The following is a 55248-nucleotide window of genomic DNA, read 5'->3' as shown; positions in this document are numbered from 1 at the left end:
CTTGTCGCCGCTGTTGAGCTCGCCGGTGTCCTTGGGGGCGATGGCCTTGAGGCGGCTGATGGTCTCGGCCTGGCGCGCGTCGAACTGATCGCTCTGCCCGCCGCAGCAGGCCTGCTCGGCGGCAGCGAGGATCGGCCGGTAGCCGGTGCAGCGGCACAGGTTGCCGGCCAGGGCTTCATGGGCCTTGTGGGTGTCGGGCTGGCTGCTGTTTTTTTGCAGGGCGAACAGCGACATGACGAAGCCCGGGGTGCAGAAGCCGCATTGCGAGCCGTGGCAGTCGACCATGGCCTGCTGCACGCTGTGCAGTTGCCCCTGGTGCTTGAGGCCCTCGACGCTGATCAGTTGCTTGCCGTGCAGGGAGGAGACGAAGGTCAGGCACGAGTTGAGGCTGCGATAGCGGATGCTTTCGCGGCCTTGCGCATCCGTCTGCAACTCGCCCACCACCACGGTGCAGGCGCCGCAGTCGCCGCTGGCGCAGCCTTCCTTGGTGCCGGATTTGCCCAGGTGCTCGCGCAGGTAGTTGAGCACGGTGAGGTTCGGGTCCAGGGCGTGCTCGCTACGGAGTTCCTGGTTGAATAAAAACTGGATCACGGAAGGCCTCGCAGACTCTTTATTGTTGTTAAGCGAACTGAGCCGAATTTAGTCATGTCTGACTTTTCGGTCAACGATTTTCTGACTTTCAGGTCAGGAATTTTCCGTGCTCAACATTCCAAGTATGAACGGCATTCGAGAAACCCCTTGATTGGCATCCTTCTGCTTGTTTCATGCCAAATTCCCCTGTCGAGGCACTCCGCGATGATGTAGCAATTGCGCTACACTTCGCCGCTTGTGCCGTTTAAAGATTTTGAAGGAAAACCATGACGTTCAAGGCGCCGGACAGCCTCGCCGAGCAGATTGCTCACCACCTCGCCGAACGTATCATTCGCGGGGATCTCAAGCCTGGGGAGCGTATCCAGGAACAGAAGGTCACCTTGGCCCTCAATGTCAGCCGTGGTTCGGTCCGCGAGGCCTTGCTGATTCTTGAGCGTCGCCATCTGATCGCCATCCTGCCGCGTCGCGGCGCGCATGTGACCGAGCTCACCGAGCACAAGGTCCGCAGCCTGTGCACCCTGATGAGCGAGCTGTACATCCTGCTGGGCAATTCCGTGGCCAGCGGCTGGGTGCAGCAGAGCGACATGGCGCCGTTCCTGCAGATCCAGCAGCGTCTGGAGAGTGCCTACGAGCGCCAGGACATCCGCGCCTTCGTCGAAGACAGTTTCAGCGTGATGCGGGCGGCCTATCCCTTTGCCAACAACCCGTACCTGCAGGAGACCGTCGAGAACCTGCAGCCGGCGATGAGCCGGGCCTATTACCTGGCACTGGAGCAGCGCAAGGCTTCGATGAGCGAGTACCTGGCGCTGTTCGAACAGTTGCTGGCTGCGGTACTGGCTCGTGATCTGCCGGAGATCCGCCAGGTGTTGACGGCCTACGCCCAGCGCAGCAGCGATCTGGTGGTGTCTGCGTTGGCGGATGCGTAAACGTGCGACTCAAGTGCATCAAGCTGGCGGGATTCAAGTCCTTCGTCGATCCGACCACGGTGAACTTCCCCAGTAACATGGCGGCGGTGGTCGGGCCCAATGGCTGCGGCAAGTCGAACATCATCGACGCCGTGCGCTGGGTGATGGGCGAGAGTTCGGCGAAGAACTTGCGCGGCGAGTCGATGACCGACGTCATCTTCAACGGCTCCACCAGCCGCAAGCCGGTGAGCCAGGCCAGCATCGAACTGGTGTTCGACAACTCCGACGGCACCCTGGTGGGGGAGTACGCGGCCTATGCGGAAATCTCCATCCGCCGCAAGGTGACCCGCGACAGCCAGAACAGCTATTTCCTCAACGGCGCCAAGTGCCGCCGTCGGGACATCACCGATATCTTCCTTGGCACCGGCCTGGGGCCGCGCAGCTACTCGATCATCGAGCAGGGCATGATCTCCAAGCTGATCGAGGCCAAGCCCGAGGACCTGCGCAACTTCATCGAAGAAGCCGCAGGCATCTCCAAGTACAAGGAGCGTCGGCGCGAAACGGAAAACCGCATCCGCCGCACCCACGAGAACCTCGCCCGTCTGACCGACCTGCGCGAAGAGCTGGAGCGCCAGCTCGAACGCTTGCATCGCCAGGCCCAGGCCGCCGAGAAGTATCAGGAATACAAGGCCGAGGAGCGTCAGCTCAAGGCGCAGCTGTCGGCCCTGCGCTGGCAGGCATTGAATGAGCAGGTGGGCCAGCGTGAGTCGGTGATCGGCAGCCAGGAAGTCAGCTTCGAGGCGCTGGTGGCCGAGCAGCGCAACGCCGATGCCGCCATTGAGCGCTTTCGCGATGGGCATCACGAACTGTCCGAACGCTTCAATCTGGTGCAGGGGCGCTTCTATTCGGTGGGCGGCGATATCGCCCGGGTCGAGCAGAGCATCCAGCATGGGCAGCAGCGTCTGCGGCAGTTGCAGGACGACCTCAAGGAAGCCGAGCGCGCGCGCCTGGAGACTGAGTCCCACCTGGGCCACGATCGCACCTTGCTGGCGACCCTGGGGGAAGAGCTGGCCATGCTCGAACCCGAGCAGGAAGTCACCGCCGCCGCGGCCGAGGAGGCGGCCGCGACCCTGGAAGAAGCCGAAACCACCATGCACGGCTGGCAGGAGCAGTGGGACGCCTTCAACCTGAGTTCCGCCGAGCCGCGACGCCAGGCCGAAGTGCAGCAGTCGCGCATCCAGCAGCTCGAAGGCAGCATGGAGCGCCTGTCCGAGCGTCAGCGGCGTCTGGCCGAGGAGCGTGAGCTGCTCTCGGCGGACCCGGAAGATGCGGCGATTCTCGAACTCAACGAGCAACTGGCCGCCAGCGAAGCGACCCTGGAAGACCTGCAGGCCAGCGAAGAGTCACAGGTCGAGCGCCTGGAACAGCTGCGTCAGCAATTGCAGCAGGCCACCCAGGCTCAGCAGCAGGCCCAGGGTGAACTGCAGCGGCTCAATGGTCGCCTGGCTTCCCTGGAGGCCTTGCAGCAAGCGGCACTCGACCCGGGCACCGGTACCGCGCAATGGTTGCGCGAGCAGCAGTTGGCCGAACGTCCGCGCCTGGCCGATGGCATGCACGTGGAACCGGGTTGGGAACTGGCGGTGGAAACCGTGCTAGGCGCCGATCTGCAAGCGGTGTTGGTGGACGATTTTTCCGGCATCGATCTGGCCGGTTTTCAGCAGGGCGATCTGCGTCTGCTGAGCCTGCAAGGGGATGTTTCGCGCATGCCTGGCAGCCTGCTGGACAAGGTTGAATCCCAGGTCGATCTGGCGCCCTGGCTGGGCCAGGTCAAGCCGGTGGACAGTCTGGAACAGGCCCTGGCCTTGCGTGGGCAACTGAGTGCCGGACAGAGCCTGATCAGCCGTGATGGCTACTGGGTTGGCCGGCATTTTTTGCGGGTGCGTCGCGCCAGCGAAGCGGAAAGTGGCGTGTTGGCGCGGGGCCAGGAAATCCAGCAACTGACTCTGGAGCGCGATGAGCGCGAAGCCAGCGTCGAGGCCCTGGAAAGCCAGTTGCTCAACCTGCGGGCCCAGCAGCGTCAGCAGGAGAACGGTCGTGAACATCTGCGCCGCCTGTTGCAGGACGAAGCCCGCCAGCAGGGTGAATTGAAAGCCAAGCTGTCCGCCGGCAAAGCCAAGGCTGAACAACTGAACCTACGGCGCACCCGTCTTGATGAAGAGCTGGTCGAGCTGGGCGAGCAGCGTGAGCTGGAGCACGAACAGGTCGGCGAAGCGCGCCTGCAGTTGCAGGAAGCCCTCGACAGCATGGCCCTGGATACCGAGCAGCGTGAGCTGCTGCTGGCCCAGCGCGACAGCCTGCGCGAGCGCCTTGATCGGGTGCGCCAGGAGGCGCGCCAGCACAAGGATCACGCTCATCAACTGGCAGTCCGCATGGGCTCCCTCAAGGCCCAGCACGACTCCACTCGTCAGGCCCTGGAGCGCCTGGAGTTGCAATCCGAGCGCCTGACCGAAAAGCGCGAGCAGCTCAGCCTCAATCTGGAGGAGGGGGAGGCGCCTCTGGAGGAGTTGCGTCTCAAGCTCGAAGAGCTGCTGGAAAAGCGCATGACCGTGGATGTCGAACTCAAGACAGCGCAGATCGCCCTGGAAGATGCCGACCGCGAGCTGCGTGACGCCGAGAAGCGCCGCAACCAGGCCGAGCAGCAATCGCAGCTGATTCGCGGCCAGCTGGAACGGCAGCGCATGGAGTGGCAAGCCCTGACCGTGCGCCGCAAGACCTTGCAGGAGCAGCTACTGGCTGATGGCTATGACCTCGACGGCGTGCTGGCGACCCTGACCGCGGAAGCCAGCGAACAGGCCGCCGAAGAGGAACTGGAGCGTATTGCCGCGCGGATCCAGCGCCTGGGCGCGATCAACCTCGCGGCCATCGACGAATACCAGCAGCAGTCCGAGCGCAAGCGCTACCTGGATGCCCAGGATGCTGACCTGGTGGAGGCCCTGGAAACCCTGGAAAACGTGATCCGCAAGATCGACAAGGAAACCCGTAATCGCTTCAAAGATACCTTTGATCAGATCAACGGCGGTCTGCAGGCACTCTTTCCAAAAGTTTTCGGTGGGGGCAGCGCTTATTTGGAACTGACGGGCGAAGATCTACTCGATACAGGGGTAACGATCATGGCTCGTCCTCCGGGGAAGAAGAACAGCACCATTCATTTGCTCTCGGGTGGCGAAAAGGCATTGACTGCATTAGCCCTGGTATTTGCCATCTTCAAGTTGAATCCGGCGCCGTTCTGCATGCTCGACGAAGTTGACGCCCCGCTGGATGACGCTAACGTTGGACGCTACGCAAGATTGGTTAAAGAAATGTCGCAGACAGTGCAGTTCATCTATATCACCCACAACAAGATCGCTATGGAAATGGCTGATCAGTTAATGGGTGTGACGATGCACGAACCCGGATGTTCGCGCCTGGTAGCCGTGGATGTCGAGGAGGCGATGGCGATGGTGGACGCTTGAGTCCGTGCGACTGAGGCGCTAGTTGGGGGCAAGTCGGGGAATTTTCCCTTTTGCCAACCTGACCAGCCGGCATATTGGCCGTAACCGTTGCGACAGACGGTGTAAAGTTGCCTTTGGTCGTGCTAGTTTAATGTCAATTTTTCCTATGCGTGGGCAAAACGCCATTCAGAACATAGAGTTGGCGCCACGTTTTAAAGCGGTTTGCAGATTGTAAACCCCTTATTTTTCAGCATTTTTCATAGAGGCACGGGATTACATGGAAATCGGTCTGCGCGAGTGGCTGATCGTCATCGGCATTATTGTTATCGCCGGTATTCTTTTTGATGGCTGGCGGCGTATGCGCGGCGGCAAGGGGAAGTTGAAGTTCCGTCTTGATCGAAGTCTGTCCAACCTGCCGGATGACGAAGGCAGTGCCGAACTCCTGGGTCCGCCCCGGGTGCTGGATACTCATAAAGAGCCACAACTGGACGAGCATGACCTGCCGTCGGTGAGCATGCCGGCCCGCGAGCCTCGGGAGAGTTCGTCTTCCAAGCGCGGCAAGCGTGGCGGCGAGCCTCACCAGGGCGACCTCAACCTGGATCTGGACCTGGACAACGGCCCAAGCTTCAGCAGCCGCGACGATGACTTCCCGGCTGAGGAAGGCAACAAGGCGGCCAGTCACGGCGACAAAGAGCAGCCGCAAGCCGAAGAGGTGCTGGTGATCAGCGTGATCTGCCGTGATGCCGCCGGTTTCAAGGGCCCGGCGTTGCTGCAGAACATCCTCGAAAGCGGCCTGCGGTTTGGCGAGATGGATATTTTCCACCGTCACGAAAGCATGGCCGGCAACGGCGAAGTGCTGTTCTCCATGGCCAACGCCGTCAAGCCGGGGGTGTTCGACCTGGACGATATCGACCACTTCAGCACCCCGGCAGTGAGCTTCTTCCTCGGCTTGCCAGGCCCGCGTCACCCGAAACAGGCGTTCGATGTAATGGTGGCCGCGGCGCGCAAGCTGTCCCAGGAGCTCAATGGCGAGCTCAAGGATGATCAGCGCAGCGTTCTGACTGCCCAGACCATCGAGCACTACCGTCAGCGCATCGTCGAGTTCGAGCGTCGCGCCCTGACCCAAAAGCGCTAAGCTTCAACAGCCAGCTCCTTCCTCAGGAGCTGGCTTGTACAGGCGCTGGCTTGCCAGCGAGGCCCACGCCCCCATTTCAGATCGAGCAGCCTAGGCTGCTCTTTTGCTTTATGAGAGAACCCCATGACCGCCGCTGAAACCCGCATTCTTGAGCTGCGCGCCGAGCTGGATCAACACAACTACCGCTACCACGTACTGGACGAACCGAGCATTCCGGACGCCGAGTACGACCGCCTGTACCACGAGCTCAAGGCCCTGGAGGCCGAGCATCCAGAGCTGGTCACCAGCGACTCTCCAACCCAGCGGGTCGGCAGTGCGGCGCTCTCGGCCTTCACCCAGGTACGCCATGAGATCCCCATGCTCAGCCTGGGCAACGCCTTCGAAGAAGTCGACATGCGCGAATTCGATCGTCGGGTCGTCGAGGGGCTGGACCTGCCGGCGGGCGACCTGTTCGGTGCTGGCGCCGCAGTGGAGTACAGCTGCGAGCCCAAGCTCGATGGCCTGGCGGTGAGCCTGTTGTACCAGGACGGCGTGCTGGTGCGCGGTGCCACCCGTGGCGACGGCACCACGGGCGAAGACATCAGTGTCAACGTGCGTACCGTGCGCAACATCCCGCTCAAGCTGCAAGGCAGCGGTTGGCCGGCGACCCTGGAAGTGCGGGGTGAGGTCTTCATGTCCAAGGCCGGCTTCGAGCGATTGAACGAGGCGCAACTGGCTTCGGGCGGCAAGACCTTCGCCAACCCGCGCAACGCCGCTGCGGGCAGCCTGCGTCAGCTGGACTCGAAGATCACCGCCAGTCGGCCCCTGGAATTCTGCTGCTACGGTCTGGGCCAGGTCAGCGCCGACATCGCCGACACCCACATCGGCAATCTGCAGCAGCTCAAGCAGTGGGGGCTGCCCATCAGCCGCGAGTTGCGTCTGGCCAAGGGCATCGACGAGTGCCTGGATTACTACCGTGAAATCGGCGACCGCCGCAACGCGCTGGCCTATGAAATCGACGGCGTGGTGTTCAAGGTCAACAGCATCGCCTCCCAGCGCGAGCTGGGCTTCCGTGCCCGCGAGCCGCGCTGGGCCATTGCCCACAAGTTTCCGGCCATGGAAGAGCTGACCGAGCTGCTGGATGTGGAGTTCCAGGTCGGTCGCACCGGTGCGGTTACCCCGGTAGCCCGTCTGAAGCCGGTGAAAGTGGCGGGCGTGACGGTGTCCAACGCCACCTTGCACAACATGGATGAAGTGGCGCGGCTGGGGCTGATGATCGGCGACACGGTGATCATCCGCCGTGCCGGCGATGTGATCCCGCAAGTGGTGCAGGTGGTCGTCGAGCGCCGTCCGCAGGACGCCCGACCGGTGCAGATTCCCGAAAGCTGTCCGGTCTGTGGTTCACATGTCGAGCGCACCCAACTGGTCAAGCGCAGCAAGGGGCGGGAAACCGTGAGCGAGGGCGCGGTGTATCGCTGTGTCGGTCGCCTGGCCTGCGGCGCCCAGCTCAAGCAGGCGATCATTCACTTTGTCTCCCGTCGCGCCATGGACATCGAAGGCCTGGGGGACAAGACCATCGAGCAACTGGTGGACGAACAGCTCATTGCTTCGCCCGCGGATCTCTACCAGCTCAAGTACGAACAGATCATCGACCTGGAAGGCTTCGCCGAAGTCTCCAGCAACAAGCTGCTCAAGGCCATCGAGGACAGCAAGCGTCCGGCCCTGGCACGGTTCATCTATGCCCTGGGCATTCCCGATGTCGGCGAGGAAACGGCCAAGGTCCTGGCGCGCTCCCTGGGCACCCTGGAGCGTGTCCAGCAGGCCTTGCCGCAGGTCCTGACCTACCTGCCGGATGTGGGGCTGGAGGTGGCTCACGAGATCCACAGCTTTTTCCAGGACAGCCATAACCGCCAGGTGATCGGTGCCTTGCTGGCCGCGGACCAATGTGGCCTGCAACTGCAGGATCAGGGCGAGCTCGGGGCCGAGTTCGCCGCCAGTACCACCCTGGGCGGCATGCTCGACAAGCTCAATATCCCCTCGGTGGGCCCAGGAGCCGCGCAGAAACTGGCGGACAAGTTCGGCTCCCTGCAGGGCGTGATCGACGCGGACTGGCTGGACATGCGCCAGGCCCTGCCGGAGAAGCAGGCCAAGGCGGTGCGCGAGTTCTTCGACAACCCGGCCAATGCCCAATTGGCCCGGGCCATTGAAGACCAGCTCACGGCGTTTGGCATGCACTGGCTGAGTGAGAAGAAAGTGGTCGAAGGCCTGCCCCTGGCTGGCAAGACCTGGGTGCTCACCGGCTCGCTGGAGCTGATGAGTCGCGATGTGGCCAAGGAAAAGCTGGAAAGCCTGGGGGCCAAGGTGGCAGGGTCCGTGTCGGCGAAAACCCACTGCGTGGTGGCAGGACCCGGCGCCGGCTCCAAGCTGGCCAAGGCCAATGAGCTGGGGCTCAAGGTTCTGGACGAAGCTGCCTTCGTGGCCTTTCTCAGTGAGCATGGCGTCCCCCTCCCTGCGTGATGCGTGGCCGCCGACCTGCCAGTGATGGCAAACCGGCCGGCGGGCTCCTGCCGGGCCGAGGGAACGATGGGGTAGCCAGGATGATCTAGTCTTGGCAGGCCCCACGGAGGATGCGCCATGTACCGTTTCTTCGAGCAGCTCAGTTCCCGCATCGCCGCGCCCTTTGTCGGTGATCGTTCACGCAGCGGCAAGCTCTGGGCCTGTCGCTGCGGGCAGTCGCTGTTCTTTCGCAACAGCCAATGCCTGGCCTGTGCGGCCGTGCTCGGTTATGCGCCGCAATTGGGCAGCTTGTCTTCCCTGCGGCCGGGACCTGTGGCGCAAACCTGGGTGCTCGATGCCAGGCCCGAGGCCGGCGCGTTCAAGCGCTGCGCCAATCTGCATACGGCGGCGGCCTGTAACTGGCTGCTGCCCGCGCACCTGACGGGCAGCCTGTGCATCGCCTGCCGCTTGAATCGCACCATTCCCGACCTGTCCGTCCCCGAGAACCCTGAGCGCTGGCGCAAGGTGGAAATCGCCAAGCGTCGCCTGGTGGCGCAGTTGCTTGCCCTGGGGCTGCAACTGCTGCCCAAGAGTGACGATGAAGAGCGGGGCCTGGCCTTCGATTTTATCGGTGTCGATCTCCAGGGCAGGGCGCCCATGACCGGGCACGCCGGTGGCCTGATCACCCTGGATATCAAGGAGGCCGACGATGCCCATCGCGAACAGGTGCGAACGCAGATGCGTGAGCCCTATCGCACCCTGCTCGGGCACTTCCGACATGAAGTGGGGCACTACTATTGGGATCGGCTGATTGCCGACAGCCCCTGGTTGCAGCCGTTTCGCCGCCTGTTCGGCGATGAGCGCGGCAGCTATGCCCAGGCCCTGGAGCGCCACTATCAGCAAGGCGCACCGAGTGATTGGCAGCAAAGCCACATCAGCGCCTACGCCACCATGCATCCCTGGGAAGACTGGGCGGAAACCTGGGCTCACTACCTGCACATGATGGACGCGGTGGATACGGCCCTGGGCTTTGGCATGAGTGCCCGAGACGTCGATCTCGATTACCAGCCGTTTCCCCTGAGCAGTCTTTACGACCCGCAGCATCCCGGCGGTCCGGCGTTCCTGGCCTTCGTCAATGCCTGGATCGAACTGGCGGGCATGCTCAATGAACTGTCCCGCAGCATGGGACAGCCGGATTTCTATCCGTTCATCCTGCCGCCGGCGGTGATCGGCAAATTGCACTTCATCCACCTGGTGATCCAGCAGGAAGGCGGTCGCGCCGAAGAAGCGCTGTCCCTGGACGGATGATCCCCCGTCCTGCAGGAGCGAGCTTGCCAGGGCGATGTACCTGATCCGGCGCGGCGCCTGCCCCGTGAACCGGCGTGCTTCGGCGGTAGCGGCGGTTGGATGGCGCTTGTATCCCGGAACACATCCAAGTGCTTGAAGCTCATCGGATTTTTTAATCTGCAACGAGCGGTTGTAAGTTCGACTCAGATAGGTACAATGGCGCGGCTCGCCGACAGGCGAACGTCGTTATGGTGACCCCATCGGTCCCCCCGCAACGATTACCCGTGAACCTGGTCAGATCCGGAAGGAAGCAGCCACAGCGGGAACATTGTGTGCCGGGGTGTGGCTGGTGGGGTTGCCTCCAATCTTTCAAGCGATTGATTCTTAACGGTTTTTCACCCTTTGCCACGTGGTGGTACAAGAAGTGATACATCCGTGTCGACCATCCCGTCCTACCTTTTATTGTCCGCCACTCGGTCTATTACTTCCGAATCGTGGTGCCGGATGTCATTCGCCCGTTGTTCCCCCAAAGAGAAATTCGTCGCTCCCTGCAAACTCGTTGCAAACGGGAGGCACTGATTCGTGGGCGGTATATTTTGGCCCAAGTCCAGGGGCTGTTTACGCAAGCGTTCCAGGGGATTAGGCCCTCGCTTGAGTTCATTCGCGGGGCCTGGGAAGTGGGCGGAAAGCGTCTTGCTAGTTGGTCGTCGTGGCTGCGACAGCAGCAGTTGATAGGTGCCGCGATTCCTGTGCCTTCACTAGCGCCAGAACGGTTCGTAGGTCCTCTTCAGCTTCCTGCTGTGGCATCCGCCGTGGCAGTGCCCGCGGTTGTTCAGCCATTCGAATCAAGTCCGGTTAGCGGCATTACGGCCGATAAAGCGGGAATGCTTCCATTAGCGGTGGTATCTCCTGGCCTATCTCTGCTGCGCTTTCAGAGGGGTTGCTCGGTTTTGGAATATTCCGGGCGAAGTGAAAGATGATGGTCTGGCCGGAGGCGCCATCCTTGTAATACTTGAAATAGCTGATCTCCGAGAATTGCCCGTCTTTACGCAATGAATTGGGATGAAACATCATCGCGTAATCGATTCCGGTTTTATTGTCGGTCAGCAGGACTGCCGGCATATTCGGGTTTTCTTGTTGATGAAGCTGGATGGCGCGTTTGGCGAGGTCGAGGGGTTTGATGTGATTCATCTCGGGAGGCACGACGATAAAGTCCACCATTTCATTCCAGACATCCATGCTTTCCTCGGCAGGGAAATACTCCCACAAGCCCGGTTTTTGGAATTTCAGGACGAACGCCTTGCCGCCGAACATCACCGTTTTGGTGTCGGCAATTGACGGACTAGACATGTCGGAGGTGAGCGGCGTGGTGCAGCCATAGAGCAGGAAGAGGGCGGATAACATAAGCAATGTGGCTTTCATTTCAATCCTTGAAAATGTGCGTCGGTGTATTTTGCGCAAGTAACAGTAGCCCAGCGCATCACTGAATACTTCCTTTTTTCGGGATCGAAAGAGAACGGGCGGTCTGCAAAGCACATTACCCGTGCGACGACCGGGTTTGCTGGGGATTTCGTCGAGAGGGCGCCTTCAGGTGGTACAAAAGGCAGGTAAACACCCGGCCGAGCATCCTTATACCCAGCGTACAGTGAACCCAAATTCACATTCGCGTGATGGTGAAGAATCCGGTGGCGCCCTTCTTGAAGCCGACAGGCGAGCGTCGTTATGGTGGTCCCTTCGGTCCCCCCGCAACCATTACCCGTGAATCTGGTCAGATCCGGAAGGCAGCAGCTGCCACGTGGTGGTACAAGGCGTGAGACAGCCGTGTCGATTTCTCCTCTTCTATCTGTTGTTGTCCCGCAAGCCGGTCTAAAGCGGGCGAATCGTCGTGCGTCTCGCGTTCCTCATGAATACTCCGGAGGCGTAGCTGTGGTACGCCAATGCCTATCGCGGTTAAGCTCTCGCGCTTTTTCTACCAGGGACGGAGTGCCAATGGCGCTGACCAGTAAAATCTGTGCTTACGAGAATCACTGGCCTGCGGCCTTCAGTGCCGAGCGAGCCCGCATCGTCCAGGGCTTCGGCGACGAGCTGATGGCTGTTCATCACGTGGGCAGCACGGCTGTTCCGGGGCTGGCGGCCAAGCCGGAAATCGATCTTTTGCTGGTGGTCGTGGAGCATCGGGATGAGGCGGCGCGCAATGCCTTCATGGCGACCCTGGGCTATGTCCGAGGCAGCAATCTATCCCCGGGGCATCACTTTTACCGCCGCGATGTCGAGGGCGTGCGCACCCATAAAGTGCATGTCTGCATCTGTGGTCATGAGCAGATCGGGCGCATGCTGGTTTTTCGCGATCTGCTGCGACAAGACAGCGATCTGCGCCAGCAATACCAGGATCTGAAGCTGGCGCTTGAAGCCGACAATCGCGGGGGGATTGGCGAGTATCTCGCGCAGAAGGCTCCCTTCATCGATGCCGTGATGGCGCGCCAGGGCTAGATCGCGGCGCGCAACTCTCGGGGCGACAGCCCGTAATGCTTGCGAAAGCGCACGGCAAAGCGAGAAGCCGAGGCGTAGCCGCTGGCTGCGGCGATTTCGCCAATCGGGCGTGGCGTGGTTTGCAGCCATTGCAGGGCCATGCCCAGCCTGACGTTTTCGAGAATGTTGCTGAAGCTGTCGTTCTCGTTCGCCAGCTGGCGGCGCAATGTCGAAGCCCCGAGGTTCAGGCGCTCGGCGACGCAGGCGACGGTCCAGTCCCGCGCCGGATTGCTCATGAGGACCTGCTGCACCCGTTCGCACAGTGGGTCGTGACGGTCCAGCAACAAAGGGCCGGCCCAGCCGCCAAGGGCCAGGGCCAGCAGCACCGCCTCGCCGTAGTGGTTGCGCAGGGCATCCGGCGCATCGCTGGCGATGCATTGCAGGAGGTTGTCCCAGGCCTGGGCCGTGTGTCGCTCCAGGGGGACGCACAGGTCTGCGCCGCTGCGTCCGGGGCGGGCGACGATCTGTGGGTGGTAGCGCAGGCTGAACGCGCGCAAGGCCGGGGCGGGGAAGGTCACGACATCGGCAATGTAGTGGCCTTGCGCCCCTGGAGAGTTGCTGATGCCCACTTCGCGCCCGGCCGGCAGCAGGATCAGGTGCTGGCCGCCCACACGCATTTCGCGATCGTCCCAGGCCATGCGTTTTTCGCCCTGGCGCACCCGGCACAGGGCGCTGACGAAAATCGGTACTCGTTGCAGGGCGTGGGCTTGCCTGGCACGGATGACGCAAGCGTCGATACGGCTTTCGTGATGCTGCAGGCCAGCCGGTGCGTTCATCGTCAGCGTCCGTAGGTGGCGGTCAGTGTGGTCTTGGCCAGTGCGTTGGCGTTGAGCATGTAGCCCACCATCGCTCCGCTGGCCTGGGTGTCGAGGGGCAGTTTATCCACCTTCAGCGCCCAGACGGTGAACTGGTAACGATGAGGTTTGTCGCCCGTTGGCGGGCAAGCGCCACCAAATCCAGGTTGGCCGTAATCGGTGCGTCCCTGGACGGCTCCCGACGGCAGCAGTTCGCCGCTGGGGCTGCCGGCGCCCCTGGGCAGGCCCTGGGTGCTGCTGGGGAGGTTGACCAGGGTCCAGTGCCACCAGCCGCTGCCGGTGGGGGCGTCCGGATCATAGACGGTGATGGCAAAGCTGCGGGTGCCCGGCGGAGCATTTTTCCAGGACAGTTCAGGAGAGGTGTTGTCTCCTTCGCAGCCGAAGCCGCGGAATACTTCCCGTTGACTCAAGGGCTGGCCATCGCGGATGTCGTGACTGCTGATGCTGAACTCGGCGGCATGGGCGCCAAGGCTCAGGCTCAAGGACAGTGCGCTAAGAAAAAGGCGGTTGTTCATGGCGGGTTGGTCTGGCTGGTGGGAATGAAGGGCCAGTCTATGGACGGGCAGACCCGGGTGCTGTGCCGTGGCGCTCGAGGATTGTGCCGAAACGCTCGCTGGTTCGACGAGGCGGCCGTCATGCTCCCAGATGCTCCTGCAACAGCCGGGCAAACGCATCCCGCGCGTTGTGTCGCTGTACGTCCTGATGCCAGACGAAGCGGTTGTCCACCGGTAGCAGGTCGCTGAAACGCTGGATGTTCAGGGTCGCCGACTGTGCATAGCGTTCCAATACGCCCTCCGGAATCAGCGACACGCCGGCCCCGACACTGACGCAGCCGATGATGGTGCCCCAGCTGGCGTACCCGGTAATGGGCAGGTTCAGGCCGTGCCTGGCCAGCCAGTTCTCCAGGGCGCGGCGATAGGGGCAGCCCTGCGGCCACATGAACAGGTTTTGCCCCTGCAGATCGCTGGCGCTGTGGATGGGAGCGCTGCCGGCACTGGAAATCAGTACCAGGGGCTCGTGGTAAAGCACCGTCTGCTTGAGCCTGGGTGGCAAGGTGTCGATGGCCACCAAGGCGCCGTCGATGCGTTGGTGTTGCAGCTCTGTAAAGAGCTGCGACCAGGTGCCGGTCACCAGCTCCACGCTCACCTTGGGGTAGCGTCGGTGATATTGCGCCAGCAGCGGTGGCAGGCGCCCGCCAGCGCAGGACTCGATGGCGCCCAGGCGCAGCAGGCCGCTGGGCTCCGCCTGGTCGTCCACCGCGCGCTTGGCCTCATCGACCAGCGCCAGAATGCGTTCGCTGTAGCCTAAGAATATTTCTCCAGCGGCGCTGATCTTCAGGCCGCGCCCGACCCGGGTGAACAGCGGGGTGCCCAGTTCGCTTTCCAGCTGCTTGAGGCGGTTGGTGATGTTGGAGGGCACGCAATGCAGTTGTTCGGCGGCGCGGGCGATGCTGCCGGTGCGGGCCACGGCGTTCAGCATTTTCAGTTGGCTCAGTTCCATTGCTCATTTCCAGTGATGAATGGCCTCAGTATCGGTCAGTTGTGGTGAGTTGTGGAGGGCGAGAGACTGGGTTTCCTCTCTCTGTCCGGGCGCCTGTGCCGTGAAACATTCATCAGGATTCAAATTGTTGCTGGCTACCGCTGCGGTGATTTTGTGCTGGGCCTATTCGCCGGTGGGCATTCACATTGGCCTTGAGGGCTACAGTCCCGGGCATCTGGCGTTGTTGCGTTTCCTGGTTGCCTCGCTGTTGATGGCCGCGATGGCTGTGGTGCTGAAAATATCCCTGCCGCGTTGGCGCGATTTGCCCGGGCTGCTGGTGCTGGGGTTCTTTGCCATCGCCCTGCATCACGTCAGCCTCAATTATGGTCAGCAGGGCTTGAGTGCCGGCGCTTCCAGCGTGCTGGCACAGACGGCGCCGTTATTTGGCACGCTGATCGCCTGCTTCTGGCTCAGGGAGGCGGTCAGTGCCTGGCGCTGGGGCTGCGTGGTGCTGGGGTTGTTTGGTGCCGTGCTGGTGGTTGTGGCTGACAAGGGGCTGGGGTCGATCGAGCCCCGCGGGTTGCTGGTGTTGCTGGCGGCTTTTTCCTGGGGGCTGTACTTCGTCTTGCAGCGGCGTCTGTCCGGGCGTTACGGGGTGCTGACCACCGTGTGCTACATGGTCTGGGGCGGCACCTTGTTGTTGTCGGTGTATGCGCCGGGATTGGCGCGGGAGGTCGTCCAGGCGCCGTGGCGGGTGAATCTGGCGGTGCTGTTGCTGGGGCTGTTTCCCAGTGCGCTGGCGTATCTGGCCTGGGCCTATGTGCTGGCGCGGGTGGAGGTCAGTCGGGCGTCGATGGCCCTGTACCTGATACCGCCAGTGGCGATGTCGCTGGCGGCGACGGTGCTGGGGGAGGTGGTGCAGTCTGCCGTGCTGCTGGGGGCGGCGGTGGTGCTGGGTAGCGTGATGGCGATGCAGTTGGAGGGGCGCTGGCGGCAATGGCGTCTCGGGCGATCGAGGATCCTGCCTGGGCTGGAGCGGGGTGGGCGGGTGAAGCTGGGTGATTCGTGAGGTGCAACGCCCCGTCAGGCAGGGGCGTTGCGCTCGGGGATCAGCCTTTTTTCTTGAACAGCCGGCCGACGAATGCGGCCAGGGCGAGGACGCCGATGACAATGAATTTCTTGCCGGCCAGGAGCAGTACCCCCAGCTTGGCAAACAACCCGGCCTTGCTGGCCAGGCCTCCGGCCACCAGCGCGGCCAGACCGTAGGACGCCAGCTTGTCGGTGCTTGGGTTGTAGTCGGCGTAGCGGTTGCCGTCGGTGAAGTTGGTGAAGGCCAGCACCTTGGGGATCTCGCGCTTGATGGTGGCCAGGTCGTCCATGGAGGCGACCGCATTGAGCTCCAGCACGCCTTCGCGACCCAGCACGCGGATGCTGTAGTTCAGGGTGTTGCTCTCGGCGCCTTCGGCCTTGAGTTCGCGGGCCCAGTACATTTTGTGGGTCTGGGCGTCATAGCTGGGCTGCTCGGCCCAGCCCAGCAGGTGGATGGCGCCATAGCCCTGTTCCTTGCGCTGCTTGTTGTCTTGCTCGTCGGCTTCCTGCATTTGCTTGAGCAGGTCCTGATAGTCGATCTTCGCCGCGTCGTCGTCGGAGATGTGCCCATCATTCTTGTAGCTGATGATCACGCCCCAGCCTTCGGCGGACAGCGGGCTAACGGCGCTGGGCACGATCATGCCCAGGGTGGTGAAGCCGGGCGGGTTGCCCCAGCCTTCGGTGAGCAGTTTCTCGGTGTCCTTGGGGTTGAGGTAGTAAAACTCCTGGCTCAGGTCGAGGCTGGCGATATCCCCGGGCAGCTTGACCTGGCCATGGCGTGGCGAGAGCGAGGCGAGAAACTGTTCGGCTGTCTGGGGTTCGCTGTCCTTGCCTTGGCTCGGTGTGGCGGCGCAGGCAAAGAATGGCGTGGCACAGAGGATGGCCATCGCCAGTAATAGACGCAGGTACTTCATCGTATTCCCTTACAAATTGTGACAAGTCGGCGGGCAGGATAGCGATGAGTGCCTGGAGGCTCAATGAGACGTTTCTATTTATTTCAAAGCAGCGGCGAGGAGGGCGCTGGTGACAGCGCCGCTCTCTCTGTGGGGTGGCGGCGCAGGCAAGTTCAGTCGACGCTGAGATAGAGCACGCGCAGGCGGTGTCCGTCCGGATCGAGGGCCAGCAGGGTGTAGCCGAAATCCATCTGGGTGGGTGGCTGGGCGATGGTCAGGCCCAGGCTCTGCCAGTGGCGGTGCAGGTCGTCCACGGCTTCGCGGCTGTCCAAGGCCCAGCCCAGTTCGCCGCCACCGCCGGTCGCCTGGGCGCTGGGCTCGACCGTGTGGCGCGACCACAGGCCGAGTTTGATCCCCGAGTCGAGGATGAACAGCGCGAAGGTGGGGGAGGATTCCACCGGTTGCTTGTCCAGCAGGCGACTGTAGAACTGCGCGCTGATGGCCGGGCTGTCTACATAAAGCAGGAAGTAGGTGTTGCTGGTCATGACGACTCCAAAGGGCTGTGTGCTGTGGGCACAAGCTTATGTGCCGGGTCTGTCAGATCCTGTCAGGAGTCGTGAATGGACAAAGAGGCCGGCTTGTCGGGTTCGATAAGCAGGCCTCTTCCGATTGATTTGTTGCGGGGCTCAAGGCTTGGACAAGGCCTGGTCTACCGCTGCTATCAGCTTTCCCAGATCCTTAGGGGTGGCTTTGTGAATGACACCGAACAAATAAGCCCGCTGTTCCTCTTCATCGCCCAGATCGGCGAAGAAGGCTTTCAGCTTCACTCCCAGTACTTCGGCTAGCAGAAATAGAGCTTCAACGCTGGGGGTGTAGGTGCCGGTTTCGAAGCGGCTGATGGTTTTTGGGTCAAAACCGGTTTTTTCACCTAGTTCAGCCTGAGTAAGCCCCGCTACCTTTCGATAACGCTTGATGGCTGCACCCAAACTTGAAATTTGCATCGCTCAATTCCCATTTAGAATCAAGAACTTAACGATAAATATTGGCATTAGACAACACCATGGTTCATCACCTTGCTTTGCAAAATGTGATGCATTTCGTAGAATCGGCGCTTCGGACAGGTATTTGGTGATCTAGTTTCAGCAGGCAGGTTTATGAAACAAGAAATCATTGCATTTCCCTTGTTCACCTAAACCGAGGGCTTGGCAGAGGCTCGAACGTCTCGTAAATCCCGCCAACGCTCCGTCCGCCGTCCCCACCTGACGCCTTATCTGATCCTAGTTGATCCTCGTCGAATCGACGGTCATCTGCCGCGCAAACCGCTGTACGGCTGCAATCAGGGCGAACCTTCCGATTGAGTCGTACCGCCAGGAAAGTACATCGCGAATCAGCCTGCTGCCGGCCTCCCGGTACTGTTGATCGCAGGCTGTCTATGGAGTTCTAAAGTGCGTCTCAATTTGCCGGTCAACTCTGTTGAGCAGACCTTTCCCGACCAGCAGCGGCTCATATCCGCCACCGATACCAGCAGCCATATCACCTATTGCAATGCCGAGTTCGCTGCAATGAGCGGTTTCAGCCAGGCCGAACTGATCGGCAGCACCCACAACCTGGTGCGCCACCCGGACATGCCTGCGGCGGTGTTCGAGTCGATGTGGAGGTATCTGAAGGCCGGTCAGAGCTGGATGGGGGTGGTGAAGAACCGCTGCAAGAACGGCAATTTCTATTGGGTCAGCGCCTATGTCACGCCGATTCTGGAGGACGGGCGACTGGTGGGCTACGAGTCGGTCCGGGTCAAGCCGACCCGGGAGCAGGTCAGTCGTGCCGAAGCCTTGTATGCCCGCATGCGCGCCAACAAGTCGCCGGTCAGCGCTTGGCGTCGGCTGGAGGCCGGAGCCCGGCCATTGCTGTTGCCGGCGGCCCTGGCAGTGGCGTGCCTGGGCGCGTTCAGCTGGCTGCCGACGCTGGCGGCCCAGGGCCTGACCGTTGCCGGCTTCATCGCCGTCGGACTGTCGGCCCAGCGCCGTTTGCGACAGCAGCTCAAGCACATCCTCAGCAGCACCCCGAATACCTTCGCCGATCCGATCTGTGCCCTGGCCTACAGCGAAGCGCTGGGGCCGGCGGGGCAATTACAGATGATCCTGATCAGTGAGGAGGCGCGGCTGAAAACTGCCCTGACGCGCCTCAGCGATCTGGCCCGGCAGATGGCCACGGCTGCCACCGACTCCAGCCAGCTGTCCAGCCGCACCGAGACCGCCCTGCTGGAGCAGAGGGCCGAGACCGACATGACGGCCGCCGCCATGACCCAGATGGCCGCCTCGATCACCGAGGTTGCCGAGCACGTGCAGCACACCGCCAGCGAGGCTCACACCGCCAACCTCCTGGCCCGGGAAGGCAGCCAGGTGGCGGGTTCTTCCCGGGATGCCATCCAGTTGCTGGCTCGCACGGTCACCCAGATCAACCAGGCGGTGGGCGACCTGGCCGGGCAGACCCAGGACATCATGGTGGCGGCGAGCATGATCCAGGCGATTGCCGACCAGACCAACCTGCTGGCCCTGAACGCTGCCATCGAAGCCGCCCGAGCCGGCGAGCAGGGACGGGGGTTTGCCGTGGTGGCCGATGAAGTGCGGGCCCTGGCGGGCAAGACCCGGCAATCGACCCAGCAGATCCAGGGCATCATCCAGAGCCTGCGGGCCGGTGCCGACGAGGCGGTGCAGATCGCCAACCTCGGCATCGAAGAGGCGGAGCAGGGTGTGCAGCAGGTGTTGCAGGCGCAACAGGCCCTGCATGGCATCGGCGCTGCGGTGGAGCGCATCACCGACATGAGCCAGCAGATGGCGGCGGCCTCCCAGGAGCAATCCCATGTGGCCGAGTCGGTGTCCGAACAGATCAACCGCGTCGCCGCCACGGTGCAGCGCACCGCCAATAACGCCAGCGCCGGGGTGGTCCGCGGCACCGAGCTGGAAAACATCTCTTCCGGGCTGCGTGCCCTGGTCGAGCGGTTCAACCGCTAGCGACAGTGATCTCGACTCATGGATGAGAAATATCGCAGGGCCGTCGATGCCGCCGCCATCTTCTCCGAGACTGATCTCGGCGGCAGCATCACCTATGTCAATGACCTGTTCTGCCAGATCTCGGGCTACAGCCGCGATGAGCTGATCGGGGCCAACCACCGGATGCTCAGCTCGGGGCTGCACCCGCCGGAGTTCTTCAACGAGCTGTGGCAGACCATCTCCCAGGGCCGGGTGTGGAAGGGCGAGATCTGTAACCGGGCCAAGGATGGCAGCCTGTACTGGGTCGACAGCACCATGGTGCCCCTGATGGATCAGCGTTCCGGCAAGGTGATGCGCTACGTGTCGATTCGCTTCGATGTCAGCGAAAAGCGCCAGTTGCTGCATTCGCTGCAATGGCGGGTCGGACATGACGTGCTCACCGGCCTGCCCAACCGGGCCTTTCTTTCCGACCTGCTGTATCAGGCCCTGGAGTTCTCCCGCCGTGAGGACATCCCCCTGGCGGTGTGCATGCTTGACCTCGATGGCTTCAAGGCCGTCAACGATGGCTACGGGCACGCCTGTGGCGACTTGCTGCTGGTGGAAGTGGCGGCGCGTCTGCGTTCGATCATTCGTGGCGAGGATGTGGTGGCGCGTCTGGCCGGCGACGAGTTCGTGCTGATCCTGCGCTATGTGCGCGACATGCTGGAGCTGCGTGCGGCGTTGCAACGGGTGCTGGCCACCATCTCCCAGCCCTATTCGATCCAGGGCAAGGACATCAATGTCTTTGCCAGCATCGGCGTGACCCTGTTTCCCAACGATAACCACGACGCCGACACCCTGCTGCGCCATGCCGATCAGGCCATGTACGTGGCCAAGCAGAGCGGGCGCAACCGTTTCCATCTGTTCGATGTGTTGCGGGATCGTGAGGTCATGGTCACCTACCAGACCGTCGAACAGGTGCGCCAGGCGCTGAACGCCGGTGAGTTGCAGCTGTACTTCCAGCCCAAGGTCAACATGCGCAGCGGCGCGGTGGTGGGCTTCGAGGCGATGCTGCGCTGGCAGCACCCGCAACGGGGCATGCTCGGCTCCCACGAGTTTCTGCCTCAGGTGGAGGAGACCGACCTGATCGTCGACATTGGCGAATGGGTTATGGATCAGGTGATGACGCGCCTGCAGGACTGGCAGGCGGCAGGCCATGGCTGGTCGGTGAGCCTGAACGTCGCGGCCCGGCATTTCCAGCGCCCGGATTTTGTCGAGCGGCTCAAGGAGATGCTCGAACGATACCCGCAGGTTTCGCCGGCGTTGCTGGAGCTGGAGATTGTCGAGTCGGCGGCCATCGAGAACATCCAGCGGGTCAGCGATTGCCTCGATGCCTGTCAGGCCCTGGGCGTGCAGTTCTCCCTGGGGCACTTCGGCACCGGGCATTCGTCCCTCAGTTACCTCAAACGCCTGCGCACCCAGACCATCAAGATCGATCGTCTGTTTGTCCGCGACATGCTGCACGACCAGGACGATCAGGCGCTGATCCAGGCCCTGATAGGGCTGGCCCGGGCCTTTGGTCGGCAAGTGGTGGCCGAGGGCCTGGAAAGCCTGGCCCACGGAGAGCGCTTGATGGAGCTGGGGTGCGAGGTGGCTCAGGGCGACTTCATCGCCGAGCCCATGCCGGCTGATGCTGTGCTGCAGTGGGTGGGCGCTTTCCAGCCCCCGCAGGCATGGCGCCAGGGCGCAGTTCAGGGCGCGGCGGCGTCGTAGGTGCTGGCGCTGGAGGGCGGTTCGACGTAGCGCTGGACGATGGCGTCGATTTCCCCGGACATTTTCATCTGCAGCAGGGCGCGCAGGATGCGCCGGGCCGGCACCGCCGGGTCGTTACGCACGTAGCAGCTCACGGCCTGCTCCTGCAGCAGGGCGACGCGGTACAGCGGTTTGCCGGAGGCCTGGGTCTGGTTGAACCAGTCCAGGGTCCATTGGCTGGCGATTGCGTAGTGATAGCGCCCGACCTGGAGCTTTTGCAGGACCTGCTCCTCGTTGCGCGCATCGTCACGAATCAGCCGGGCACTGTCGAACAGCGCTTGCAGGGAGGTGTAGGTGTAGCTCAGCACGGTGCCGATGTGCTGGGTGGGCAAGTCCTGGGGATTGAGCGGTGTCGGATGCGGGCGGTCGCTCACCAGCAGGTTGCGTTGCACGAACAGCGGCACGCTCCACAGATAGTCCCCGGACAGGTTCGGCAGCCAGGCCTGGGCGGCGAAGCAGCGTACGTCCACCTCGCCCTGGGCCATGGCGTTCTGCACCCGGGCCCGGGCCAGGACGTGGAACTCGGCGCGGGTGCCCAGGTGGCGGGCCAGGCTGTTCATGGTGTCGTAAAGGATGCCGGCGGTGGGTTGCTCGTCCTCGATCTCGATGGTCGGCATGGCCCAGCTGTCGGCAATCACAAAGCGCAAAGGCGCTTCGGCGGCTTCCAGGCTGGCGCTCAACAGCAGCAGGGCGCCCCAAGTCAAACGCATACGGTCTCCCACGGTTCAAACGGCCGAGCCATCCTTGGCAAAATGCAGCTTAGACAGATTAGACAAGCGCGCCGGATGCAATTTCGCCCTTGCTCCGCTAGCATTACCGGCTTCCGCTTTCCAGTTGCGACGGTTTTCGATGAGTTATCAGGTTCTTGCACGTAAATGGCGTCCGCGCTCGTTCCGCGAAATGGTCGGCCAGACCCATGTGCTCAAGGCTCTGATCAATGCCTTGGACAGCCAGCGGCTGCACCACGCCTATCTGTTTACCGGCACCCGCGGGGTGGGCAAGACCACCATCGCGCGGATCATTGCCAAATGCCTGAACTGTGAAACAGGCATCACTTCCACGCCGTGCGGCACCTGCTCGGTGTGCTGCGAGATCGATGAGGGGCGTTTCGTCGACCTGATCGAGATCGACGCCGCGAGCCGGACCAAGGTCGAGGACACCCGTGAACTGCTGGACAACGTGCAGTACGCACCGAGCCGCGGGCGCTTCAAGGTCTACCTGATCGACGAGGTGCACATGCTCTCCAGTCACTCGTTCAACGCGTTGCTCAAGACCCTCGAAGAGCCGCCGCCCTACGTCAAGTTCATCCTGGCGACCACCGATCCGCAGAAGCTGCCGGCGACCATCCTGTCGCGCTGCCTGCAGTTTTCCCTGAAAAACATGACCCCCGAGCGGGTGGTGGAGCACCTCAGTCATGTGCTGGGCGTGGAGAACGTGCCGTTCGAGGACGATGCGCTGTGGCTGCTGGGCCGCGCCGCCGACGGCTCGATGCGCGACGCGATGAGCCTGACCGACCAGGCCATCGCCTTCGGTGAGGGCAAGGTCATGGCCGCCGATGTGCGGGCCATGCTCGGCACCCTCGATCATGGCCAGGTCTACGACGTGCTGCATGCCTTGATCAATGGCGATGCCAAGGCGCTGCTGGAAGCGGTACGTCATCTGGCGGAGCAAGGTCCGGACTGGAACGGCGTACTCTCGGAAATTCTCAACGTGCTGCACCGGGTAGCGATCGCCCAGGCCCTGCCGGAAGGGGTCGACAACGGTCATGGCGACCGCGATCGGGTGCTGGCCCTGGCCCAGGCGCTGCCGGCCGAAGACGTGCAGTTCTATTACCAGATGGGCCTGATCGGCCGCCGCGACCTGCCCTTGGCGCCGGATCCGCGGGGGGGCTTCGAGATGGTCCTGCTGCGGATGCTGGCCTTCCGCCCGGCGGATACGGCGGATGCGCCGAGACAGCCGCTAAAGCCAGTGGGGATCAGCCAGGCCACAGTTGATTCCGCCCAAGCCGTGGCGGCACCAGCTCCTGCTGTGCCTGTGGCTGCCGTTGCGCCGATTGCCAGCGCGCCGGTTGCGGCTGCCGCGCCCGTTCCAGCGCCAGCGGCCGCTCCAGCACCTGTCGTGCCGGAGGTGGCCCAAGCGCTGGTCGTTGAACCAGAGCCGGCGGTCGCTGAAGAAGTGATCGACCTGCCTTGGAATGATCCGGTAGAGCCGCCGGCCGAGCAGCAGGCCGCTGTGGAGCCGCTGCTGGACGTGGTTGCCGAACAGCCCGAACTGACGCCGATGCCGACTCCTGCGCCGGACAGCGTGGTGCCGGACGCGCCGGAGTGGGTCAGTGCGCCGGTGCCCGAGCCGAGTGTGGCCGAGGTCGATGCCGCCACACCGGGAATCGACCTGGACGACGAACCGCCCCTGGACGAGGACTACATCGAGCCGGACATGGATTCGGCCTACAGCTACCTCGACGAACTGGCCAGCGAGCACGCCGCCGAACCGGCCCCGGAACCCGAGCCGGAGCCCGCCGCCAAGCCGGCCACCGGCCTGGCCCTGGAGTGGCTGGAACTGTTTCCCAAGCTGCCGATTTCCGGCATGACCGGTAGCATCGCCGCCAACTGCACCCTGATGGCTGTGGATGGCGACAATTGGCTACTGCACCTGGACCCGGCCCATAGCGCGCTGTTCAACGCCACTCAGCAGCGTCGTCTCAACGACGCGTTGAACCAGTACCATGGCCGCACCCTGAACCTGGCCATCGAGCTGATCAAGCCCGAGCAGGAAACCCCGGCCCAGGCGGCTTCACGGCGCCGCGCCGACCGTCAGCGCGAGGCGGAGGATTCGATCCACGGTGATCCGTTCATCCAGCAGATGGTCCAGGAGTTCGGCGCCTTGGTGCGCCACGATACTATTGAACCTGTCGAGGCCCCGGCCGCGCAGGGTTGATTGCTTAAAGGGCGCCGGGCCGCGGGCCGGGCGCTGTTTCCATCCCCGTACTTTGAGGTAATTCCCATGATGAAAGGTGGCATGGCCGGCCTGATGAAGCAGGCACAGCAGATGCAGGAAAAAATGGCCAAGATGCAGGAAGAACTGGCCAACGCTGAAGTCACCGGCAAGGCCGGCGGCGACATGGTCACTGTGGTCATGACCGGCCGTCATGACATCAAGCGCGTGAGCATCGACCCGAGCCTGCTCGAAGGCGTCAGCGAAGATGACCGTGAAGTGCTGGAAGACCTGTTTGCCGCGGCGGTCAACGACGCCGTGCGCAAGATCGAGTCCAATAGCCAGGAAAAAATGTCCGGCATGACCGCCGGCATGCAACTGCCTCCAGGCATGAAGCTGCCGTTCTGATTCGCCCCGGCGCTTCGGATGGACGCACACAAGCCAGGCCTTGAGCCTGGCTTTTTTGTGCCGTCGATCAGCCCCGCTGTGCAGGCATCCCCTGGTTGGAAAGATCGAACGTCATTGTCCCTTCGGGGTCTGCACCCTATACCGTCCTCTTCCATCCTCGAAACAGGAGTGTCTGTGATGCCGCAAACATTGACCCTCAACCAGCGCGTGGTGCTGGTCTCGCGCCCTCAGGGCGCGCCGGTCCCGGAGAACTTCCGCCTGGAACGGGTGGCCTTGCCGGAGCTGGCCGACGGCCAGGTTCTGCTCAAGACCCTCTACCTGTCCCTGGACCCCTACATGCGTGGACGCATGAGCGACGCGCCGTCCTATGCCGCTCCGGTGGAAATCGATGAGGTCATGACCGGTGGCGCGGTGAGCCGGGTCGAGCGCTCGCTGAATCCGAAGTTTCAGGAAGGCGATCTGGTGGTGGGCGCCACCGGCTGGCAGAGCCACTGCATCAGTGATGGCCGCAACCTGATTCCCGTGCCTTCCGGCCTGCCCAGTCCCTCCATGGCCCTGGGCGTGCTGGGCATGCCCGGGATGACGGCTTACATGGGGTTGATGGACATCGGCCAGCCCCAGGCCGGGGAAACGCTGGTGGTGGCCGCGGCCTCCGGCGCCGTGGGCTCGGTGGTGGGGCAGGTGGCCAAGCTCAAGGGGCTGCGGGTGGTAGGTGTGGCAGGTGGCGCCGAGAAATGCCGGTATGTGGTTGAAGAACTGGGCTTCGACGCCTGTGTCGATCACAAGCGTGCGGATTTTGCCGACGAACTGGCCCAGGCTTGCTTCAAGGGTGTGGACATCTATTTCGAGAACGTCGGCGGCCAGGTATTCGATGCGGTAGTCCCCCTGCTCAATCCCCGGGCACGCATTCCCCTGTGCGGGCTGATAGCCCAGTACAACGCCCAGGAGCTGCCACCGGGGCCGGATCGCCTGCCGCTGTTGCAGCGCACCTTGTTGACCAAGCGGGTGCGGATGCAGGGCTTTATCGTTTTCGACGACTACGGCGACCGCCACCCGGAATTCATCAAGGCCATGGCGCCCTGGGTGCGTGAAGGCAAGGTCAAGTTCAAGGAGGACGTGGTGCAGGGCCTGGAGCAGGCCCCTGAAGCCTTCATCGGTCTGTTGGAGGGGCGCAACTTCGGCAAGCTGGTGGTCAAGGTTGCGCCGGACGCGAGCATTTGACGCTATCCCGAGGCGCGGGTATAAACCGCGTCTCGTCGTTTTGTCGGACCTTTGCCCATGAGCTTCAGCCCCCTGATTCGCCAACTGATCGACGCCCTGCGCACTTTGCCGGGCGTGGGTCAGAAAACCGCCCAGCGCATGGCCTTGCAACTGCTCGAGCGTGATCGCAGTGGCGGCTTGCGCCTGGCCCAGGCCCTGAGCCAGGCCATGGAAGGGGTCGGGCACTGCCGTCAATGCCGGACCCTGACCGAAGACGAACTGTGCCCGCAATGTGCCGATCCACGCCGTGATGACACGCTGCTGTGCGTGGTGGAAGGTCCGATGGATGTCTATGCGGTGGAGCAGACCGGCTATCGCGGTCGTTACTTTGTGCTCAAAGGCCACTTGTCGCCTCTGGATGGCCTGGGTCCGGAAGCCATCGGCATTCCGCAGTTGCTGGCGCGGATCGAGGAGCAGGGCAGCTTTACCGAGGTCATCCTGGCCACCAACCCCACGGTGGAGGGCGAAGCCACGGCCCACTACATTGCCCAGCTGCTGACCAACAAAGGCCTGATCACTTCGCGCATCGCCCATGGCGTACCGCTGGGTGGCGAGCTGGAGCTGGTGGATGGCGGCACCCTTGCTCACTCCTTTGCCGGTCGCAAACCCATAGCCCTGTAGCGTTGGTGGGCCGGCGCCGGCGTACCGGCGGGGGCGGAGATACGGACCACCTTGAAAACCAAGCAAGCGCTTGGTAAGTTCCCTCGACCCTTCAGAGGAGCTTGCCGATGTCTGCCTGCCAGGAATACTTCGACCCCAGCCACCAGTTGGTCCGCGACAGCGTGCGACGCTTCGTCGAGCGCGAAATTCTCCCCGAGATTCAACAGTGGGAGGAGGCTGAAAGCTTTCCCCGTGAGCTGTATCTCAAGGCCGGTGCCGCCGGGATTCTCGGCATCGGCTATCCCGAAGCCCTGGGCGGCAGTCACGAAGGTGATCTGTTCGCCAAGATCGCCGCCAGCGAAGAGTTGATGCGCAGCGGTTCCGGCGGCCTGGTGGCAGGGCTGGGGTCGCTGGATATCGGCCTGCCGCCGATCGTCAAATGGGCCCGCTCCGAAGTGCGCGAGCGGGTTGTGCCCCAGGTGCTGTCCGGAGAGAAGATCTGCGCGCTGGCGGTGACCGAGCCCAGTGGCGGGTCGGACGTGGCCAACCTGCAGACACGCGCCGTGCGCGACGGCGATCATTATCGGGTCAGCGGCAGCAAGACCTTCATCACCAGTGGCGTGCGCGCCGATTACTACACCGTCGCGGTGCGTACCGGAGAACCGGGCTATGGCGGCATCAGCCTGCTGCTGATCGAGAAGGGCAGTCCCGGTTTCACGGTGGGCCGGCAGTTGAAAAAGATGGGCTGGTGGGCCTCGGACACCGCCGAGCTGTTTTTCGATGATTGTCGGGTGCCGGTGGGCAACCTGATCGGTGCCCAGAACATGGGCTTCGCCTGCATCATGGGCAACTTCCAGAGCGAGCGCCTGGCCCTGGCGCTGATGGCCAACATGACCGCGCAAATGGCGCTGGAGGAGAGCCTGAAGTGGGCCCGGGAGCGCGAGGCGTTCGGCAAGCCCATCGCCAGGTTCCAGGTGCTCAAGCATCGTCTGGCGGAAATGGCCACGGCCCTGGAGGTGTCCCGGGAGTTCACCTATCGCCAGGCCGCACAGATGGCTGCCGGCAAAAGCGTGATCAAGGAGATTTCCATGGCCAAGAACTTCGCCACCGACACCGCCGACCGCATCACCCACGATGCGGTGCAGATACTCGGCGGCATGGGCTACATGCGCGACAGTCTGGTGGAGCGCCTGTACCGGGATAACCGCATCCTCTCCATTGGCGGCGGCACCCGCGAAGTGATGAACGAAATCATCAGCAAGCAGATGGGGCTCTAGCGTTCGCTCAGGGAGAACTGGGTCAGGCAGAACGTCGGGATGCCCATGTCTTCCAGCTTCTGCGAGCCTCCCAGTTCCGGCAGGTCGATAATGGCGGCGGCCTCGTAGATTTTCGCGCCCATGCGTCGTACCAGGTTGGCGGCGGCGATCAGGGTGCCGCCGGTGGCGATCAGGTCATCGAACATCAATACCGAGTCGCCTTCGCACAGGCTGTCGGCATGCACTTCAAGGAAGGCTTCGCCGTACTCGGTCTGGTAACCCTCGGCCAGTACATCGGCCGGAAGCTTGCCCTGTTTGCGGAACAGAATCAGGGGTTTGTTCAACTGGTAGGCGATGATCGAGCCGATCAGGAAGCCTCGGGCATCCATGGCGCCGATGTGGCTGAAGTCTTCTTCGACATAACGCTGGGCGAAACTGTCGGCCACCAGGCGCAGGGCCCGGGGAGACTGGAACAGGGGAGTGATGTCACGAAAGATCACCCCGGGTTTCGGGAAGTCGATGACGGGGCGGATCAGGGATTTGATGTCAAAGGAGTCGAAGGCCATCTGCGGGTGTCCTGGCGGGCAATTTGGGCCGCGCCAGTATAGCCGCGACCGAGCGGCTTGGCTCAGTCGCGAGCACCGTGGATCAGCCTTCCACCGAGCCCCCGGCCAGGGCGCACAGCTGGATCGGATCGAGGATGTGCACTTCCTTGCCTTCGGCGGCAATCAGTTCGTTCTGCTGGAACCGGGTGAACACTCGGGACACGGTTTCCACCGCCAGGCCCAGGTAGTTGCCGATTTCATTGCGCGACATGCTCAGGCGGAACTGGTTCGCCGAGAAGCCGCGAGCGCGGAACCGGGCCGACAGGTTGACCAGGAAGGTGGCAATGCGTTCGTCGGCGGTCTTTTTCGACAGCAGCAGCATCATCTGCTGGTCGTCACGGATTTCCCGACTCATGACGCGCATCAACTGGCGGCGCAGTTGCGGCAGTTGCAGGGCCAGTTCGTCGAGACGTTCGAAGGGGATTTCACACACCGAAGTGGTTTCCAGGGCCTGGGCCGAAACTGGATGGCTTTCGGTGTCCATGCCGGACAGCCCCACCAGCTCGCTGGGCAAGTGGAAACCGGTGATCTGCTCTTCGCCGCTGTCGCTGAGGCTGAAGGTTTTCAGGGCGCCGGAACGCACGGCATACACCGAGTCGAAGCCGTCACCCTGACGGAACAGAAATTCGCCTTTTTTCAATGGGCGGCCACGTTTGACGATTTCGTCCAGCGCGTCCATGTCTTCCAAATTCAAGGAAAGTGGCAGGCACAGAGGGGCCAGGCTGCAATCCTTGCAATGGGCCTGGTTATGAGCGCGCAGTTTAACTGGCTCGGACATTCTAGAATCCTTGTGGGAAAACACACATAAGCCGTAAGGGTAACTCACGGGAGGAGGTTCCGGCCAGTCCGTGCCGTATTAACTGTGAGTCGTAAAGCAATCCTTTTGTGGGTCGATAACCTGTTAACGAAAACAACTTGGAGCGCCGCAACTATGTCCTTTGTTGGCGGTATTACTAATGGCAGCAATAACTTGCAGCCACTTTCTGAATCTTCGAAAAGCAACGATGCGGATGAACTAAGGGGTTCGCCGTTAGTTGCAGAACCTATGGTTGGAGAGGGCGTCAAAGTGTCGCTGTCGGGGGCCGGACTGAAGAAATCCTCCAGTGCTGCGGGCGATGACAGTGACATCGAGGAAAGCGGCCTGCCCGAAAATATTCAACAGCTCCTCAAAATGATCAGAAAATTGCAACAACAGATTGCTGAAAAGCTGGCCCAGCTTCAGGCCGTCATGGCCGACAAGCACCTGGGGCCGGAAGAGGCCAAGGCCAGGATCGGTAGCCTGCAATCGGCCCTGGCGGCCCTCAACAGCGGATTGCTGACCGCCAACGCCTCATTGGCCAAGGCGATGAGGGAGGCCGGCCTGAGTCCCGAGCAGGTGGTGAAAGCCTCTGCTTTGCTCATGAAATCCTAGATGACCCGGGAAAAACGCTGGCGATTCTGCTGCCCCAGGTAGGCATCGAAGATCATGCATACCGAACGCACCAACAGGCGTCCCGCCGGAAGTACGGTGATGGCCTCGGGGCTTAGTTGAATCAGTCCATCGTCGTCCATTTCCTGCAAGTCTGGCCATAGTTCATTGAAATAGCCGCGAAAGTCGATATTGAAGGCTTGCTCTATATCTTCGAATTTAAGACTAAAGTTGCAGATCAGTTGTTGAATAACTTCACGGCGCAGACGGTCGTCGGCATTACAGACCAGGCCGCGACTAGTGGCCAGTTGTGCGCCTGCCAAAGCATTTTGATAGTGCGTCAGATCACTGCTGTTCTGGCAATACAGATCACCGATCTGGCTGATCGCGGAAACGCCCAAGCCGATCAGGTCGCAATGACCGTGGGTGGTGTAACCCTGGAAGTTGCGCTGCAGGGTCGATTCTTCCTGGGCGATCGCCAATTCATCATCGGGAAGGGCGAAATGATCCATGCCGATGTAGCGATAACCGGCGGCGGTCAGTTGCTCGATGGTGCGTTGCAGCATTTCCAGTTTCTCCGCCGGCGCCGGCAGCTCGCTGCCGTTGATCCGTCGTTGCGGCATGAAGCGCTCGGGCAGATGGGCGTAGTTGAACACCGAGAGCCGGTCGGGCTGCAGGCTGATGACTTCTTCCACGGTGCGGGCAAAGTGTTCCGCGGTCTGCTTGGGCAGGCCGTAGATCAGGTCGATGTTGATGGAGCGAAATTGCAGGGTGCGAGCCGCTTCGATCACCGCTCGGGTTTCCTCCAGGCTCTGCAGGCGGTTGACGGCGCGCTGCACCGCCGGGTCCAGGTCCTGTAGACCGATGCTCACCCGGTTGAAGCCCAGCTCTCGCAGCAGCCCCATGGTCGACCAGTCGGCTTCACGAGGGTCGATCTCGATGCCGTAGTCGCCGGAGTCATCCTCGAGCAGGTTGAAATGCTTGCGCAGCAACGCCATCAGCTGGCGCAACTCGTCGTGATTGAGAAAGGTCGGGGTGCCGCCGCCGAAATGCAGCTGCTCGACCCGCTGGTTGGGCGCCAGGTGGCAGGCGATCAATTGCATCTCCTGTTCCAGGCGTTGCAGGTAGGGCAGGGCCCGGCTGCGATCCTTGGTGATGACCTTGTTGCAGGCGCAGTAGTAGCAGATGTTGGCGCAGAACGGGATGTGCACGTACAGCGACAGCGGGCGCTGGGCCTTGCGGCTGTCACGCAGGGCGTGCAGCAGATCAAAGGCACCCACCTGGCTGTTGAATTGCACGGCGGTCGGGTACGAGGTGTAGCGCGGTCCCGCCAGGTCATAGCGGCGGATCAGATCTGTGTCCCAACGAATGGCGTCGAGCATGCGGGAATTCCCCCGGATAGGCTGGCAGTGTTCGCGAGTCTAGGAGGTTAGGGGCGCGGCCATCTTGACTTGTATCAAGGGTGTTCGGGAGCTGCCGGGCTAGCGCCGGCGGGGCGTGTGGGCCCGGTTGCCGGGCAGTGCCCCGGGGTCAGTGGCCCATCAGCCAGTGCTGGTGAGGGCCGGGCAAGGTCCAGAGGCCGAAGAGGATGACCAGCAGGCCGCCGGTCAGGCGCACGCTGCGTCGACGCAACAGGGCCGTGACCCGTTCCGCCGCCAGGCCGGTGGCCAGCAAGACCGGCCAGGTGCCCAGGCCGAAGGCCAGCATCAACAGGGCACTGTCGAAGGCATTGCCCTGGCTCGCCGACCACAGCAGGGTGCTGTACACCAGGCCGCAAGGCAGCCAGCCCCACAGCGCCCCCAGGAGCAATGCACGAGGCAGGCTGGAAACCGGCAACAAACGACTGGCCACGGGCTGGATATGCCGCCATAGCCCTTTGCCAAGCCCTTCGATGCGGGTCAGGCCGCTCCACCACCCGGCGAGGTACAGGCCCATGGCGATCAGCAGCAGCCCGGCCAGTATCCGCATGAACAGCGCGACCGGGCTGTTGGCCACCGCCCAGCCGGCCAGGCCCAGCAACAGGCCGGCCAGGGCGTAGCTGAGGACGCGGCCCAGGTTGTAGGCCAGCAACAGGCGAAACCGCCGGCTGCGCTGCTCCCGGGGGATCGCCAGGGTCAGGGCGCCCATCAGGCCGCCGCACATGCCCAGGCAGTGACCGCCGCCCAGCAGGCCGAGTATCACTGCCGAAACCAGCAGGGGCGCCAGTTCAAGCATGGGGTGGTTCCGTTTTGCGGGTGGCTTCGGTGGGGGCGTCGGGCTGGCCCTTGGCTTCGTCCACCGCGGCGGTGTGGCTGGGGTCCTGATCGTCGAACAGGATGCTGTGGGCCGGACCGTCGAGGTCGTCGTACTGACCGCTGTCCACGGCCCAGAAGAAGATGTAGATGGCGATGGCCACGATCAGCAGTGCGGCCGGGATCATCACGTAAAGAGCTGGCATCTGGACTCCAGGCCCGGCGGCTCAGGCCGGCAACGGGCGGGGTTCGGGGGTGCTGGCGCTGGCGGCCGACCGCGGCATGCGGGTCAGGCGCAGGGCATTGAGCACCACGGTCAGGGAACTGATGGACATGCCGACCGCGGCCCACACCGGGGTGATCCAGCCGAGGGCGGCGAACGGGAGCATCAGGCCATTGTACAGTCCGGCCCAGAGCAGGTTCTCGATAATCACCCGGCGGGTCCGGCGCGCCAGGCTGAAGGCCTGCACCAGCGCGTCCAGGCGATTGGACAGGAGCACCGCATCGGCGCTGGTCTTGGCCAGGTCGGTGGCCGACCCCATGGCGACGCTGATATCGGCGGCGGCCAGCACCGGGACGTCGTTGACGCCATCGCCGAGCATCAACACTTTGCGGCCCTGTTGATGCAGTTGTTGCAATACCTGCAGTTTGTCGTCCGGACGCAGACCGCCCCGGGCCTCATCGATCTGCAGCTCGGCCGCGACGCTGGCGACCATCGGCGAGCTGTCTCCGGACAGCAGCAGGGTATGCCAGCCGCGAGCCTTGCAGGCGGCCAGGAGCGCGGGGGCGTCGCTGCGCAGCCGGTCATCGAGCACCAGCCAGGCGAGGGCGCCCTGGCTGTCCCCCAGCAACAGCCACTGCCCGGCTTCGTCGGGCATGCTCGGCACCGGGCAGCCGCTGAGTTCGCAGACGAACGTCGGCTGGCCGATGCGCAGGCGCCGTTCGCCCACCAGGCCTTCCAGGCCCAGGCCCGGGCTGCTGGTGACGTCTTGCGCGGCCACCGGGGCGCGGCCGAAGGCTCGGGCGATCGGATGTTCGGAGCGGTTCTCCAGGGCGGCAGCGAGACTCAGGCAGTCATCGCTGGACAAGCGCCCCAGGGGGCGGATGGCACGCAATGCCAGGCGTCCTTCGGTCAGGGTGCCGGTCTTGTCGAAAATCACTGTGTCGATCTGGTTCAAGCCTTCCAGCACGTGGCCGCGAGTCAGCAGCAGGCCAAGCTTGTGCAAGGTGCCAGTGGCGGCGGTCAGGGCGGTCGGGGTGGCCAGGGACAGCGCGCAAGGGCAGGTGGCGACCAGCATGGCCAGGACGATCCAGAAGGCTCGCGAGGCGTCCAGTTGCCACCACAGCAGGCCGATGGCCGCAGCCGCGATCAGCGAAAACAACAGGAACCACTGGGCTGCACGGTCGGCCACTTCGGCCAGCCGGGGTTTTTCCGCCTGGGCCCGGTCCAGCAGGCGGACGATGGCGGACAGCCGGGTGTCCTGGCCCAGGGCCTGAACCTCCACCGTCAGTGCGCCTTCGACGTTCAGGGTGCCGGCAGTGACGCTATCTCCCAGGCTGCGTGGCTGTGGCAGGTACTCGCCGGTGAGCAGGGATTCGTCGATGCTCGACTGGCCATCGAGGATCTTGCCGTCGGCCGGCAGCACCGCACCGGGGTGCACCAGCACCCGGTCGCCCAGGCGCAGTTCGGTGAGCAGGATGCGTTCACTCTGGCCGTCCTGGCCCAGGCGCAGGCAGGAGGCAGGCAACAGGTTGACCAGCTGCGCGGTGGCCGCTGCGGTGCGTTCCCGGGCCCGACGTTCCAGGTAGCGGCCGGCGAGGAGGAACAGGGCGAACATGCCGACAGCGTCGAAGTACAGTTCGCCGACACCGCTGATGGCGGTCCAGATTCCCGCCAGGTAGGCCCCGCCTATGGCCAGGGATACCGAGACATCCATGGTCAGGTGACGGGTGCGCAAGTCGCGCATGGCGCCTTTGAAGAAGGGCGCGCAGCTGTAGAAGACGATCGGGGTGGTGAGGAACAGCGCGACCCAGCGCAGGATGGTGTGCAGTTCCGGACTCAGGTCGATATTGAATTCCGGCCAGGTGGCCATGGTTGCCATCATTGCCTGGAACCACAGCAGCCCGGCGACCCCCAGCTGGCGCAGGGCCAGGCGGTTCTCGCTGGCCAGTTGTTCGGAAGCGCGGTCCGGCTGGTAGGGGTGGGCCGCGTAGCCGATGTGACGCAGTTCGCTGAGCACCTGGCTCAACGGGAGTTGGCTGTCGGCCCAGCGCACGTGCAGGCGGTGGTTGGACAGGTTGAGACGGGCCTCGGCCACGGCCGGCAGGCTGCGCAGGTGTTTTTCGATCAGCCAGCCGCAAGCGGCGCAACTGATGCCTTCCATGAGCAGGGTGGTTTCGGCCAGTTCGCCCTGGTGACGGACGAAAGGCTGTTGCACATCGGCACGGTCGTACAGTGCCAGCTCGTCAATCAACTGCACGGGCAGGGCTTCGGGGTTGGCCGAGGCTTCGCTGCGATGGCTGTAGTAGTGCTCCAGACCGCCGGCGACTATGGCCTCGGCCACTGCCTGGCAGCCCGGACAGCAGAACTCCCGGGATTCGCCGAGCACGACGGCGGTGAACCGGCTGCCGGCGGGAACCGGCAGGGCGCAGTGGTAGCAGGGCAGTGGCGTGGTCATCGGCGATCTTTGTGGTCGGGGAAAAACTCATCGCCGGCCGCTCGACTCCAGTCCTGGAAAAAGGGTCGGAGGCGGCGGACCGGCGATGGATGACGGGGGTGAATCAGTTCAGGTCTTCCGCGCCTTGCAGCGGCTCGTCACCCAGCAGCAGGTCCTTGTCGTGGCTGACCTGTTCCTCTTCGAACATACGCCAGGTCTTGTCGCCTTCGACGCCCAGCAACTCGACGAAGCGTCGGCCTTCGACCTGGTCGTTCAACTGGCCGATGTAGCGACCGTGTTCGCTTTCGCTGCGGGCCAGGGTGATCTTGCGGTCTTTCTCCGGCTGGGTCGGCGAAATCAGGTTCAGCTCCAGGGTCTTGGGCTGGCTGTCGCCGCTCAGGCGCAGCTCCACTTCGCCCGTCAGCTCGTCCAGATGCACGCTGGCGCGCATCTTCAGGGTCTGGGCCAGCAGCTCGCGATCCAGGGAGCGGTTGATGCCCTTGCCGGCCTCGTAGTAGTTGTCGTTGACCAGGTTGTCCGGGTTGTTCACGGCAATGGTCACCATGGACAGGGTCAGGGTCACCGAACAGGCGAGAATGCCAATGATGATCCAGGGCCAGAGGTGTTTGTACCAGGGGCTGGTGGCGGTAGCTGCGGGCATGATCACTTCTCTTGGCTCTTAACGGATTTGTGGGCCGATGAATCGGCTCTTGGCTTCAACGTGGACGCTGCTGTCGTCGGCATCCTCAAGGATGAACTTCACCTCGTTGGTGGTCGAGGGCAGGTGATCCGGAGCAATCGACAGCTCCACCGGCATGCTGACGATATCGCCGGCCGCCACGTGGATTTCGCGTTTGCCCTGCAGTTTCAGATCCGGCAGGCCGGCTGCGTCAAGCACATAAGTGTGATCGCGCTGGTCCTTGTTCATGATCTTCAGGCTGTAGACGTTCTCGATCCGCCCTTCGGCGTTTTCGCGGTACAGCACGCGGTCCTTGCTGACGTCGAAACCCACCAGCGAGCGCATGAAGAATGCGCTGATCAGCAGGCTGATCATGGCCAGCAGCACCAGGGCGTAGCCAATCAGGCGTGGGCGCAGTTTATGGGTTTTCTGCCCGGAGAGGTTGTGCTCGGTGGTGTAGCTGATGAGCCCGCGGGGGTAGTCCATCTTGTCCATGATGCTGTCGCAGGCGTCAATGCAGGCGGCGCAGCCGATGCATTCGATCTGCAGGCCGTCGCGGATGTCGATGCCGGTCGGGCAGACCTGGACGCACATGGTGCAGTCGATGCAGTCGCCCAGGCCCTGAGCCTTGTAGTCGGCGCCTTTCTTGCGTGGACCACGGCTTTCGCCACGGCGCGGGTCGTAGGAGACGATCAGGGTGTCCTTGTCGAACATCACGCTCTGGAAGCGCGCGTAGGGGCACATGTAGATGCACACTTGTTCGCGCAGCCAGCCGGCGTTGCCGTAGGTGGCCAGGGTGAAGAAACCGACCCAGAAATACGACCAGCCATCAGCCTGGCCGGTGAAGAAGTCGATGACCAGTTCGCGGATCGGCGAGAAATAGCCGACGAAGGTCATGCCGGTGACGAAACCGATCAGCAGCCAGAGGCTGTGCTTGCTCAGCTTGCGCAGGAACTTGTTGGCGCTCATGGGTGCCTTGTCCAGCTTGATCCGCTGGTTGCGGTCGCCTTCGGTGACCTTTTCGCACCACATGAAGATCCAGGTCCAGACGCTCTGCGGGCAGGTGTAGCCGCACCAGATACGTCCCGCATAGACGGTGATGAAGAACAGGCCGAAGGCGGCAATGATCAGCAGGCCCGAGAGCAGAATGAAGTCCTGGGGCCAGAACGTGGCACCGAAAATGAAGAACTTGCGCTCTGGCAGGTTCCACCAGACGGCCTGGTGGCCGCCCCAGTTGAGCCAGACGGTACCGAAGTACAGCAGGAACAATCCGGCGCCGCCGAGCATGCGCAGGTTGCGGAATAGGCCAGTGAAGGCGCGGGTGTAGATTTTTTCCCTGGAGGCGTAGAGATCGACGCTGTTGGTCGCGTTTTTGGCAGGCGGGGTAACGTCTTGTACGGGAATCTGGTTGCTCATCATTGCATCCCACGGCAGTGGAAAAATGCCTCGGTCAGTACGTGCCGACCGCGGTCAAAAGAGGTGTTGCAGTGGCGCAATGATACGCCTGTAGCTCTAGCGCAAGGGTGCGACCTTTGGTCGCGTTGGGGGAAATCAACTGATGGTGTAATGACTTGAATCAATTGACTTGTGGATTATGGACCCTTTTGCACGTCGCGCCGTTCAATTCTTCCATGGGTTGAGCAGGCGTACGCCACAGGTCTTGAAGTCCTTCACGTTGCGGGTAACCACTGTCACGCCATGGACCAGGGCGGTTGCGGCAATCAGTGCAGCGCATTCATTGCTGCGGTCTGGGACATGCAGTTGGGCGCAGCGCAAGGCCACGGCACGGTCGATGGCCAGGATGCGGCCGGCGAAGGTGGGAAGAACCCGGCGCTCCAGCCAGTTGCGCAGTAGGGTGCCCTGATCCGGGTCGCGCCGCTCCACCTGCAGAATGTCCGTTTCCAGCCCTGGCACCGTGATCGCCGAGAGGAACAGGCTGGTGGTCGCGATGCCATGGGCCCAGGCCTTGACCCCATGATTGGCCTTGGGTTTGCGCAGCTCGGAGATGACGTGGGTGTCGAGCAGGAACATCAGGACAGATCTGTTTCGCGTGGAGTGATCACTGCGCGCTCCGTGGTGAACTCGATGTCTTTGGCTTCCGGCATCGCCAGCATCTCGACGATGCTCAGGTTCAGGCCGCTGAGTTTCTGGTACGCCTCAATGCCTAGCAGTACATGGGTCGGTCTGCCACGGTCAGTGATGATGACCGGGCCTGTAAGCGCGGCTTTTTTGGCACCGCTTGTGTCCTGATTGAACTCGCGGCCGGAAAGGGTGGTGATGGTCATGCCGGGCACCTGCTTGAAGCACTCAATGTAGGAGCGTTACTACCTAGTTGCTGCCAGGAGCAATCTTCTGCCGGGGCAAACCGATGTAAGGCGTAAACAAAACGGCCCCGCCAATTCTCATTGGCGGGGCCGTCGGGTCTTGCTTTCAGGCGTCGGTCTTACTCGGCGTCGGCCTGCTTGTCACCGTGGGACAGGCTGTAGACATAAGCGGCCAGCAGGTGAACCTTGTCGTTGCCTTGCAGTTGTTCCTGCGCAGGCATCACGCCCTGGCGGCCGTAACGAATGGTCTGCTGCAGTTGCGCAAAGCTCGAACCGTAGATGAAGGCTGCCGGGTGGGTCAGGTTAGGCGCGCCCATCGCTGAGGTGCCTTTGCCTTCCGGACCGTGGCAGACCGCACAGTTGGCGGCGAACAGCTTCTGCCCATTGACCGGGTCGGCCTTGATGCCTTCCGGCAGCTTGCGGCCATCAAGGTTGGTCAGGACATAGGCGGCAACGTCGCTGACGCCTTGCTCCTTGATCACGTCCAGCCAGGCCGGCATCACCGCGTGGCGACCGCCCATGATGGTGGCCTTGATGGTTTCCGGCTCGCCGCCCCAGCGCCAGTCGGCGTCGGTCAGGTTGGGGAAGCCGTAGGCACCCTTGGCGTCGGAGCCGTGGCAGACCGAGCAGTTGGAAGCGAACAGGCGACCGCCCATTTTCAGGGCTTGCGGGTCCTTGGCGACTTCCTCGATAGGCATGGCAGCGTACTTGGCGAAGATCGGACCGAACTTGGCGTCCGACTTGGCCATTTCCTTTTCCCACTCGTGCACGCCGGTCCAGCCGGACTGGCCGTTGGCGAACGGGGTCTGCTTCTCGTTATCGAGGTAGTTGTAGCCCGGCAGGACGCCTTTCCAGTTGCCCAGGCCCGGGTACAGCACCAGGTAACCCAGGGCGAAGACGATGGTGCCGACGAACAGCATGAACCACCATTTCGGCAGCGGGTTGTCGTACTCCTCGATCCCGTCGAAGGAGTGGCCGACCGTCTCGTCGGTCTGCTCGGCGCGCTGGCCCTTGCGGGTCGACAGCAGCAGCCAGGTCAGGGCGAAGATGGTACCCAGACTGAGGACTGTGACGTACAGACTCCAGAACGTAGTCATTCTTTGTTACTCCTAGAAGCTTGCTCGACGTGCTTGATGGCGTCGGGATCATCCGCGAACGGCAGCAAGGTTGCGTCTTCAAACTCGGACTTGCGCTTGGGGCTGAACACCCAGAGCGCCAAACCGATGAAGGCCACCATCACAACAAGGGTGCCCAGGCCACGAATCATCCCGATATCCATCTAGATCACCGTTTGCTTTTGATGATGGTGCCCAGGCCTTGCAGATAGGCCACCAGCGCGTCCATTTCGGTTTTGCCCTTCACAGCATCCTTGGCGCCGGCGATGTCTTCGTCGGTGTAAGGGACGCCGAGCGTGCGCAAGACTTCCATTTTCTTCGCGGTGTCTTTGCCGTCGAGCTTGTTTTCTACGAGGAACGGATAAGCCGGCATCTTCGACTCGGGGACGACGTTGCGCGGGTTGTACAAGTGCGCACGCTGCCAGTCATCGGAGTAACGACCGCCCACTCGGGCCAGGTCCGGACCGGTACGCTTGGAGCCCCACAGGAACGGGTGGTCCCAGACGCTTTCACCGGCCACCGAGTAGTGACCATAACGTTCGGTTTCGGCGCGGAACGGACGGATCATCTGCGAGTGGCAGCCGACACAGCCGTTGGCGATGTACACGTCGCGGCCTTCCAGTTCCAGTGCGGTGCGCGGCTTCATGCCTTCCACCGGCTTGTTGGTGACGTCCTGGAAGAACAGCGGGACGATCTGGGTCAGGCCGCCGATGCTGACGGCGATGACCATGAAGAAGGCCAGCAGGCCAATGTTCTTCTCGACTACTTCGTGCTTCATCAGTGAGCTCCAACTACAGCGATCTGAGCGGCGGCTTCAGCTTCAGCCGGGTTCGAGGCGCGAACGGTGCGGAACACGTTGTACGCCATGATCAGCATGCCGGTGGCGAAGAACGCACCGCCCAGAGCGCGGACGATGAAGCCCGGGTGGCTGGCTTGCAGCGCTTCGACGAAGGAGTAGGTGAGGGTGCCGTCGTCGTTGATGGCGCGCCACATCAGGCCCTGGGTAATGCCGTTGACCCACATCGAGGCGATGTACAGCACGGTACCGATGGTAGCCAGCCAGAAGTGGGTGTTGATCAGGCCGATGCTGTGCATCTGCTGACGACCGAAGACTTTCGGGATCAGGTGGTACAGGGCGCCGATGGAGATCATCGCTACCCAGCCCAGAGCGCCGGCGTGTACGTGGCCGATGGTCCAGTCGGTGTAGTGGGACAGCGAGTTGACGGTCTTGATCGCCATCATCGGACCTTCGAAGGTCGACATGCCGTAGAACGCCAGGGACACCACCAGGAAGCGCAGGATCGGGTCGGTGCGCAGCTTATGCCAGGCGCCCGACAGGGTCATCATGCCGTTGATCATGCCGCCCCAGCTCGGAGCCAGCAGGATGATCGACATGGCCATGCCCAGGGACTGGGCCCAGTCCGGCAGCGCGGTGTAGTGCAGGTGGTGCGGACCGGCCCAGATGTACAGGGTGATCAGCGCCCAGAAGTGCACGATGGACAGGCGATACGAGTAGATCGGACGCTCGGCCTGCTTGGGTACGAAGTAGTACATCATCCCCAGGAAACCGGTGGTCAGGAAGAAGCCCACGGCGTTGTGGCCGTACCACCACTGGATCATCGCGTCAGTCGCACCGGCGTAGGCCGAGTAGGACTTGAAGAAGCTGACCGGCAGGGAAGCGTGGTTGACGATGTGCAGCATCGCGGTCACCACGATGAAGGCACCGTAGAACCAGTTACCGACATAGATGTGCTTGGTCTTGCGCTTGGTGATGGTGCCAAAGAACACCAGGCCGTAGGTGACCCAGACGATCGCCAGCAGGATAGCCAGGGGCCATTCCAGTTCGGCGTATTCCTTGGTGGTGGTGTAACCCAGGGGCAGGGTCACGATCGCACCGACGATCACCGCTTGCCAGCCCCAGAAGGTGAAGGCCGCGAGGCTGTCGGAAATCAGTCGCGTCTGGCAGGTTCGCTGCACGACATAGTAAGAGGTGGCAAACAATGCACATCCACCGAAGGCGAAGATCACCAGGTTGGTGTGCAGCGGGCGCAGGCGTCCAAAGGTCGTCCATGGCAGACCGAAGTTCAACTCCGGCCAGACCAGTTGCGACGCGATGAAGACACCGAGCCCCATGCCAAGGATCCCCCAGACCACCGTCATGATGGCGAACTGGCGGACTACCTTATAGTTATAAGCAGTCGGACTGATTGCTGTGCTCATTCTAAGGTTCCACGGTTTGGGTGTTTTATTAGGGATAAAAATCGGCCGCAAGTATGGAGAAAGCAGGGGGTCATTGCAACGCGCCATGACCTGGGTCAATGCGTTCCATGCCTGATTCTGCGGCCTTTCCCTATGCCGAGTAGGGACAAAAAAATGCCCTCGGACAGACTGTCGCAGTGGACAGGATTCGGGGGGTGTCAGGTTGGTTGTAACCGGGTGTGTGGAAGCTGATGGATCAGCTGACAGGCGGTAAGCGAGTCGACAGCCGGTATAAACCAGCCTTTGCGGCCTGTCATCGAGCAGAAGCTTCGAACGTCACGGATACCGTTGGCCTGTGACCAGCCCTTGCCAGTCCCCATCGGGGCAAGCTTAGACCTGAATCGGATGAGTGCAAACGAAGGGGGGAGAGAGGGTGCGACACTTGGTCGCAAAGAGGCGGGGGGAAAGTTTCAAGCGGCAAGCTGCAAGTGAAATCTCGCAGCTTGCCGTTGATCCCTTACTTGTCGCTTTCAGCTTGTGGCTTGTTGCTGCTGTTGTGGGACAGGCTGTACACGTAGGCGGCCAGCAGTTGCACCTTGTCATTGCCGAGCAATTCGCTCTGCGCTGGCATGTGGCCCTGGCGACCATGACGGATGGTCTGTTGCAGTTGCGCGAGGCTGGTGCCGTAGATGAAGCCGGCCGGCTGGGTCAGGTCGGGCGCGCCCATGATCTGGGTGCCCTTGCCGTTGGCGCCGTGGCAGGCTACGCAGGTGGTGCTGAACGCTTGCTGTCCGGCTACCAGGTCGGCATCGCTGTCGGCAGGCAGGGGCAGGCCGGCCAGTTCGTGACGGACATAAGCCGCTACGTTCTTCACGCCTGCTTCCTTGAGCACGTCACCCCAGGCCGGCATGGCCGCCATGCGGCCGCCCATGATGGTGGCCTTGATGGTGTCGGCACTGCCGCCCCAGCGCCAGTTGTCGTCCGCCAGGTTGGGGAAGCCGAAGGCACCCTTGGCGTCAGAGCCGTGGCACACCGAGCAGTTGGACGCGAACAGGCGTCCGCCCATCTTCAGTGCTTGCGGGTCCTTGGCTACTTCTTCCACGGGCATGGCCGCGAATTTGGCGAAGATCGGCCCAAATTTCACGTCGGCCTTGGCCATTTCCTTTTCCCATTCCTTGGTCTGGGTCCAGCCGTCTTCATAGCCCGGCAGGATGCCTTTCCAGTTACCCAGGCCCGGGTAGAGGATCAGGTAGCCCACGGAAAACACCAGGGTCCCGGCGAACAGCAGGAACCACCATTGCGGCAGGGGGTTGTCGTACTCCTCGATGCCATCGAAGGCGTGGCCCATGGTCTGGTCCACGCTGCCCTTGGTTTCACCCTTGCGGGTGCCGACCAGCAGCCAGGTCAGGCCGATCAGGCTGCCGATGGTCAGTACGCAGATCCACGTACTCCAGAAGGTGGTCATGGCCGAATGCTCCTTGTTGCAGGCTCTTGAGGTTGAGCGTCATCAGTTGTGTTGCCGGCCGGTGCCGTACCCGGCATCGGGTCGTCGGCGAAGGGCAGCAGGCGTGCCTGGGCAAACTCGGGATTGCGTTTTGAGTTGAACACCCAGATCGACAGGCCGACGAAGGCGATCATCACCACCAGGGTCCCGAGCCCGCGGATCATGCCGCTATCGAGTTCAAAACCCATGGCTCACCTCTTGCTCTTGATCGCAGTGCCAAGCACTTGCAGGTAGGACACCAGGGCGTCCATCTCGGTCTTGCCCTTGAGCGTGGCGGTAGCGCCGGCGATGTCTTCGTCGGTGTACGGCACACCCAGGGTGCGCATGACCTTGAGCTTGGTTTCGGTATGGCTGCTATCCACCGGAGCGTTCACCAGCCACGGATAAGCCGGCATCTTCGACTCGGGCACGACGTTGCGCGGGTTGTACAGGTGCGCGCGGTGCCAGTCATCGGAGTAGCGGCCGCCCACCCGGGCCAGGTCCGGACCGGTACGCTTGGAGCCCCACAGGAACGGATGGTCCCAGACGCTCTCACCGGCCACCGAGTAGTGGCCATAACGTTCGGTTTCGGCGCGGAACGGACGGATCATCTGCGAGTGGCACTGTACGCAGCCTTCGCGGATGTAGATGTCGCGGCCTTCCAGTTGCAGCGCGGTGTAGGGCTTCATGCCTTCCACCGGCTTGTTGGTGACGTCCTGGAAGAACAGCGGGACGATCTGGGTCAGACCGCCGATGCTCACCGCGAAGACCATCAGCAGCATCAGCAGGCCGACGTTTTTTTCAATCGTTTCGTGTTTCATTGCGGACTCCTCAGGCCATCTGCGCAGCGGCGTTGACTTCGGCTGGCACTGCGGCACGCACGGTGCGCCAGGTGTTGTAAGCCATCAGGAACATGCCGCTGAGGAAGATCGCACCACCGACCAGTCGCACGATGAAGCCTGGGTGGCTGGCCACCAGGGTTTCGACGAAGGAGTAGGTGAGGGTGCCGTCTTCGTTGACCGCACGCCACATCAGGCCCTGGGCGATACCGTTGACCCACATCGAGGCGATGTAGAGCACGGTGCCGATGGTGGCGAGCCAGAAGTGGGTGTTGATCAGGCCGACGCTGTACATCTGCTCGCGGCCGAAGACTTTCGGGATCAGGTGGTACAGGGCGCCGATGGAGATCATCGCTACCCAGCCCAGAGCGCCGGCGTGTACGTGGCCGATGGTCCAGTCGGTGTAGTGCGAGAGGGCGTTGACGGTCTTGATCGCCATCATCGGACCTTCGAAGGTCGACATGCCGTAGAACGCCAGGGACACCACCAGGAAGCGCAGGATCGGGTCGCTGCGCAGCTTATGCCAGGCGCCCGAGAGGGTCATCATGCCGTTGATCATGCCGCCCCAGCTTGGCGCCAGCAGTACCAGCGACATCACCATGCCCAGCGACTGAGCCCAGTCCGGCAGCGCGGTGTAGTGCAGGTGGTGCGGACCGGCCCAGATGTACAGGGTGATCAATGCCCAGAAGTGCACGATGGACAAGCGGTAGGAGTACACCGGACGCTCGGCCTGCTTGGGTACGAAGTAGTACATCATCCCCAGGAAGCCCGCGGTCAGGAAGAAGCCCACGGCGTTGTGGCCGTACCACCATTGCACCATCGCATCGGTCGCACCGGCATACACCGAGTAGGACTTGGTGAAGCTGACCGGCAGTTCCAGGTTGTTGACGATGTGCAGGATGGCCACGGTGATGATGAAGGCGCCGAAGAACCAGTTACCCACATAGATGTGCTTGGTCTTGCGCTGCATCAGGGTGCCGAAGAACACGATGGCGTAGGCCACCCAGACAATGGTGATCAGGATATCGATCGGCCATTCCAGTTCGGCGTATTCCTTGGAGCTGGTGTAGCCCAATGGCAGGCTGATGGCCGCCAGGAGGATGACCAGTTGCCAGCCCCAGAAGCAGAACGCGGCGATTTTCGGCGCGAACAGCTGAGTCTGGCAGGTGCGTTGCACCGAGTAGAACGAGCTGGCAAATAGCGCGCAGCCACCAAAGGCGAAGATCACGGCGTTGGTGTGCAACGGACGTAGACGGCCGAAGCTGGTCCACGGTAGGTCGAAGTTGAGTTCAGGCCAGACCAACTGGGCAGCGAGAAAAACCCCGAGCCCCATGCCGACGATGCCCCACACCACCGTCATAATGGCGAATTGGCGGACCACCTTGTAGTTGTAGGCGGTACTGATAGAAGTGTTCATGGTTCCCCATCCACGGTTCAGCTGAAGTGAAAGCGACTGCGCACGGCAAGGCGCGCTCACTTCGTCTGGAGTTATAGGCAGACTAAAAGCGAGGCAAGCATGAGCAATGAGCACAAGGCCAGTATTGACGGGGATCAATGGGCGCAGTGCGTGCAGGAGCGCGGCTGGTTATGGGAGGTCGCCGCTGTTGCCGACCCGTTGCAAGCACCGACGCTGATCCTGGCCCACGGTGCCGGCGCGCCGATGGACAGCGGGTTCATGAACGACATCGCTGCACGCCTTGCCGGGCATGGGGTGAACGTCTTGCGCTTCGAGTTTCCCTACATGGCCCAGCGGCGCCTGGACGGCGGCAAGCGGCCGCCCAACCCGGCGAGCAAACTCCTGGAATGCTGGCGTGAGGTGCATGCTCTGGTGCGACCTTATGTCACTGGGGTCCTGGCGCTGGGCGGCAAGTCCATGGGCGGGCGCATGGCCAGCCTGCTGGCCGATGAACTGGCGGCCGACGCCCTGGTGTGCCTGGGTTATCCCTTCTATGCGGCGGGCAAGCCGGAGAAGCCGCGGGTGGCGCACCTGGTCGAACTGGCGACGCCGAGCCTGATCGTGCAGGGCGAGCGTGACGCCCTGGGCAATCGCCAGGCGGTCGAAGCCTACTCGCTGGCGCCCAGTATCGAGCTGTACTGGCTGGCGGCCGCTGATCACGATCTCAAGCCCCTGAAGGCCTCAGGCTTCACCCATGAGCAGCATCTGGAGTCTGCGGCGGCAAAGGTCGCGGCGTTCCTGCAAACACTGGCCTGATCCTGTAGGAGCGAGCTTGCTCGCGAACCCGGCCCTCGAACCTCTGAAGACTTATCGCGAGCAAGCTCGCTCCCACGGTCGTTGGGCGGGTTTGCGGGCATAAAAAAACCGCAAGCCGGAGCTTGCGGTTTTTCTCGCCAACCCGGGCGGGCTTAACGGTTGAAACGCTCCACCAGCGAGTACTGGGTGTGTGCGGTGAGGGTCAGGGCTTCGCTGAGTGCGGCCGAGTGCTGGGCCTGCTCCGAAGTCTGGTCCGCCAGTTGCGCGATGGTGCTGATATTGCGGCTGATCTCTTCGGCCACCGAGCTTTGCTCTTCGGTGGCGGCAGCGATCTGGGTGGTCATGTCGGTGATATTGGCGACCGCTTCGCTGATGCCCACCAGCGCCTGGTCGGCTTCCAGGACTCGGGCCACGCCTTCTTCGGCCTGGCGATGACCGGCGTCCATGGTCTGCACGGCAGTGGCGGCGGTTTGCTGCAGCTTGGCGATCAGGGTGTGGATCTGCCCGGTGGACTCGCTGGTGCGCTGGGCCAACTGACGCACTTCATCGGCGACCACGGCAAAGCCGCGACCCATTTCTCCGGCGCGTGCCGCTTCGATGGCCGCGTTCAATGCCAGCAGGTTGGTCTGGTCGGCGATGCCCTTGATCACGTCCACCACGCCGCCGATCTCGTCGCTGTCCTTGGCCAGCTGGGTCACGGTCAGGCCGGTTTCGCCCACCACCACCGACAGGCGCTGGATGGCTTCACGGGTTTCCCCGGCGATGTCCCGGCCACGACCGGTGAGGCGATTGGCTTCCTGGGTGGCGTCGGCGGTGCGTTGCACGTGGCTGGCCACTTCCTGGGTGGTGGCGGCCATCTGGTTGACTGCGGTGGCCACTTGCTCGGTCTCGACCCGCTGACGTTCCAGGCCGCTGGAGCTGTTGTGGGCCAGGGTATCGGACTGGCGAGCCTGCTCGTTGAGGTGCTCGGCGGTGTCCTGCAGGCGGGTCAGGCAGGTCTTCAGGCGCGCTTCCTGGCTCAGGATCGACATTTCCAGGCGTGCCTGGGCGCCGCGGCTGTCGGTGTACATCTGGGCAATCAGCGGGTCGGAAGTGGTCTGCTCGGCCAGGCGCAACAGGCGCTTGAGGCCGCGTTGCTGCCAGCTCAGGCCCAGCAGGCCCAGCGGCACCGAGAGCGCCGCAGCCAGGGCAAAGCCCCAATGGGAGTTGAGCCAGGCGCCGATCATGAAGCTCAGTTGGCTGACCAGAATGAACGGCAGCCAGTCCTGCAGCACCGGCAACCACTTGTCACGCTTGGGAATGGCCGACTTGCCGGTATTGATGCGTTGGTAGAGGGCTTCGGCGCGGCGTACCTGCTCGGCGGTGGGTTTGACCCGTACCGACTCGTAGCCCACCACCTGGTTGCCTTCGAACACCGGCGTTACATAGGCGTTGACCCAGTAGTGGTCGCCGGTCTTGCAGCGGTTCTTGACGATGCCCATCCATGGCAAGCCTTGTTTCAAGGTGCCCCACATGTGCGCAAACACCGCCGCCGGCACATCGGGGTGACGTACCAGGTTGTGCGGTGCGCGAACCAGTTCTTCACGGGAGAACCCACTGATCTCGACAAAGGCGTCGTTGCAGTAGGTGATCACGCCTTTGGCGTCGGTGGTGGAAATCAACCGTTGTTGAGCCGGGAAGGTACGTTCGCGCTGAGTGACAGGCTGGTTATTACGCATGGTTTTTCAATCCGCAAGGCTTTGATGGGTTGTCGGCCGCTTCAACCGATTATTGAAATTATTTTTCAATAATCGGCTCTGGGTCTTATTGGCAGAATGTGTCGCTTGCAAAAAACGCCTGTGGGTTTCAGCAGGCGTTGGCGAGGGGCTAATCATTGACCTTCTTCCTTGGCAGTCAATACTTCTGAAGTACTGGTTTGGCTAAATAACCGGCGGCTTATCCGGCCAGCATCGGATAGGTGAACAAGCCGAAATGCAGCAGATTGAGACCGAAGTGAGTGGCAATCGCCGCACTCAGGCCGCCAAAACGATAGGCCAGACCGTAGCCGACCCCGGCGATGCCCGCCAGTAGGGTCCATTGCCACCCCGCGCCCAGATGGACCAGGCCGAACAGCAGGGCTGCGCACAGCAGCGCCAGGTTCTCGCCGTAGGGCAGCGCCTTGAAGCGTCGGCTCAGGCCGCCCTGGATATAGCCACGGAACAGCGCTTCCTCCACCAGGGTCACCAGCAGCAGGTTGTTGAGCACCCACAGCCAGGCCTGATCCGGCCATTTCGGGGCCCAGCTGATGATCCCCAGCAGCAGTGCGCCACCCAGCGCAGCCACGGCGCACAGGGTCAGGGCCACGGCGGTGGCATACAGCGACAGGCGCAACGAGCGTCGGCCAACGATCCACGGGCACACCAGCAGCAGCCAGAAACCGATCAGCGGCTTGTCCTGGTTCAGGTACATGGAAAACGGCACGGCATCATCGGTAAAACGTTGCGGGTCGATGGCCCGGCCGTTGTAGAAGCCGGGCAGCCAGTGCATGGCCAGGGCCAGGGCGAGCACCACGAACAGGCCGTGGCCCAGATACTGGCCGACCCGGCTGCGTTGCTGGCGCACGGCAAGGCCGGCACAGAGCAGAAGGAGGATCGAAAGGGCAGCCAGCAGTCCCAATTGGCCATAGCTCAGGGCCAGTGCGTAGCCAATAGAAAGGAGTGCCAGATACATCCATGGCAGAGCGGTCATGTGGAATCCTTGTTGCGAAGAATGGGTATTGCAGAGACGTCGTACAGCGCCGGATCTGTAGTCGTTTTTGCGACCGGTGGGTCAGTTCCGGCGGGCGGCAAGTATAACCAGCTGCGTTTTGTTCGACAGCCCGACGAAAAACACCGCCCGGAGGCGGTGTCTGTTTTCGTGGCGGATCAGGATGCAATCAATTGCCGCAACACGTAGTGCAGGATCCCTCCGGACTTGAAGTACTCCACTTCATTCAAGGTATCGATGCGGCACAGCACCTCGATTTTCTCCTGGCTGCCATCTTCGCGGGTGATGACCAGGGGCAGGTTCATCCGCGGTGTCAGTTCCACATCGCTCAGACCGAGGATGTCCAGGGTTTCCTTGCCGGTGAGCTTCAGGCTCTTGCGGTTCTGATCCAGCTTGAACTGCAAGGGCAAGACCCCCATGCCCACCAGGTTGGAGCGGTGAATCCGTTCGAAACTTTCGGCGATCACCGCCTTGACCCCCAGCAGGTTGGTGCCCTTGGCCGCCCAGTCGCGGCTGGAGCCGGTGCCGTACTCCTGGCCGGCGATCACTACCAGCGGCGTGCCGTCGGCCTGGTAGCGCATGGCTGCGTCATAGATCGCCAGTTTCTCGCCGGTGGGAATGTACAAGGTGTTGCCACCTTCCTCGCCGCCGAGCATTTCGTTGCGGATGCGGATGTTGGCGAAGGTACCGCGCATCATCACTTCGTGGTTGCCACGCCGTGAGCCGTAGGAGTTGAAGTCCCGCGGTTCCACGCCCTTGTCCCGCAGGTAGCGGCCGGCCGGGCTGTCGGCCTTGATATTGCCGGCGGGGGAGATGTGGTCGGTGGTCACCGAGTCCCCCAGCAGGGCCAGGACCCGGGCGCCGCTGACATCGGTGATCTGCGGCAGCGGGCCGGCGATGTCATCGAAGAATGGCGGGTGCTGGATATAGGTCGAGTCGTCCTGCCAGACATAGGTGGCCGCTTGCGGCACTTCGATGGCTTGCCACTGCGCATCACCGGCAAACACTTCGGCGTATTCCTTGTGGAACATCCGGGTGTTGACCTGGGCCACGGCGTCGGCGATTTCCCGGCTGCTGGGCCAGATGTCCCGCAGGTACACCGGCTGGCCGTCCTTGCCGTGCCCCAGGGGCTCGCTGCTGAGGTCGATGCGCACCGTACCGGCCAGGGCATAGGCCACCACCAGCGGCGGCGAGGCCAGCCAGTTGGTTTTGACCAGAGGATGGACCCGGCCCTCGAAGTTGCGGTTGCCCGACAGCACCGAAGCCACGGTGAGATCGGCCTGCTGAATGGCTTTTTCGATCGGCTCCTGCAGCGGTCCGGAGTTGCCGATGCAGGTGGTGCAGCCATAACCCACCAGGTCGAAGCCCAACTGGTCCAGGTATTGCGTCAGGCCCGCGGCCTTGTAGTAGTCGGTCACCACCTTGGAGCCAGGAGCCAGGGAGCTCTTGACCCAGGGCTTGCGTTGCAGGCCCTTTTCCACGGCTTTCTTTGCCACCAGTCCGGCGGCCATCATCACGCTGGGGTTGGAGGTGTTGGTGCAGGAGGTGATGGCGGCGATCACCACCGCGCCGTTTTTCAGGCGATAGGTCTGGCCTGCATCCAGGTAATCGGCTTCGCCCACCAGATCGGCGTTGCCCACGGCGACACCGCCGCCGCCCTCGCTTTCCAGGCGACCTTCTTCCTTGCTGGTGGGTTTGAACTGCAGGTCGAGGAAGTCGCTGAAAGCCTGGGCCACGTTGGGCAGTGCCACCCGGTCCTGCGGCCGTTTCGGTCCGGCGAGGCTGGCTTCGACGCTGCCCATGTCCAGGGCCAGGCTGTCGGTGAATACCGGCTCCTTGCCCGGCAGGCGCCACAGGCCCTGGGCCTTGCTGTAGGCCTCCACCAGCTTCACCAGCTCGGCAGGGCGCCCGGACAGGCGCAGGTAATCCAGGGTGATGTCGTCCACCGGGAAGAAACCGCAGGTGGCGCCGTATTCCGGTGCCATGTTGGCGATGGTGGCGCGGTCCGCCAGGGGCAGGTCGGCCAGGCCATCGCCATAGAACTCGACGAATTTGCCCACCACGCCCTTCTTGCGCAGCATCTGGGTCACCGTCAGCACCAGGTCGGTGGCGGTGATGCCTTCCTTGAGCTTGCCGGTGAGCTTGAAGCCGATGACTTCCGGAATCAGCATCGACACCGGCTGGCCGAGCATCGCCGCTTCTGCCTCGATGCCGCCCACGCCCCAGCCCAGCACCCCGAGGCCATTGATCATGGTGGTGTGCGAGTCGGTGCCCACCAGGGTGTCGGGGAAGGCGTAGGTGCGGCCATCCTCGTCCTTGGTCCAGACCGTGCGCCCCAGGTATTCCAGGTTGACCTGATGGCAGATGCCGGTGCCCGGCGGCACCACGCTGAAGTTGTCGAAGGCGCTCTGGCCCCAGCGCAGGAAGGCGTAGCGTTCGCCGTTGCGCTGCATCTCGATGTCGACGTTCTGTTCGAAGGCGCTGCTGCTGGCGAACTTGTCCACCATCACCGAGTGGTCGATCACCAGGTCCACCGGCGACAGCGGATTGATCCGCTGCGGGTCGCCGCCGGCCTTGGCCATGGCGGCACGCATGGCGGCCAAGTCGACCACCGCCGGCACGCCGGTGAAGTCCTGCATCAGCACCCGGGCCGGGCGGTATTGGATCTCGCGGTCGGAGCGGCGCTCCTTGAGCCAGGCGGCGAGGGCCTTGAGGTCGGCGCCGGTGACGGTCTTGTCGTCTTCCCAGCGCAGCAGGTTTTCCAGCAGGACTTTCAGCGACATGGGCAGGGCATCGATATCGCCCAGGCTTTTGGCGGCGTCCGGCAGGCTGAAATAGTGATAGGTCTTGTCATCGACCTTCAGGGTCTTAAGGGTTTTCAGGCTATCGAGGGATGGCATTGAATGACTCCTTGTGGCCCGCGCGGCTACGGGCCTGTGATACGGACAGAGAGTTAACCTAGCTCTGTTTGGGGCTTATGGCTAATCACTGGACTGCTGGCGCAAGTCCAAGGTTCCGAACTCGGTTATGATGCGCCGGTTTTCGTGACAGGCTTTGCTACAGGGCAGGTTTGCGCATCGATTCGTCGCCATTTGCCCAGGAGATTCAATGAACACCCTGTTTATCCACTGCCGGCCCGGTTTCGAGGGCGAGGTCTGCTCCGAGATCGCCGATCACGCCGCTCGCTTGAATGTCGCCGGCTACGCCAAGGCCAAACCCAGCAGCGCCTGCGCCGAGTTCATCTGCACCGAGGACGACGGCGCCCAGCGCCTGATGCAGGGGTTGCGTTTCTCGGAACTGATCTTTCCCCGGCAGTGGGCCCGTGGCGGCTTCATCGAGTTGCCGGAAACCGACCGCATCAGCGTGATCCTGGCCTATCTGGCCGCTTTTCCCCAGTGCGGCAGCCTGTGGCTGGAAGTGGTGGATACCAATGACGGCAAGGAGCTGTCGAACTTCTGCAAGAAGTTCGAAGGGCCGCTGCGCAAGGCCTTGAGCGCCGCCGGCAAGCTGGTGGAGGATGCCGCCAAGCCACGCTTGTTGCTGACCTTCAAGAGCGGTCGCGAGGTCTTTGTCGGCCTGGCGGATGCCGGTAACTCGGCCATGTGGCCGATGGGCATACCGCGGCTGAAATTCCCCCGGGAAGCGCCGAGCCGCTCGACCCTGAAGCTGGAAGAGGCCTGGCATCACTTCATCCCCCGTGATCAATGGGACGAGCGCCTGCACAGCGACATGACCGGGGTTGACCTGGGGGCGGCGCCGGGAGGCTGGACCTGGCAACTGGTCAATCGCGGCATGCTGGTGACTGCCGTCGACAATGGTCCGATGGCCGAAAGCCTGATGGATACCGGCCTAGTGCAGCACTTGATGGCGGACGGCTTTACCTTCAAGCCACGGCAGCCGGTGGACTGGATGGTCTGCGACATCGTCGAGAAGCCGGCGCGCAACGCGGCGCTGCTGGAAACCTGGATCGGGGAGGGCCATTGCCGCGAAGCAGTGGTCAACCTGAAGCTGCCGATGAAGCAGCGTTACGCCGAAGTGAAGCGTCTGCTGGAGCGGATCGAAGAAGGCTTCAAGGCCCGGGGGATTCGCGTGGCGATTGGCTGCAAGCAGCTGTATCACGACCGCGAGGAAGTGACCTGCCACCTGCGGCGCCTGGATGTGAAAAAGCCCAAGTCGGCGTAGTACCCGCAACACCGCCCGCTTCCAGGTAGGAGCCGGCTGGCCGGCGAAAAAGGCCCCACAGCTGTGCAAGGCGTGAGTATGCCTTCGCTGGCAAGCCAGCTCCTACGGCAGGACCGGGGCCGTGGAACGACGGCAACAGATGACCCTATGGCGCCATTGCGCGACAATGCCCGCCTGTTTCAGGAGTGAACCATGAGTCAAATCATCGATACGCCGGTCGACGGCACCCTTGACGCCACCGGCCTCAATTGCCCCGAGCCGGTGATGATGCTGCACCAGCACATCCGTGACCTGCCGGCAGGCGGGCTGTTGAAAGTGATCGCCACCGACCCCTCCACCCGCCGTGACATTCCCAAGTTCTGTGTGTTTCTCGACCACGAACTGGTGGCGCAGCAGGAAGAGGCCGGGACCTATCTCTACTGGATTCGCAAGAAGCTCGACTAACCGGCCGAACGGCTGATGCGGATCTGCTTGCGCGCGCTGCGGGTCAGGCGGATCAGCAGCATCAGCGCGGCGCAGGTCAAGCCGGCAATCAAGCCTTCCCACAAGCCGCTCGGTCCACGCGCCGGGCCGAACCAGTCGGTCAGGCCCAGGGCGTAGCCGACCGGCAAGCCAATCCCCCAATAAGCGAACAGGGTCAGGATCATGGTCACCCGGGTGTCCTGATAGCCCCGCAGTGCGCCGGCGGCGGTGACCTGGATGCCGTCGGAGAACTGGAACAGCGCCGAGTAGACGATGAGCATCGAGGCGACCTGGATCACCAGCGGGTCGTTGGTGTAGATCGAGGCGATGGGGTCGCGCAGCAGAAACATCAGGCTCGCCGACAGGCAGGCATAAGCCAGGGCCGCCCCCATGCCGACCCCGGCGCTGAAGCGTGCGTCACGCGGCTGCTGGCGTCCCAGGGACTGGCCGACCCGCACGGTCACGGCCATTGCCAGGGAGTAGGGGATCATGAACATCAGGGCGCTGACGTTGAGGGCGATCTGGTGTCCGGCCACCACCGTGGCTCCCAGGCTGCCGATCAACAGGGCGATCACCGCGAAGATGCTTGACTCGGCGAATACTGCGATACCAATGGGCAGGCCGACGCTGAGCAGGCGACCGATCACTGCCCCTTGCGGCCAATCGAACTGGCTGAACAGCTGGATCTTGCGATAGGCCTGCGCCCAGCCAATCCAGCCGGCCATGCCCAGCATCATGGCCCACATGACGATGGCCGTGGCCCAGCCACAGCCCACGCCACCCATGGCCGGCACGCCGAAGTGGCCATAGATGAAGATGTAGTTGATGGGGATGTTCAGGGCCAGGCCACACAGGCCGATGACCATGCTCGGCACCGTGCGTCCCAGGCCGTCGCTCAGGCAGCGCAGCACGTAGTACAGCGCCACCGCCGGCAGGCCGCTGGCGATGCCGTGCAGATAGCCCATGCAGGGCTTGATCAGTTCGGGATCGACGTTCATCAGGTGCAGGATCGGTTCGGCGCTGACCAGCATCAGGGTCGCCGAGATCCCGGCCACCACGGCCAGCCACAGGGCCTGGCGTACCACCGGGCCGATCTCGTGCAGCTTGCCGGCGCCAAAGCGCTGGGCCACCTTGGGCGTGGTGGCCAGCAGGGTGCCGGTCATCAGCAGGAACACCGGAATCCAGATCGAGTTGCCCAGGGCCACGGCCGCCAGGTCCCGCGAGCTGACCCGGCCGGCCATCACCGCGTCGACAAAGCCCATGGCGGTGGTGGCCACCTGGGCAATCATGATGGGCAGGGCCAGTTGCAGCAGGTCCCGCAGTTCACGGCCGACCCGGGCAGGGCGGCTGATGGCGGTGTTGGAAGGGGTGTCGGTCACGGAATTCACGGGGCGGAGCGTCCATAGGTGTGTTGCGCAGGACGCGACAGTCTACTCGTTGACATGGTGGTCAGGAAAAAATCCAGTGTTGTGGATTTGTAAGGGCGCCTGCGCTGCAAACGGGCGCTGGACTTCAAGCGGTGCTGGCTCGCCCTGGCATCTGCGCCTACACTGCGGCTCCGCACGAGGAGCCTGCCATGTTGATTGTTGCCGACGAAAATATTCCCCTGATTGACGAGTTCTTTGCCGGCTTTGGCGAGATTCGGCGCTTCCCCGGGCGCGCCATCGATCGGGCGGCCGTGGAGCAGGCCGATGTGCTGCTGGTGCGCTCGGTGACCCAGGTCGATCGTCAACTGCTGGATGGCAGTCCGGTACGTTTTGTCGGCACCTGCACCATTGGCACCGATCACCTGGACCTGGACTACTTCCAGCAAGCCGGGATCAGTTGGTCCAGTGCCCCGGGCTGCAATGCCCGGGGCGTGGTGGACTATGTGCTGGGCAGCCTGTTGACCCTGGCCGAGATCGAAGGGGTGGACCTGGCGCAACGCTGTTATGGCGTGGTGGGGGCTGGTGAAGTTGGCGGACGCCTGATCAAGGTCCTGCGCGGCCTGGGTTGGCAGGTGCTGGTCTGTGATCCGCAACGCCAGGCGGCAGAAGGCGGCGACTATGTCAGCCTGGAGCAGTTGATCGAGCGTTGTGACGTCATCAGCCTGCATACCCCGCTGACCCGCCACGGCGAGCATGCCACCTGGCACCTGCTGGACCGGCAGCGCCTGGACCGGCTCAAGCAGGGCACCTGG

At 62.8% G+C, this 55248-nt stretch carries 51 protein-coding genes and 1 other RNA gene (2 of these 52 running past the window's edge); 21 read left to right on the top strand and 31 right to left on the bottom strand.

Annotated elements, in window-relative coordinates:
• Nucleotides 1-591, bottom strand: the beginning of a protein-coding gene (gene xdhA / locus ACMGG8_RS25060) for a xanthine dehydrogenase small subunit (RefSeq protein WP_235758661.1). The gene continues 864 nt to the left of window position 1, outside the view; the window shows 591 of its 1455 coding nt (coding positions 1-591); its start codon is at nucleotides 589-591; the stop codon falls past the left edge of the window.
• Between the two features lie 266 nt (nucleotides 592-857).
• On the opposite strand from xdhA, the gene ACMGG8_RS25055 reads away from it, so the two are divergent.
• The 7 genes from ACMGG8_RS25055 (at nucleotide 858) to ACMGG8_RS25025 (ending at nucleotide 10864) form a co-directional block, all read left to right on the top strand.
• Nucleotides 858-1517 carry a GntR family transcriptional regulator gene (locus ACMGG8_RS25055; protein ID WP_060838310.1) on the top strand — a complete coding sequence of 220 codons (660 nt, stop codon included), beginning with the start codon at nucleotides 858-860 and terminating at the stop codon, nucleotides 1515-1517.
• 2 nt (nucleotides 1518-1519) lie between these two features.
• A complete protein-coding gene (gene smc, locus ACMGG8_RS25050; protein WP_414158634.1) occupies nucleotides 1520-5008 on the top strand; it encodes a chromosome segregation protein SMC in 3489 nt (1162 codons plus the stop codon).
• 256 nt (nucleotides 5009-5264) lie between these two features.
• Nucleotides 5265-6122: a cell division protein ZipA gene (gene zipA, locus ACMGG8_RS25045; protein WP_060838312.1), complete on the top strand. Its 858-nt coding sequence runs from the start codon at nucleotides 5265-5267 to the stop codon at nucleotides 6120-6122.
• A gap of 123 nt (nucleotides 6123-6245) precedes the next feature.
• On the top strand, nucleotides 6246-8618 hold the full coding sequence (ligA, locus tag ACMGG8_RS25040) for an NAD-dependent DNA ligase LigA (protein WP_060838313.1): 2373 nt from the start codon (nucleotides 6246-6248) through the stop codon (nucleotides 8616-8618).
• A 117-nt stretch (nucleotides 8619-8735) separates the two neighbouring features.
• A complete protein-coding gene (locus ACMGG8_RS25035) occupies nucleotides 8736-9905 on the top strand; it encodes a putative zinc-binding metallopeptidase (protein WP_414158633.1) in 1170 nt (389 codons plus the stop codon).
• Nucleotides 9906-10142: 237 nt separating this feature from the next.
• Nucleotides 10143-10239, top strand: an RNA gene (gene ffs, locus ACMGG8_RS25030) — signal recognition particle sRNA small type.
• Nucleotides 10240-10378: 139 nt separating this feature from the next.
• Nucleotides 10379-10864: a DUF6538 domain-containing protein gene (locus ACMGG8_RS25025; protein WP_414158632.1), complete on the top strand. Its 486-nt coding sequence runs from the start codon at nucleotides 10379-10381 to the stop codon at nucleotides 10862-10864.
• Here the strand turns inward: ACMGG8_RS25025 and ACMGG8_RS25020 are convergent.
• On the bottom strand, nucleotides 10749-11306 hold the full coding sequence (locus ACMGG8_RS25020) for a hypothetical protein (RefSeq protein WP_414158631.1): 558 nt from the start codon (nucleotides 11304-11306) through the stop codon (nucleotides 10749-10751). The two genes, ACMGG8_RS25025 and ACMGG8_RS25020, sit on opposite strands and share 116 nt — an antisense overlap.
• Nucleotides 11307-11873: 567 nt before the next feature.
• Between ACMGG8_RS25020 and ACMGG8_RS25015 the strand changes: the two genes are divergently transcribed.
• Nucleotides 11874-12374: a GrpB family protein gene (locus tag ACMGG8_RS25015; RefSeq protein WP_060838315.1), complete on the top strand. Its 501-nt coding sequence runs from the start codon at nucleotides 11874-11876 to the stop codon at nucleotides 12372-12374.
• Here ACMGG8_RS25015 and ACMGG8_RS25010 read toward each other — a convergent pair.
• The 3 genes from ACMGG8_RS25010 to ACMGG8_RS25000 form a co-directional block, all read right to left on the bottom strand.
• Nucleotides 12371-13189 (bottom strand): helix-turn-helix transcriptional regulator, encoded by an 819-nt coding sequence (locus tag ACMGG8_RS25010; RefSeq protein ID WP_060842956.1) that lies wholly within the window; start codon nucleotides 13187-13189, stop codon nucleotides 12371-12373. The genes ACMGG8_RS25015 and ACMGG8_RS25010 overlap by 4 nt on opposite strands.
• A 2-nt stretch (nucleotides 13190-13191) precedes the next feature.
• Nucleotides 13192-13743 carry a kinase inhibitor gene (locus ACMGG8_RS25005; protein WP_414158630.1) on the bottom strand — a complete coding sequence of 184 codons (552 nt, stop codon included), beginning with the start codon at nucleotides 13741-13743 and terminating at the stop codon, nucleotides 13192-13194.
• A 118-nt stretch (nucleotides 13744-13861) separates the two neighbouring features.
• Nucleotides 13862-14728, bottom strand: a complete 867-nt coding sequence (locus ACMGG8_RS25000; RefSeq protein ID WP_060842958.1) for a LysR family transcriptional regulator — start codon at nucleotides 14726-14728, stop codon at nucleotides 13862-13864.
• A gap of 100 nt (nucleotides 14729-14828) precedes the next feature.
• Here ACMGG8_RS25000 and ACMGG8_RS24995 point away from each other — a divergent pair, with 100 nt between their 5' ends.
• Nucleotides 14829-15776 (top strand): DMT family transporter, encoded by a 948-nt coding sequence (locus ACMGG8_RS24995; protein WP_414158629.1) that lies wholly within the window; start codon nucleotides 14829-14831, stop codon nucleotides 15774-15776.
• 40 nt (nucleotides 15777-15816) lie between these two features.
• Here the strand turns inward: ACMGG8_RS24995 and ACMGG8_RS24990 are convergent, their stop codons facing one another.
• The 3 genes from ACMGG8_RS24990 to ACMGG8_RS24980 all read right to left on the bottom strand — a co-directional run bounded on the left by ACMGG8_RS24990 (nucleotide 15817) and on the right by ACMGG8_RS24980 (nucleotide 17690).
• Nucleotides 15817-16710, bottom strand: coding sequence for a DUF2167 domain-containing protein (locus ACMGG8_RS24990; RefSeq protein ID WP_060838320.1), 894 nt, complete (start codon nucleotides 16708-16710; stop codon nucleotides 15817-15819).
• Nucleotides 16711-16862: 152 nt separating this feature from the next.
• Nucleotides 16863-17234, bottom strand: a complete 372-nt coding sequence (locus ACMGG8_RS24985; RefSeq protein ID WP_060842959.1) for a VOC family protein — start codon at nucleotides 17232-17234, stop codon at nucleotides 16863-16865.
• 141 nt (nucleotides 17235-17375) lie between these two features.
• Complete coding sequence (locus ACMGG8_RS24980) at nucleotides 17376-17690, bottom strand: helix-turn-helix domain-containing protein (RefSeq protein ID WP_011060220.1); 315 nt, start codon at nucleotides 17688-17690, stop codon at nucleotides 17376-17378.
• Nucleotides 17691-18134: 444 nt separating this feature from the next.
• Here ACMGG8_RS24980 and ACMGG8_RS24975 point away from each other — a divergent pair, with 444 nt between their 5' ends.
• Nucleotides 18135-19700, top strand: coding sequence for a methyl-accepting chemotaxis protein (locus tag ACMGG8_RS24975; protein WP_060838323.1), 1566 nt, complete (start codon nucleotides 18135-18137; stop codon nucleotides 19698-19700).
• 18 nt (nucleotides 19701-19718) lie between these two features.
• Entirely contained in the window at nucleotides 19719-21431 is a 1713-nt protein-coding gene (locus tag ACMGG8_RS24970; protein WP_414158628.1) for a putative bifunctional diguanylate cyclase/phosphodiesterase, read from the top strand.
• Here the strand turns inward: ACMGG8_RS24970 and ACMGG8_RS24965 are convergent.
• On the bottom strand, nucleotides 21410-22180 hold the full coding sequence (locus tag ACMGG8_RS24965) for a substrate-binding periplasmic protein (protein ID WP_060838325.1): 771 nt from the start codon (nucleotides 22178-22180) through the stop codon (nucleotides 21410-21412). The two genes, ACMGG8_RS24970 and ACMGG8_RS24965, sit on opposite strands and share 22 nt — an antisense overlap.
• Nucleotides 22181-22319: 139 nt before the next feature.
• Between ACMGG8_RS24965 and dnaX the strand changes: the two genes are divergently transcribed.
• From dnaX to ACMGG8_RS24940, 5 genes are all read left to right on the top strand, one after another.
• Nucleotides 22320-24407 carry a DNA polymerase III subunit gamma/tau gene (gene dnaX, locus ACMGG8_RS24960; protein WP_129406608.1) on the top strand — a complete coding sequence of 696 codons (2088 nt, stop codon included), beginning with the start codon at nucleotides 22320-22322 and terminating at the stop codon, nucleotides 24405-24407.
• Nucleotides 24408-24473: 66 nt separating this feature from the next.
• Complete coding sequence (locus ACMGG8_RS24955) at nucleotides 24474-24812, top strand: YbaB/EbfC family nucleoid-associated protein (protein WP_015634779.1); 339 nt, start codon at nucleotides 24474-24476, stop codon at nucleotides 24810-24812.
• 177 nt (nucleotides 24813-24989) lie between these two features.
• Complete coding sequence (locus ACMGG8_RS24950) at nucleotides 24990-26033, top strand: NADP-dependent oxidoreductase (RefSeq protein WP_060838327.1); 1044 nt, start codon at nucleotides 24990-24992, stop codon at nucleotides 26031-26033.
• A gap of 57 nt (nucleotides 26034-26090) precedes the next feature.
• Nucleotides 26091-26693, top strand: coding sequence for a recombination mediator RecR (gene recR, locus ACMGG8_RS24945; protein ID WP_016966588.1), 603 nt, complete (start codon nucleotides 26091-26093; stop codon nucleotides 26691-26693).
• A gap of 107 nt (nucleotides 26694-26800) precedes the next feature.
• A complete protein-coding gene (locus ACMGG8_RS24940; protein ID WP_414158627.1) occupies nucleotides 26801-27949 on the top strand; it encodes an acyl-CoA dehydrogenase family protein in 1149 nt (382 codons plus the stop codon).
• Here ACMGG8_RS24940 and ACMGG8_RS24935 read toward each other — a convergent pair.
• Together ACMGG8_RS24935 and fnrA are read right to left on the bottom strand one after the other, a co-directional pair.
• Nucleotides 27946-28494 carry an adenine phosphoribosyltransferase gene (locus ACMGG8_RS24935; protein ID WP_016966592.1) on the bottom strand — a complete coding sequence of 183 codons (549 nt, stop codon included), beginning with the start codon at nucleotides 28492-28494 and terminating at the stop codon, nucleotides 27946-27948. The genes ACMGG8_RS24940 and ACMGG8_RS24935 overlap by 4 nt on opposite strands.
• Nucleotides 28495-28576: 82 nt before the next feature.
• Complete coding sequence (gene fnrA / locus ACMGG8_RS24930; RefSeq protein WP_011060230.1) at nucleotides 28577-29311, bottom strand: Crp/Fnr family transcriptional regulator FnrA; 735 nt, start codon at nucleotides 29309-29311, stop codon at nucleotides 28577-28579.
• Nucleotides 29312-29464: 153 nt separating this feature from the next.
• Here fnrA and ACMGG8_RS24925 point away from each other — a divergent pair, with 153 nt between their 5' ends.
• Entirely contained in the window at nucleotides 29465-29944 is a 480-nt protein-coding gene (locus tag ACMGG8_RS24925; protein WP_060838329.1) for a hypothetical protein, read from the top strand.
• Here ACMGG8_RS24925 and hemN read toward each other — a convergent pair.
• The 16 genes from hemN to ccoN (ACMGG8_RS24845) all read right to left on the bottom strand — a co-directional run bounded on the left by hemN (nucleotide 29941) and on the right by ccoN (ACMGG8_RS24845) (nucleotide 44885).
• A complete protein-coding gene (gene hemN / locus ACMGG8_RS24920; protein WP_060838330.1) occupies nucleotides 29941-31323 on the bottom strand; it encodes an oxygen-independent coproporphyrinogen III oxidase in 1383 nt (460 codons plus the stop codon). The genes ACMGG8_RS24925 and hemN overlap by 4 nt on opposite strands.
• Before the next feature lie 148 nt (nucleotides 31324-31471).
• Nucleotides 31472-32155, bottom strand: a complete 684-nt coding sequence (locus ACMGG8_RS24915) for a sulfite exporter TauE/SafE family protein (RefSeq protein ID WP_060838331.1) — start codon at nucleotides 32153-32155, stop codon at nucleotides 31472-31474.
• On the bottom strand, nucleotides 32148-32378 hold the full coding sequence (gene ccoS, locus ACMGG8_RS24910; RefSeq protein ID WP_060838332.1) for a cbb3-type cytochrome oxidase assembly protein CcoS: 231 nt from the start codon (nucleotides 32376-32378) through the stop codon (nucleotides 32148-32150). The genes ACMGG8_RS24915 and ccoS overlap by 8 nt, the downstream gene beginning before the upstream one ends.
• Before the next feature lie 21 nt (nucleotides 32379-32399).
• Nucleotides 32400-34850 carry a heavy metal translocating P-type ATPase gene (locus tag ACMGG8_RS24905; protein ID WP_414158626.1) on the bottom strand — a complete coding sequence of 817 codons (2451 nt, stop codon included), beginning with the start codon at nucleotides 34848-34850 and terminating at the stop codon, nucleotides 32400-32402.
• Between the two features lie 103 nt (nucleotides 34851-34953).
• Nucleotides 34954-35490: a FixH family protein gene (locus ACMGG8_RS24900; RefSeq protein WP_060838334.1), complete on the bottom strand. Its 537-nt coding sequence runs from the start codon at nucleotides 35488-35490 to the stop codon at nucleotides 34954-34956.
• Between the two features lie 18 nt (nucleotides 35491-35508).
• Entirely contained in the window at nucleotides 35509-36924 is a 1416-nt protein-coding gene (gene ccoG / locus ACMGG8_RS24895; protein ID WP_060838335.1) for a cytochrome c oxidase accessory protein CcoG, read from the bottom strand.
• A 204-nt stretch (nucleotides 36925-37128) separates the two neighbouring features.
• Nucleotides 37129-37539 carry a type II toxin-antitoxin system VapC family toxin gene (locus tag ACMGG8_RS24890; RefSeq protein WP_414158625.1) on the bottom strand — a complete coding sequence of 137 codons (411 nt, stop codon included), beginning with the start codon at nucleotides 37537-37539 and terminating at the stop codon, nucleotides 37129-37131.
• Nucleotides 37539-37793 (bottom strand): type II toxin-antitoxin system Phd/YefM family antitoxin, encoded by a 255-nt coding sequence (locus ACMGG8_RS24885; RefSeq protein WP_414158624.1) that lies wholly within the window; start codon nucleotides 37791-37793, stop codon nucleotides 37539-37541. The genes ACMGG8_RS24890 and ACMGG8_RS24885 overlap by 1 nt, the downstream gene beginning before the upstream one ends.
• Nucleotides 37794-37951: 158 nt before the next feature.
• Nucleotides 37952-38929 (bottom strand): cytochrome-c oxidase, cbb3-type subunit III, encoded by a 978-nt coding sequence (gene ccoP / locus ACMGG8_RS24880; RefSeq protein WP_414158623.1) that lies wholly within the window; start codon nucleotides 38927-38929, stop codon nucleotides 37952-37954.
• Nucleotides 38926-39111 carry a CcoQ/FixQ family Cbb3-type cytochrome c oxidase assembly chaperone gene (locus tag ACMGG8_RS24875; protein WP_011060239.1) on the bottom strand — a complete coding sequence of 62 codons (186 nt, stop codon included), beginning with the start codon at nucleotides 39109-39111 and terminating at the stop codon, nucleotides 38926-38928. The genes ccoP (ACMGG8_RS24880) and ACMGG8_RS24875 overlap by 4 nt, the downstream gene beginning before the upstream one ends.
• 5 nt (nucleotides 39112-39116) lie before the next feature.
• Entirely contained in the window at nucleotides 39117-39725 is a 609-nt protein-coding gene (gene ccoO, locus ACMGG8_RS24870; RefSeq protein ID WP_011060240.1) for a cytochrome-c oxidase, cbb3-type subunit II, read from the bottom strand.
• Nucleotides 39725-41167 carry a cytochrome-c oxidase, cbb3-type subunit I gene (ccoN, locus tag ACMGG8_RS24865; RefSeq protein WP_011060241.1) on the bottom strand — a complete coding sequence of 481 codons (1443 nt, stop codon included), beginning with the start codon at nucleotides 41165-41167 and terminating at the stop codon, nucleotides 39725-39727. The genes ccoO (ACMGG8_RS24870) and ccoN (ACMGG8_RS24865) overlap by 1 nt, the downstream gene beginning before the upstream one ends.
• A gap of 496 nt (nucleotides 41168-41663) precedes the next feature.
• Nucleotides 41664-42611, bottom strand: coding sequence for a cytochrome-c oxidase, cbb3-type subunit III (gene ccoP / locus ACMGG8_RS24860; RefSeq protein WP_060842970.1), 948 nt, complete (start codon nucleotides 42609-42611; stop codon nucleotides 41664-41666).
• Nucleotides 42608-42838: a cbb3-type cytochrome oxidase subunit 3 gene (locus tag ACMGG8_RS24855; protein ID WP_047336150.1), complete on the bottom strand. Its 231-nt coding sequence runs from the start codon at nucleotides 42836-42838 to the stop codon at nucleotides 42608-42610. The genes ccoP (ACMGG8_RS24860) and ACMGG8_RS24855 overlap by 4 nt, the downstream gene beginning before the upstream one ends.
• 3 nt (nucleotides 42839-42841) lie before the next feature.
• Entirely contained in the window at nucleotides 42842-43450 is a 609-nt protein-coding gene (ccoO, locus tag ACMGG8_RS24850) for a cytochrome-c oxidase, cbb3-type subunit II (protein ID WP_016967270.1), read from the bottom strand.
• Between the two features lie 10 nt (nucleotides 43451-43460).
• Entirely contained in the window at nucleotides 43461-44885 is a 1425-nt protein-coding gene (gene ccoN / locus ACMGG8_RS24845) for a cytochrome-c oxidase, cbb3-type subunit I (protein WP_047302957.1), read from the bottom strand.
• Between the two features lie 99 nt (nucleotides 44886-44984).
• Between ccoN (ACMGG8_RS24845) and ACMGG8_RS24840 the strand changes: the two genes are divergently transcribed.
• Nucleotides 44985-45680, top strand: a complete 696-nt coding sequence (locus ACMGG8_RS24840; protein WP_414158622.1) for an alpha/beta family hydrolase — start codon at nucleotides 44985-44987, stop codon at nucleotides 45678-45680.
• Between the two features lie 152 nt (nucleotides 45681-45832).
• Here ACMGG8_RS24840 and ACMGG8_RS24835 read toward each other — a convergent pair whose 3' ends face one another.
• From ACMGG8_RS24835 to acnA, 3 genes are all read right to left on the bottom strand, one after another.
• Entirely contained in the window at nucleotides 45833-47398 is a 1566-nt protein-coding gene (locus ACMGG8_RS24835; protein ID WP_060838340.1) for a methyl-accepting chemotaxis protein, read from the bottom strand.
• 217 nt (nucleotides 47399-47615) lie between these two features.
• Complete coding sequence (locus ACMGG8_RS24830; protein ID WP_060838341.1) at nucleotides 47616-48407, bottom strand: CPBP family intramembrane glutamic endopeptidase; 792 nt, start codon at nucleotides 48405-48407, stop codon at nucleotides 47616-47618.
• A 176-nt stretch (nucleotides 48408-48583) separates the two neighbouring features.
• The gene (acnA, locus tag ACMGG8_RS24825; protein WP_060838342.1) at nucleotides 48584-51325 is read right to left on the bottom strand and encodes an aconitate hydratase AcnA; all 2742 of its coding nucleotides are present in this window, start codon (nucleotides 51323-51325) and stop codon (nucleotides 48584-48586) included.
• 208 nt (nucleotides 51326-51533) lie between these two features.
• Between acnA and rlmM the strand changes: the two genes are divergently transcribed.
• Nucleotides 51534-52607 (top strand): 23S rRNA (cytidine(2498)-2'-O)-methyltransferase RlmM, encoded by a 1074-nt coding sequence (gene rlmM, locus ACMGG8_RS24820; protein WP_060838343.1) that lies wholly within the window; start codon nucleotides 51534-51536, stop codon nucleotides 52605-52607.
• Nucleotides 52608-52799: 192 nt separating this feature from the next.
• A complete protein-coding gene (tusA, locus tag ACMGG8_RS24815; protein WP_047302965.1) occupies nucleotides 52800-53051 on the top strand; it encodes a sulfurtransferase TusA in 252 nt (83 codons plus the stop codon).
• Here tusA and ACMGG8_RS24810 read toward each other — a convergent pair.
• The gene (locus ACMGG8_RS24810) at nucleotides 53048-54457 is read right to left on the bottom strand and encodes an MATE family efflux transporter (protein ID WP_060838344.1); all 1410 of its coding nucleotides are present in this window, start codon (nucleotides 54455-54457) and stop codon (nucleotides 53048-53050) included. The two genes, tusA and ACMGG8_RS24810, sit on opposite strands and share 4 nt — an antisense overlap.
• A gap of 188 nt (nucleotides 54458-54645) precedes the next feature.
• Here ACMGG8_RS24810 and pdxB point away from each other — a divergent pair, with 188 nt between their 5' ends.
• Nucleotides 54646-55248, top strand: the 5' portion of a protein-coding gene (pdxB, locus tag ACMGG8_RS24805) for a 4-phosphoerythronate dehydrogenase PdxB (RefSeq protein WP_414158621.1). The gene runs 540 nt beyond the window's last position; 603 of the gene's 1143 nt are visible here — the first part of the coding sequence; its start codon is at nucleotides 54646-54648; the stop codon falls past the right edge of the window.

It is taken from the genome of Pseudomonas sp. BNK-45 (assembly GCF_047456255.1).
Classification (GTDB): domain Bacteria; phylum Pseudomonadota; class Gammaproteobacteria; order Pseudomonadales; family Pseudomonadaceae; genus Aquipseudomonas.
Note: the sequence above shows the minus strand (reverse complement) of the source record. Positions and strands in the feature narration are given on the sequence as shown.

What these genes read in the sequence shown, in the direction of transcription:
- ACMGG8_RS25055 (WP_060838310.1), top strand. Translation starts at nt 858, where the DNA reads ATGACGTTCAAGGCGCCGGACAGCCTCGCCGAGCAGATTGCTCACCAC.
- zipA (WP_060838312.1), top strand. Translation starts at nt 5,265, where the DNA reads ATGGAAATCGGTCTGCGCGAGTGGCTGATCGTCATCGGCATTATTGTT.
- ligA (WP_060838313.1), top strand. Translation starts at nt 6,246, where the DNA reads ATGACCGCCGCTGAAACCCGCATTCTTGAGCTGCGCGCCGAGCTGGAT.
- ACMGG8_RS25035 (WP_414158633.1), top strand. Translation starts at nt 8,736, where the DNA reads ATGTACCGTTTCTTCGAGCAGCTCAGTTCCCGCATCGCCGCGCCCTTT.
- ACMGG8_RS25020 (WP_414158631.1), bottom strand. Translation starts at nt 11,306, where the DNA reads ATGAAAGCCACATTGCTTATGTTATCCGCCCTCTTCCTGCTCTATGGC.
- ACMGG8_RS25015 (WP_060838315.1), top strand. Translation starts at nt 11,874, where the DNA reads ATGGCGCTGACCAGTAAAATCTGTGCTTACGAGAATCACTGGCCTGCG.
- ACMGG8_RS25010 (WP_060842956.1), bottom strand. Translation starts at nt 13,189, where the DNA reads ATGAACGCACCGGCTGGCCTGCAGCATCACGAAAGCCGTATCGACGCT.
- ACMGG8_RS25005 (WP_414158630.1), bottom strand. Translation starts at nt 13,743, where the DNA reads ATGAACAACCGCCTTTTTCTTAGCGCACTGTCCTTGAGCCTGAGCCTT.
- ACMGG8_RS25000 (WP_060842958.1), bottom strand. Translation starts at nt 14,728, where the DNA reads ATGGAACTGAGCCAACTGAAAATGCTGAACGCCGTGGCCCGCACCGGC.
- ACMGG8_RS24990 (WP_060838320.1), bottom strand. Translation starts at nt 16,710, where the DNA reads ATGAAGTACCTGCGTCTATTACTGGCGATGGCCATCCTCTGTGCCACG.
- ACMGG8_RS24985 (WP_060842959.1), bottom strand. Translation starts at nt 17,234, where the DNA reads ATGACCAGCAACACCTACTTCCTGCTTTATGTAGACAGCCCGGCCATC.
- ACMGG8_RS24980 (WP_011060220.1), bottom strand. Translation starts at nt 17,690, where the DNA reads ATGCAAATTTCAAGTTTGGGTGCAGCCATCAAGCGTTATCGAAAGGTA.
- ACMGG8_RS24970 (WP_414158628.1), top strand. Translation starts at nt 19,719, where the DNA reads ATGGATGAGAAATATCGCAGGGCCGTCGATGCCGCCGCCATCTTCTCC.
- ACMGG8_RS24965 (WP_060838325.1), bottom strand. Translation starts at nt 22,180, where the DNA reads ATGCGTTTGACTTGGGGCGCCCTGCTGCTGTTGAGCGCCAGCCTGGAA.
- dnaX (WP_129406608.1), top strand. Translation starts at nt 22,320, where the DNA reads ATGAGTTATCAGGTTCTTGCACGTAAATGGCGTCCGCGCTCGTTCCGC.
- ACMGG8_RS24955 (WP_015634779.1), top strand. Translation starts at nt 24,474, where the DNA reads ATGATGAAAGGTGGCATGGCCGGCCTGATGAAGCAGGCACAGCAGATG.
- ACMGG8_RS24950 (WP_060838327.1), top strand. Translation starts at nt 24,990, where the DNA reads ATGCCGCAAACATTGACCCTCAACCAGCGCGTGGTGCTGGTCTCGCGC.
- recR (WP_016966588.1), top strand. Translation starts at nt 26,091, where the DNA reads ATGAGCTTCAGCCCCCTGATTCGCCAACTGATCGACGCCCTGCGCACT.
- ACMGG8_RS24940 (WP_414158627.1), top strand. Translation starts at nt 26,801, where the DNA reads ATGTCTGCCTGCCAGGAATACTTCGACCCCAGCCACCAGTTGGTCCGC.
- ACMGG8_RS24935 (WP_016966592.1), bottom strand. Translation starts at nt 28,494, where the DNA reads ATGGCCTTCGACTCCTTTGACATCAAATCCCTGATCCGCCCCGTCATC.
- fnrA (WP_011060230.1), bottom strand. Translation starts at nt 29,311, where the DNA reads ATGTCCGAGCCAGTTAAACTGCGCGCTCATAACCAGGCCCATTGCAAG.
- ACMGG8_RS24925 (WP_060838329.1), top strand. Translation starts at nt 29,465, where the DNA reads ATGTCCTTTGTTGGCGGTATTACTAATGGCAGCAATAACTTGCAGCCA.
- hemN (WP_060838330.1), bottom strand. Translation starts at nt 31,323, where the DNA reads ATGCTCGACGCCATTCGTTGGGACACAGATCTGATCCGCCGCTATGAC.
- ACMGG8_RS24915 (WP_060838331.1), bottom strand. Translation starts at nt 32,155, where the DNA reads ATGCTTGAACTGGCGCCCCTGCTGGTTTCGGCAGTGATACTCGGCCTG.
- ccoS (WP_060838332.1), bottom strand. Translation starts at nt 32,378, where the DNA reads ATGCCAGCTCTTTACGTGATGATCCCGGCCGCACTGCTGATCGTGGCC.
- ACMGG8_RS24905 (WP_414158626.1), bottom strand. Translation starts at nt 34,850, where the DNA reads ATGACCACGCCACTGCCCTGCTACCACTGCGCCCTGCCGGTTCCCGCC.
- ACMGG8_RS24900 (WP_060838334.1), bottom strand. Translation starts at nt 35,490, where the DNA reads ATGCCCGCAGCTACCGCCACCAGCCCCTGGTACAAACACCTCTGGCCC.
- ccoG (WP_060838335.1), bottom strand. Translation starts at nt 36,924, where the DNA reads ATGAGCAACCAGATTCCCGTACAAGACGTTACCCCGCCTGCCAAAAAC.
- ACMGG8_RS24890 (WP_414158625.1), bottom strand. Translation starts at nt 37,539, where the DNA reads ATGTTCCTGCTCGACACCCACGTCATCTCCGAGCTGCGCAAACCCAAG.
- ACMGG8_RS24885 (WP_414158624.1), bottom strand. Translation starts at nt 37,793, where the DNA reads ATGACCATCACCACCCTTTCCGGCCGCGAGTTCAATCAGGACACAAGC.
- ccoP (WP_414158623.1), bottom strand. Translation starts at nt 38,929, where the DNA reads ATGACTACGTTCTGGAGTCTGTACGTCACAGTCCTCAGTCTGGGTACC.
- ACMGG8_RS24875 (WP_011060239.1), bottom strand. Translation starts at nt 39,111, where the DNA reads ATGGATATCGGGATGATTCGTGGCCTGGGCACCCTTGTTGTGATGGTG.
- ccoO (WP_011060240.1), bottom strand. Translation starts at nt 39,725, where the DNA reads ATGAAGCACGAAGTAGTCGAGAAGAACATTGGCCTGCTGGCCTTCTTC.
- ccoN (WP_011060241.1), bottom strand. Translation starts at nt 41,167, where the DNA reads ATGAGCACAGCAATCAGTCCGACTGCTTATAACTATAAGGTAGTCCGC.
- ccoP (WP_060842970.1), bottom strand. Translation starts at nt 42,611, where the DNA reads ATGACCACCTTCTGGAGTACGTGGATCTGCGTACTGACCATCGGCAGC.
- ACMGG8_RS24855 (WP_047336150.1), bottom strand. Translation starts at nt 42,838, where the DNA reads ATGGGTTTTGAACTCGATAGCGGCATGATCCGCGGGCTCGGGACCCTG.
- ccoO (WP_016967270.1), bottom strand. Translation starts at nt 43,450, where the DNA reads ATGAAACACGAAACGATTGAAAAAAACGTCGGCCTGCTGATGCTGCTG.
- ccoN (WP_047302957.1), bottom strand. Translation starts at nt 44,885, where the DNA reads ATGAACACTTCTATCAGTACCGCCTACAACTACAAGGTGGTCCGCCAA.
- ACMGG8_RS24840 (WP_414158622.1), top strand. Translation starts at nt 44,985, where the DNA reads ATGAGCAATGAGCACAAGGCCAGTATTGACGGGGATCAATGGGCGCAG.
- ACMGG8_RS24835 (WP_060838340.1), bottom strand. Translation starts at nt 47,398, where the DNA reads ATGCGTAATAACCAGCCTGTCACTCAGCGCGAACGTACCTTCCCGGCT.
- ACMGG8_RS24830 (WP_060838341.1), bottom strand. Translation starts at nt 48,407, where the DNA reads ATGACCGCTCTGCCATGGATGTATCTGGCACTCCTTTCTATTGGCTAC.
- acnA (WP_060838342.1), bottom strand. Translation starts at nt 51,325, where the DNA reads ATGCCATCCCTCGATAGCCTGAAAACCCTTAAGACCCTGAAGGTCGAT.
- rlmM (WP_060838343.1), top strand. Translation starts at nt 51,534, where the DNA reads ATGAACACCCTGTTTATCCACTGCCGGCCCGGTTTCGAGGGCGAGGTC.
- tusA (WP_047302965.1), top strand. Translation starts at nt 52,800, where the DNA reads ATGAGTCAAATCATCGATACGCCGGTCGACGGCACCCTTGACGCCACC.